This is a genomic window from Microvirga aerophila, from assembly GCF_003332305.1.
In the GTDB taxonomy this organism is placed as follows: Bacteria; Pseudomonadota; Alphaproteobacteria; order Rhizobiales; family Beijerinckiaceae; genus Microvirga; species Microvirga aerophila.
In genome coordinates this window covers 1-52,358 of sequence record NZ_QOIO01000041.1, presented here as the reverse complement: position 1 = coordinate 52,358, position 52,358 = coordinate 1, and the positions used below count along the sequence as shown (strand labels likewise).

Annotated in this window: 48 protein-coding genes; 16 read left to right on the top strand and 32 right to left on the bottom strand. The window is 61.6% G+C overall.

All coding sequences use genetic code 11. From position 1 onward, the window contains the following. Window positions 1-87: 87 nt before the first annotated feature. Window positions 88-522: a response regulator gene (locus DRB19_RS20170; RefSeq protein WP_420870166.1), complete on the bottom strand. Its 435-nt coding sequence runs from the start codon at window positions 520-522 to the stop codon at window positions 88-90. 88 nt (window positions 523-610) lie between these two features. Between DRB19_RS20170 and solA the strand changes: the two genes are divergently transcribed. After that, a complete protein-coding gene (gene solA / locus DRB19_RS20165; RefSeq protein ID WP_245439691.1) occupies window positions 611-1,759 on the top strand; it encodes an N-methyl-L-tryptophan oxidase in 1,149 nt (382 codons plus the stop codon). Between the two features lie 24 nt (window positions 1,760-1,783). On the opposite strand, the gene DRB19_RS20160 is transcribed toward solA, so the two are convergent. The 7 genes from DRB19_RS20160 to DRB19_RS20130 form a co-directional block, all read right to left on the bottom strand. After that, on the bottom strand, window positions 1,784-2,701 hold the full coding sequence (locus DRB19_RS20160) for an amidoligase family protein (protein ID WP_114187820.1): 918 nt from the start codon (window positions 2,699-2,701) through the stop codon (window positions 1,784-1,786). Window positions 2,702-2,837: 136 nt separating this feature from the next. Next, window positions 2,838-3,788 (bottom strand): Rossmann-fold NAD(P)-binding domain-containing protein, encoded by a 951-nt coding sequence (locus DRB19_RS20155; protein WP_162815774.1) that lies wholly within the window; start codon window positions 3,786-3,788, stop codon window positions 2,838-2,840. A gap of 48 nt (window positions 3,789-3,836) precedes the next feature. Continuing rightward, entirely contained in the window at window positions 3,837-4,832 is a 996-nt protein-coding gene (locus tag DRB19_RS20150; protein WP_114187818.1) for a succinylglutamate desuccinylase/aspartoacylase family protein, read from the bottom strand. Window positions 4,833-4,867: 35 nt separating this feature from the next. Continuing rightward, window positions 4,868-5,830 (bottom strand): pyridoxal-phosphate dependent enzyme, encoded by a 963-nt coding sequence (locus DRB19_RS20145; protein ID WP_114187828.1) that lies wholly within the window; start codon window positions 5,828-5,830, stop codon window positions 4,868-4,870. Between the two features lie 68 nt (window positions 5,831-5,898). Beyond that, window positions 5,899-7,287, bottom strand: coding sequence for a M20/M25/M40 family metallo-hydrolase (locus tag DRB19_RS20140; RefSeq protein ID WP_114187817.1), 1,389 nt, complete (start codon window positions 7,285-7,287; stop codon window positions 5,899-5,901). 20 nt (window positions 7,288-7,307) lie between these two features. After that, the gene (locus DRB19_RS20135) at window positions 7,308-8,423 is read right to left on the bottom strand and encodes an aminotransferase class I/II-fold pyridoxal phosphate-dependent enzyme (RefSeq protein ID WP_114187816.1); all 1,116 of its coding nucleotides are present in this window, start codon (window positions 8,421-8,423) and stop codon (window positions 7,308-7,310) included. Window positions 8,424-8,517: 94 nt separating this feature from the next. After that, window positions 8,518-9,372 (bottom strand): lysine/arginine/ornithine ABC transporter substrate-binding protein, encoded by an 855-nt coding sequence (locus DRB19_RS20130; RefSeq protein WP_114187815.1) that lies wholly within the window; start codon window positions 9,370-9,372, stop codon window positions 8,518-8,520. A gap of 135 nt (window positions 9,373-9,507) precedes the next feature. Between DRB19_RS20130 and DRB19_RS20125 the strand changes: the two genes are divergently transcribed. The 7 genes from DRB19_RS20125 to maiA all read left to right on the top strand — a co-directional run bounded on the left by DRB19_RS20125 (window position 9,508) and on the right by maiA (window position 13,844). Next, entirely contained in the window at window positions 9,508-10,623 is a 1,116-nt protein-coding gene (locus DRB19_RS20125; protein WP_114187814.1) for an aminotransferase class I/II-fold pyridoxal phosphate-dependent enzyme, read from the top strand. Beyond that, a complete protein-coding gene (locus DRB19_RS20120) occupies window positions 10,620-11,264 on the top strand; it encodes a helix-turn-helix transcriptional regulator (protein WP_114187813.1) in 645 nt (214 codons plus the stop codon). The genes DRB19_RS20125 and DRB19_RS20120 overlap by 4 nt, the downstream gene beginning before the upstream one ends. 133 nt (window positions 11,265-11,397) lie before the next feature. Then, on the top strand, window positions 11,398-11,790 hold the full coding sequence (locus DRB19_RS20115) for a GFA family protein (protein WP_114187812.1): 393 nt from the start codon (window positions 11,398-11,400) through the stop codon (window positions 11,788-11,790). Between the two features lie 172 nt (window positions 11,791-11,962). Next, window positions 11,963-12,235, top strand: coding sequence for a DUF3072 domain-containing protein (locus DRB19_RS20110; RefSeq protein ID WP_170148932.1), 273 nt, complete (start codon window positions 11,963-11,965; stop codon window positions 12,233-12,235). Between the two features lie 227 nt (window positions 12,236-12,462). Then, the gene (locus tag DRB19_RS20105; RefSeq protein WP_114187811.1) at window positions 12,463-12,753 is read left to right on the top strand and encodes a hypothetical protein; all 291 of its coding nucleotides are present in this window, start codon (window positions 12,463-12,465) and stop codon (window positions 12,751-12,753) included. Between the two features lie 69 nt (window positions 12,754-12,822). Beyond that, window positions 12,823-13,113, top strand: coding sequence for a hypothetical protein (locus DRB19_RS20100; protein WP_114187810.1), 291 nt, complete (start codon window positions 12,823-12,825; stop codon window positions 13,111-13,113). Between the two features lie 80 nt (window positions 13,114-13,193). After that, window positions 13,194-13,844, top strand: coding sequence for a maleylacetoacetate isomerase (gene maiA, locus DRB19_RS20095; protein ID WP_114187809.1), 651 nt, complete (start codon window positions 13,194-13,196; stop codon window positions 13,842-13,844). A gap of 19 nt (window positions 13,845-13,863) precedes the next feature. On the opposite strand, the gene DRB19_RS20090 is transcribed toward maiA, so the two are convergent. From DRB19_RS20090 to coxB, 4 genes are read right to left on the bottom strand one after another with little or no spacing between them, the layout of a single operon-like run. Then, window positions 13,864-14,394, bottom strand: coding sequence for a DUF421 domain-containing protein (locus DRB19_RS20090; RefSeq protein WP_114187808.1), 531 nt, complete (start codon window positions 14,392-14,394; stop codon window positions 13,864-13,866). A 44-nt stretch (window positions 14,395-14,438) separates the two neighbouring features. Beyond that, window positions 14,439-14,798 carry a hypothetical protein gene (locus tag DRB19_RS20085; protein ID WP_114187807.1) on the bottom strand — a complete coding sequence of 120 codons (360 nt, stop codon included), beginning with the start codon at window positions 14,796-14,798 and terminating at the stop codon, window positions 14,439-14,441. Window positions 14,799-14,800: 2 nt separating this feature from the next. Continuing rightward, the gene (locus DRB19_RS20080) at window positions 14,801-17,368 is read right to left on the bottom strand and encodes a cbb3-type cytochrome c oxidase subunit I (RefSeq protein WP_114187806.1); all 2,568 of its coding nucleotides are present in this window, start codon (window positions 17,366-17,368) and stop codon (window positions 14,801-14,803) included. Further along, entirely contained in the window at window positions 17,365-18,405 is a 1,041-nt protein-coding gene (gene coxB / locus DRB19_RS20075) for a cytochrome c oxidase subunit II (RefSeq protein ID WP_114187805.1), read from the bottom strand. The genes DRB19_RS20080 and coxB overlap by 4 nt, the downstream gene beginning before the upstream one ends. Before the next feature lie 126 nt (window positions 18,406-18,531). Between coxB and DRB19_RS20070 the strand changes: the two genes are divergently transcribed. Together DRB19_RS20070 and DRB19_RS20065 are read left to right on the top strand one after the other, a co-directional pair. After that, window positions 18,532-19,431, top strand: a complete 900-nt coding sequence (locus tag DRB19_RS20070) for a cytochrome c oxidase assembly protein (protein ID WP_162815773.1) — start codon at window positions 18,532-18,534, stop codon at window positions 19,429-19,431. Then, window positions 19,431-19,973: a c-type cytochrome gene (locus DRB19_RS20065; RefSeq protein ID WP_210207502.1), complete on the top strand. Its 543-nt coding sequence runs from the start codon at window positions 19,431-19,433 to the stop codon at window positions 19,971-19,973. The genes DRB19_RS20070 and DRB19_RS20065 overlap by 1 nt, the downstream gene beginning before the upstream one ends. Here DRB19_RS20065 and DRB19_RS20060 read toward each other — a convergent pair. From DRB19_RS20060 to DRB19_RS19965, 20 genes are all read right to left on the bottom strand, one after another. Next, the gene (locus DRB19_RS20060; RefSeq protein WP_114187803.1) at window positions 19,970-20,920 is read right to left on the bottom strand and encodes a hypothetical protein; all 951 of its coding nucleotides are present in this window, start codon (window positions 20,918-20,920) and stop codon (window positions 19,970-19,972) included. The two genes, DRB19_RS20065 and DRB19_RS20060, sit on opposite strands and share 4 nt — an antisense overlap. Next, window positions 20,917-21,414, bottom strand: a complete 498-nt coding sequence (locus tag DRB19_RS20055) for a c-type cytochrome (RefSeq protein WP_114187802.1) — start codon at window positions 21,412-21,414, stop codon at window positions 20,917-20,919. Before DRB19_RS20055 ends, DRB19_RS20060 begins: the two co-directional genes overlap by 4 nt. Then, window positions 21,405-21,944: a DUF3341 domain-containing protein gene (locus DRB19_RS20050; RefSeq protein ID WP_114187801.1), complete on the bottom strand. Its 540-nt coding sequence runs from the start codon at window positions 21,942-21,944 to the stop codon at window positions 21,405-21,407. Before DRB19_RS20050 ends, DRB19_RS20055 begins: the two co-directional genes overlap by 10 nt. After that, window positions 21,941-23,254 (bottom strand): NrfD/PsrC family molybdoenzyme membrane anchor subunit, encoded by a 1,314-nt coding sequence (gene nrfD, locus DRB19_RS20045; RefSeq protein ID WP_114187800.1) that lies wholly within the window; start codon window positions 23,252-23,254, stop codon window positions 21,941-21,943. Before nrfD ends, DRB19_RS20050 begins: the two co-directional genes overlap by 4 nt. A 4-nt stretch (window positions 23,255-23,258) precedes the next feature. Continuing rightward, a complete protein-coding gene (locus tag DRB19_RS20040) occupies window positions 23,259-26,162 on the bottom strand; it encodes a TAT-variant-translocated molybdopterin oxidoreductase (RefSeq protein WP_114187799.1) in 2,904 nt (967 codons plus the stop codon). A 5-nt stretch (window positions 26,163-26,167) separates the two neighbouring features. After that, entirely contained in the window at window positions 26,168-26,818 is a 651-nt protein-coding gene (locus DRB19_RS20035; RefSeq protein ID WP_114187798.1) for a cytochrome c3 family protein, read from the bottom strand. Window positions 26,819-26,878: 60 nt separating this feature from the next. Next, complete coding sequence (gene fdhD, locus DRB19_RS20030; RefSeq protein WP_114187797.1) at window positions 26,879-27,715, bottom strand: formate dehydrogenase accessory sulfurtransferase FdhD; 837 nt, start codon at window positions 27,713-27,715, stop codon at window positions 26,879-26,881. Next, window positions 27,712-30,024, bottom strand: coding sequence for an FdhF/YdeP family oxidoreductase (locus DRB19_RS20025; RefSeq protein WP_114187796.1), 2,313 nt, complete (start codon window positions 30,022-30,024; stop codon window positions 27,712-27,714). Before DRB19_RS20025 ends, fdhD begins: the two co-directional genes overlap by 4 nt. 121 nt (window positions 30,025-30,145) lie before the next feature. After that, window positions 30,146-30,544 carry a response regulator gene (locus tag DRB19_RS20020; RefSeq protein WP_114187795.1) on the bottom strand — a complete coding sequence of 133 codons (399 nt, stop codon included), beginning with the start codon at window positions 30,542-30,544 and terminating at the stop codon, window positions 30,146-30,148. 305 nt (window positions 30,545-30,849) lie between these two features. Further along, a complete protein-coding gene (locus DRB19_RS20015; protein WP_114187794.1) occupies window positions 30,850-31,401 on the bottom strand; it encodes a BON domain-containing protein in 552 nt (183 codons plus the stop codon). Between the two features lie 97 nt (window positions 31,402-31,498). Next, complete coding sequence (locus tag DRB19_RS20010) at window positions 31,499-32,311, bottom strand: MBL fold metallo-hydrolase (RefSeq protein ID WP_114187793.1); 813 nt, start codon at window positions 32,309-32,311, stop codon at window positions 31,499-31,501. 225 nt (window positions 32,312-32,536) lie between these two features. After that, on the bottom strand, window positions 32,537-33,109 hold the full coding sequence (locus DRB19_RS20005) for a PRC-barrel domain-containing protein (RefSeq protein WP_114187792.1): 573 nt from the start codon (window positions 33,107-33,109) through the stop codon (window positions 32,537-32,539). A 95-nt stretch (window positions 33,110-33,204) separates the two neighbouring features. Then, window positions 33,205-34,566: a phospholipase effector Tle1 domain-containing protein gene (locus tag DRB19_RS20000; RefSeq protein ID WP_114187791.1), complete on the bottom strand. Its 1,362-nt coding sequence runs from the start codon at window positions 34,564-34,566 to the stop codon at window positions 33,205-33,207. Between the two features lie 60 nt (window positions 34,567-34,626). Further along, complete coding sequence (locus tag DRB19_RS19995; protein ID WP_114187790.1) at window positions 34,627-36,111, bottom strand: mannitol dehydrogenase family protein; 1,485 nt, start codon at window positions 36,109-36,111, stop codon at window positions 34,627-34,629. Window positions 36,112-36,272: 161 nt separating this feature from the next. Then, the gene (xylB, locus tag DRB19_RS19990; protein ID WP_114187789.1) at window positions 36,273-37,751 is read right to left on the bottom strand and encodes a xylulokinase; all 1,479 of its coding nucleotides are present in this window, start codon (window positions 37,749-37,751) and stop codon (window positions 36,273-36,275) included. Window positions 37,752-37,775: 24 nt separating this feature from the next. Beyond that, window positions 37,776-38,861, bottom strand: coding sequence for a carbohydrate kinase family protein (locus DRB19_RS19985; RefSeq protein WP_245439689.1), 1,086 nt, complete (start codon window positions 38,859-38,861; stop codon window positions 37,776-37,778). 148 nt (window positions 38,862-39,009) lie between these two features. Beyond that, on the bottom strand, window positions 39,010-40,206 hold the full coding sequence (gene mmsB / locus DRB19_RS19980) for a multiple monosaccharide ABC transporter permease (RefSeq protein WP_174799977.1): 1,197 nt from the start codon (window positions 40,204-40,206) through the stop codon (window positions 39,010-39,012). 1 nt (window position 40,207) lies between these two features. Then, on the bottom strand, window positions 40,208-41,737 hold the full coding sequence (gene mmsA / locus DRB19_RS19975; protein WP_114187788.1) for a multiple monosaccharide ABC transporter ATP-binding protein: 1,530 nt from the start codon (window positions 41,735-41,737) through the stop codon (window positions 40,208-40,210). Window positions 41,738-41,836: 99 nt separating this feature from the next. Further along, on the bottom strand, window positions 41,837-42,892 hold the full coding sequence (chvE, locus tag DRB19_RS19970) for a multiple monosaccharide ABC transporter substrate-binding protein (RefSeq protein WP_276330621.1): 1,056 nt from the start codon (window positions 42,890-42,892) through the stop codon (window positions 41,837-41,839). A 292-nt stretch (window positions 42,893-43,184) separates the two neighbouring features. Beyond that, a complete protein-coding gene (locus DRB19_RS19965; protein WP_114187823.1) occupies window positions 43,185-43,958 on the bottom strand; it encodes a FadR/GntR family transcriptional regulator in 774 nt (257 codons plus the stop codon). 257 nt (window positions 43,959-44,215) lie between these two features. Between DRB19_RS19965 and DRB19_RS19960 the strand changes: the two genes are divergently transcribed. The 6 genes from DRB19_RS19960 (at window position 44,216) to DRB19_RS19925 (ending at window position 51,890) form a co-directional block, all read left to right on the top strand. Further along, window positions 44,216-45,949 carry an IlvD/Edd family dehydratase gene (locus tag DRB19_RS19960; RefSeq protein ID WP_114187786.1) on the top strand — a complete coding sequence of 578 codons (1,734 nt, stop codon included), beginning with the start codon at window positions 44,216-44,218 and terminating at the stop codon, window positions 45,947-45,949. A gap of 41 nt (window positions 45,950-45,990) precedes the next feature. After that, window positions 45,991-46,923, top strand: coding sequence for a dihydrodipicolinate synthase family protein (locus tag DRB19_RS19955; RefSeq protein ID WP_114187822.1), 933 nt, complete (start codon window positions 45,991-45,993; stop codon window positions 46,921-46,923). Window positions 46,924-47,027: 104 nt separating this feature from the next. Continuing rightward, window positions 47,028-47,594 (top strand): hypothetical protein, encoded by a 567-nt coding sequence (locus DRB19_RS30800; protein ID WP_174799978.1) that lies wholly within the window; start codon window positions 47,028-47,030, stop codon window positions 47,592-47,594. Window positions 47,595-48,249: 655 nt separating this feature from the next. Continuing rightward, a complete protein-coding gene (locus tag DRB19_RS19940) occupies window positions 48,250-49,104 on the top strand; it encodes an urea carboxylase-associated family protein (RefSeq protein WP_114187784.1) in 855 nt (284 codons plus the stop codon). A gap of 80 nt (window positions 49,105-49,184) precedes the next feature. Then, a complete protein-coding gene (gene mgrA, locus DRB19_RS19935) occupies window positions 49,185-50,228 on the top strand; it encodes an L-glyceraldehyde 3-phosphate reductase (RefSeq protein WP_114187783.1) in 1,044 nt (347 codons plus the stop codon). Between the two features lie 438 nt (window positions 50,229-50,666). Further along, window positions 50,667-51,890, top strand: coding sequence for a hypothetical protein (locus tag DRB19_RS19925; RefSeq protein WP_114187781.1), 1,224 nt, complete (start codon window positions 50,667-50,669; stop codon window positions 51,888-51,890). Window positions 51,891-52,358 lie beyond the last annotated feature (468 nt).

Here is a 52,358-nt window from a genome sequence, read left to right as displayed (position 1 = left end):
TGAAAACCCCTGTGCGCCAATAGCGTCAGGGGTTTTTTGCTGTTCAGAATACAGAGCAAGGATGCGAGCAGGCCGACAGGCGCACGCCTAAGCTGGAGACGCTTTCGTCGGGATGATCTGTTGAAGGACCTCGGTCAGGGTCGCGGACCGCACGGGTTTGTGCAGGAAATGCGCGCCTTGCGGTAGATCGCCAGGACCGGGTGACGTTTTCCCTGAGATGACAAGGACGGCGACTTCCGGCCAGCCCTGCCGGACGAGGCGGGCGAATTCGAAACCGTCTATGGAGCCCGGCATGTCGACGTCCGTGAGGACGACATTGATCTCGGGTCTTGCCTTCAAGATGTCGAATGCTTCATCGGCGTCCTGGGCCTCGAGAACCCAGAATTCCGCCTCTCGCAGGATGTCGACTTGGGTGAGACGCACGAGCGGCTCGTCCTCGACTAGGAGGACGACAGGACGGTTCAATATCTCGCCGCGTGGTTTCATCCAGCGGAAAACGAGCGGAGCCTTTGCTGGTTCCATTGAGCGCAGCCATCCTCACAAACCGGTGAAGAGTGCACCGATTGCGGCCACTCGGTAAACGGATAAGCTTGCCCGAGCAGCGAACACCATGAGGGCGTCCCCAATGAAGAGCTTCGACACCATCGTCATCGGCGTAGGCGGCATGGGCTCGGCGACGCTGTGGCACCTGGCGCGGCAAGGCCAAAAGGTTTTGGGGATCGAACGGTTCGATCTCGGGCACGGCATGGGCTCGTCCCATGGAGTCAACAGGATCATCCGCCTCGCCTACTTCGAGCATCCGAACTACGTCCCGCTCCTCCGCCGCGCTTATGAACTTTGGCGGGAAACCGAGCGGCTTTGGGGGGAGCAACTTCTTTTCGTCACGGGTGGGATCGATGCGAGCCTCGAGGGCAGCAGGATCGTCCAGGGCGCTTTGGCTGCGTGCAGAGAGCACGATCTGCCGCACGAAGTGCTCACAGCGCGCGAAACGAACCGGCGTTTTCCAGGCTACCAATTAGCGGATGACTACGCGGTCGTTTACCAGCCGGATGCCGGCTTCGTGGCGTCGGAGCGGGCGATCCTGGCGCACACGTCATTGGCCATAGGAGCCGGCGCGCAAGTTCACGCAAGAGAACAAGTGATTGCCATAGAGCCTGCCAACGGGCGCGTCGTGGTGGTGACGGACAGGGATCGCTACGAAGCCGGAAGAGTCGTGGTCTCTGCGGGGTCGTGGATCTCCGATCTGGTTCCCGCTCTCAAGACCAAGGCTGTACCGGAGCGCCAGGTGCTCGGTTGGTTCTTGCCCCAGAAGCCGGAGCACTTTCGGCCGGATGTCTTTCCCGTCTCCAACATCGAAAGCACTGTGGGACACTTCTACCAGTTTCCGACCTGGGGCATCCCAGGATTCAAGATCGGGCTCTATCATCATCTCCATGAAACAGGGCATGCGGACACCCTGTCCCGTGAGCCGACGGAGGCTGACGAGGAAGTGTTGCGCAGGGGCATCCGACACATGTTCCCAGATGCGGACGGCCCGACATTGCGGCTTGCGGCCTGCCTCTTCACCAATACGCCGGACGAGCATTTCGTCATAGACACCCTGCCGGGTGTGCCGGAGGTCATTGTTGCATCACCCTGCTCGGGACATGGCTTCAAATTCGCCAGCGTGATTGGCGAGGTCCTGGCCGACCTTGCCATAAAAGGGAGTAGCCGGCTGGACCTGTCGTTGTTTGGAATCGAACGGTTTGAAGGGGCTTAGGCTTAGCGGAATCCGGCCCTCAAATCAGCTTAATGCTGCTCTTCCCATGGCACTGAGCCGATCAGGGTCCGATGCAAGACGCTCCACAGTGAGCCAGCGCGCCCAGTCGGGCATGATGCTCCAGTTGGGATCACTCAGGTGAGCCTGCGGGAGCCGGTAGTGAAACACAGGCCGTGGGCCGATCTTCTCGCGAGGGAGCACCGAGCGTACGCGTTCTTCGTCGAGATGCGCGAGGAGCGGCAAGAGATCGAGGGCCCGCTTTCGGGTGGGATTGGCCGCAAGGTAGTCATCCGACAGGGTCGCCAAGTCAGGCCAGTAATCCGGCGCCAGCACGTGCCGGATATAGGTCCTTGGATAGTCGGGTGGAAGGACCAACGCCAAGCGGGAGTCCCCGCGCGCGATATCACGACGGAAACCTTCGCCCAGGAGGAGGAATGCCTTCAGGTAGGCTGTAATCGTCTCAGCATCGAGACGTGGTGGGTCGATGTTAAAATGCAGGCCGAGCGAGTCCAGGAGCACCGCCCCACATCCCCGTGCCCCCGCCGCCCTCAGGATTGCAACGATCTCGTCCACCTCAGGAAGGCGCGCGATCGAGATCGGATCCGTGATGAGTTCTCTTGGTACGAACGAGGAGACCATTGCGCCCAGCCAGTCAGCCGCTCGGTCGCCCAATCTCAGGCCGAGGCTGGGGTATCGCCTGGGATGGACATAACGCAGATCCGTTTCGATCGACATGCTCCCAAGTCGGGTGCTGCGGATCCTAAACGCATGCGGATCTTCCGCCTCGAGATCACCCCCGAGGTGACGAACGACGGCTTCGGCGGCAATGCGAGCGCTTAGACCCAGAAATTCGATCTCGACCCCCACTCGCCGCAATGCGCCATTTGCTGCAACCAGGACAGGAGGGCCAAGCGCCTCGCAAGGGACGGGAATATCATGCATCGCCCTTGAGATAGGAACGAGCGGGGCCAATAACAATGAAGACGGTATCCCCTCCCCGGCAGGTTCTGCCCAGGGTGACAGATCATTTGACCTTCGATCGCAGCGCTGATCCGGCAGGGGGCGCTGGTTCTCCGGTCTAACCTCTTTGCCCCAAAACCGCCGAGGCGATTGCTATGTCCTGGACGGCAAGGCCCGAGAATGTTGCCACGGTCACCTCATGTGCTGCAGATCGGGCTCTTGCAGCGCCAGACACGATTTCACCAATCTCGGCCACTTGATCGATGGCGGACGCGTCGTTTGCGAAAGCATGTCCGAGTTCCCCCCGGGACGCGGCTTGGCTCCGGCTGTCCGTCACCACCAGATCCGCGTTGTGAATGATCTCCTCATGCAGCTCCTGCTTGTCGGCGCTGTCGGCGCCGATGGCCGTGATGTGAGTGCCCGGCCGGATATCCGCCCATTGAAGAAGCGGGGTCGAGCTCGCGGTTGCGGTGATGATCAGCCGGCTACGTTCGGCAACTTCGGAAGGCGACTGCGCGACTTGGACCCTGAAGCCCTTTCCTTCCATGCGGCGCGCATAGGCCGCCACATGATCCTCATTGCGGCCCCAAACGACAATGTTGCGGCACGGGCGGACATCTTGCAGCAATTGAACCTGAAGGTCCGCCTGTATGCCCGTTCCGATCACTCCAATTGTGTCCACATCCGCAGGGGCGAGGTGCTTGGCCGCGACAGCTCCCGCAGCAGCGGTTCTAAGGTCGGTCAGGCGCCCCCGGTCGTTGAGCACGGCCGCAAGTTCCCCGGTGTCCTTTTTGAACACGAGCAGGAGCCCGTCGCTGCTGCTGAGGCCTTTAGCTGGGTTGTTCCAGAACCCGGATGCGATCTTGATGACGTATGTGTCGCCCCTGGTGAAGTAGCCAGACTTGATATGGACCTCGCCAGGAGGATCCTGAAAAAGCAGTTCCCCGGGAACCGGCACAACCGCCTCGCGCCGGGAAAAGGCCGCGAACGCGTCCTCCATCAACCTGACCAGATCAAGCCCTTGAAGGCGCTGCTCGATTTGTTGAATGTCTAGGATCGTCGTGGTCACAATCTTATTCCGATCTGGACTTGGTGGAGGTTGGAAACGGCGATGCCGTCACGGGATGTAATCCGTCGCGATAACAACCAGTGTGTCGTTGCGATGGACAAGTCCCTGGCCATGCAAACAGAGCAGCAGCCCTGATTGAGGGGACGGGACGGGTATAGGCGCTCTCTCGACCCGGTCGATCGCGTGCATGTATCCGATCACGGTTCCCCGCTCGACCGAAGATCCAAGTTCCACAATCGGCTCGAACAGGGCGGTGTCGTCCGCGTGGACATAGTAATCGGGCCCCGGCACCGAGACGATGCGCGAGGGACGATCCCGGCCAGCAACCGTATCGGGAGCCGTGAGATTGCCCAGATGGCGCAGAACGCGCAGCAAGCCATCATAGCTGACGCGGACGGATTCAGGCGTGACGATGCCGCTTCCGCCGAGTTCGCTGGAGAGCATCAGCTTTCCCGATTTCTCCACGACGTCGTCGAGCATGACGTCCGCATGCGGCTCGCGAATCACCACCGTCAGCGGCGCGGCGAATGCCTCCGCGGCCGCAAGGAAGCTCAAGGTGCGTTCGCGCTCCGGCTGTTCATGAAGGAAAGTGCAGAGCTGAAACCGGAGGGACCGCCCGCCAGAGTGAAGATCGATCACGTTGTCGGCTCGTGGCACGAGTTCCGTGGTGATGAAATGCGCGATCCGCTGGGTCACGGATCCGTGCTGCGCGCCCGGAAATTCCCGATTGAGATTGCGTCCATCGAGCGGGGATAAGCGTGTCCCGGCCAGCACGGCCGGCAGATTGATGGCCGGGATGACGATCAACGTTCCCTTGACTTCGCCCAAATCGACCGAATGAACGAATTTCGAGAGAGCAATCGGCCCCTCGTACTCGTCCCCATGGCTCCCTCCGAGAAGCAGCGTCGTCGGGCCGACGCCGTTCTTCAAGACGAAGACTGAGACGCGCAGGTTCTGCCAGGCGCTTATATTGGTGGAACTCGGAACTTGGATGTAGGAGGCCTGTCGGCCTTTCAAGTTCCAATCGATGTTTAGGGTTGCCATAATCGTCAGCGCCTTGGTCAGAAGATGGACAGGGCTTAGCCGTTCACAACCGCCATGATCTTGGTGTGATCGAAATTAGCGCCGCAGAGCACGACCATGTTGTTCTGGCCGCGGCAGCGATCCGCGACCTTGTAGAAGCCGGCAAGCGCAAGGGCCGCCGCACCCTCGACCAGCTGGTTCTCCTTGAACGCGAGATCCTTCAGCGCGCCGGCGATTTCCAGTTCCGTACAGGTGACGACCTCGTCGATGACCGAAAGCGCGAGGGGTAGGGTCATGCTGTCTTCGTCCACGCCCCCGGCTACCCCATCGGCAAGCGTGTCGAGGTGCTCGGTTTCGACGATGCGGCCCGCTACCATGGATGCCGCGAGAGCTGCCGAATTCTGTGCCGATACGCCGAATACCCGCGTGTTGGGGCTGAAGCATTTGAGCACGGAGCCGATTCCGCTGATCAGACCGCCGCCGCCCATGGAGATGAACACGTTGTCGATCTTGTCCGCCTGTTCGAGCATCTCGAGCCCGATGGTGCCCTGCCCTGCCACGATTTCGGGATCGTTGTAGGGAGAGACATAAACCAGGCCACGGGCGGCTGCTTCCTTCTGGGCATGTAGTTCCGCGAGCCCGCTCTCGGCCCCGTGGAGGATCACGTCCACGTTGAAGGAGCGGATCCTTTGCAGCTTCGCCTGCGAGACGGATTCCGGCAGCACGACGGTCAATTTCTGGCCGATCAATGCCGCGGCCTGCGCGGAGCCGATGCCGTGATTTCCCGACGACGCAGTGATGACGCCCCGGTCAATGCCGAGCGAGGTCATCTTGCTGGCTGCGCCACGGATCTTGAACGAACCGGTGAGCTGAAAGTTTTCAGCCTTGAAGAACACCGACGACCCATGATCGCCGCCGGTCTGGCGGGAAGGCAGCAGCGGCGTCTGATAGATATAGTCACGAATGCGCCGGCGGGCCTGAACGGAACGGGCGGCGGATTCAAGAACGCTGTTGTTCATAGTGACGAGTCCGTCTTCAGGAATCGAGAAATATTGGAACGTGGTAGAACAGGAAATCTTCACGACCGTCATGCGCCTGATGATCGTTCGAATTTGGAATGTCGCCTCCCGGACCCCGTCTCGGCGATCTGCATCAGCCTTTCGAATATGGACGCAGAGCACTCGATCATCATCTCGAATTGTTCGGGAATGATGTTTTCATTTGGAGAGTGGAGCATGGCACCATGGTGGGTGAGACCGACCCCGATGATTTCCGCGCCAAGCTGCTCGACGAACGGATGCGCCGTGCCGGATGCGGGAGAGCTCGGCTGAACGATCGCCTGCTGCCCGAAATGGGCCTGCAACAGCTCTCTGGCGGATTGCACGAACCAGTGTTCGGCCGATGATCTGACAGGCTTGACGTTCGCGTCGTGGACGATGATTTCGATGTCTTCGAAGCCTTGCCGGTCCAGGTGAGCGCGAAGGAAACCGACAACCTGCTGAGGATCCTGATCGGGAACGAGCCGGAAATCGATCTTCACGAAGCCTTCGGCTGGCAGCACCGTCTTCACCCCCTCGCCCGCATAGCCGCCGGAAAAGCCGTTGACGTTCATGCAGGGCTCGAAATTCATCGCGTGATAGAAATTTTTCTCGTGGACGCCCGTCAGCGGGCGCTGCGCGCCAGTCGCTTGCATCAGGCTCTCGAACGAGAATGGTGGCTCCTTCACGAGGTCGTTTTCCTCGTCCGTCGACACTCGGACTGAATCGTAAAAGCCCTCGATTGCTACCCGACCCGAGCGATCACGGAGGGACGCCGTGGCCGCGGCGAGGCGCCAGAGCGCATTGTCGAAAACAGCGCCCAAACTTGAATGAAGATCGGCTTTCGCGGCCTTGCAGCGAAGCTCGATCCCCAAAACGCCCTTGAAGCCGCACAAGATGATCGGCCGCCCGTTGGAGTCGATCTCGCCGTATTCCCACCAGCAGACCTCGACGTTTTCGCCGTCAAAGCGCTTCTTCAGGAAGCCTTCCAGGGACGGACTTCCGATCTCTTCCTCGCCATCGACCAGCCAAATGAGCCTGAACGGCAGAGGCCCCGGATGACGCTGGCGGAACATGCGCCAACCGGCCAGCCTGCTGACGAACTCTCCCTTGTCGTCCGCAACCCCGCGCCCATACCAACGACCGTCGCGCTCCGACAGCTCGAAGGGAGGACTGCGCCACAAGGATACAGGATCCTCGGGCTGCACATCGTAATGGTTGTAGATCATGATCGTCAGCGAACCGCTGCCGCATTCCCCGACCACAAAGGGCCCCACCTCACCCGGATGAAGCTCGGTCCGAAATCCGGCCTCGGCCAGCAATTCGCGAGCCGCATCCGCGCATTCCGACAGCTTCTCGCCTCTGGCGCTCACCGATGGAATGGCGAGGAGCCGCCGAAGGTCTTCCTTTGCGCGCAGGAAATGATCTCGGGACGTCATGGTTCTTCCGGAAAGACCGATCAAGCCAGCCCGTGACGGGACAGGAATCGATCGAGCCGCGCTAAGCCCTCAACAAGCTGCTCCGTCTTCACGCCGATCCCGACACGAATGTGGTTCTCGATGCCGAACCAGCTTCCGGCGACAACGAAGACGCTTTCCTCTTCCCTCAGAACCTCCGAGAGCTTTTCCGACGGCATGTCGAAATCATAGCGCAGGAAAGCCATGCCGCCCGCCGCCGGACGCTCCCAAGACCAGCGGTTCCGCTTCTCGACCCAGCGCCCGACAATGTCCGCGTTCTCGCGCAGCAATGTCCTCCCCCTTGCCAGGATACGCTCGCGGTTCCTCTCCTCCATGACGGAAGCGCCAAGAACCTGGCTCAGGATGCCGCTGCCGATCGTCGTGTAATCCTGCCGCTCGGCGGCCTTTTCGACAACCTCCTCCGGCGCGACGATCCATCCGAGACGAAGGCCCGGGCAGGCGAAGGATTTGGACAGGCTGCTCGTGATGATGACCCGAGGATACTCCCCGTAGAACGTTTCCGTCTCGGCCCCGTCGATCTCGCCGCCGCGATAGATCTCGTCCACCAACAGCCAAGCGCCGACTTCCTGCGCGGCGGCTATGAGCGCCTCGCGGCTCTTGCGCGACAGGACCGCTCCCGTCGGGTTACCGGGATTGGTCACCGAGATGAGCTTCACGCCGCCGGATACGGCATTTCGAAGCGCGTCCGGATCGACCTGCCATCCGTGATCCTCCATTAAGGAAAGCCGACGGACATCCATTCCCAGCGCCCGTCCGAGACCATCCACCTGCATGAAGTTTGGGACCGCGAACACGACCTTGTCGCCAGGGTCGGCGAGCGCCATGAGGGTGATCATCGTCGCCTCGGACGAGCCGTTGGTCACCAGCACGTTGGCGGGCGACGCCCCCGGATACCAACTCGCGATGGCTGATCTGAGATTGGGTCTCCCATCCGTCCAGCCGTAGCCGAGCGGAAGGCTCAGCAAGGCGTGGGCGTCGTCCGGCGGCAGGATTTCCTCGATGGTGCAGGGATGGACACCGCTTTCCGTGAGATTGATCTCAACGCCGTTTTCGAACAGCGTCTGGTTCCGCTCCATGAGGAATGTGTCGAACTGCACCCGATCGCTCCGATTCACAAAATAAAAACCGCGATGGGCCGCTCAAGGCAGCCCATCGCTTGATCAGTTCGCCTCCTTGGATGGAGGCGCAGCATCAGCCTTGCGGGGTCACGTCGAGCTTGAACCATTTCTCGGACAGGCGCTTCACAGTGCCGTCGGAAATCGCAGCGCTGATTGCCGTATCGAACATACCCTTGAGATCCTGGGCGTCCTTGCGGATGCCGACACCGACTCCCCTGCCGAGAACGCCGCCCGAGAAGCTCGGACCCGCGATGGCGTAGTCCTTGAACTCCGGCTTGCTCAGGGTGCCCTGCAGCGCCGTGGCATCGCCGAGGACCGCATCCACCCGGCCAGCCACGAGATCGAGATCATATTGCTCGGTGGTCTTATACTCGCGGATATCCACCGCACCCTTCAGGTACTGGTCGGCGAAGTTCCCGTGCGTTGACGAGACCTGCACGCCGATGGTCTTGCCCTTCAGCGCCGTCCGGACCTTTTCGAGAGCCTTCTGGGCTTCGGCAGCCTGGGTGGTGAGATTGACGCGCACGACCGGCCCCAGGGCCTTTTCGGCGTCGGAATTCTTCTCGACCACCACCCCGTTTCCGGCATCCGCATAGGCGCGGGAGAAGTCGATGACCTCGAGGCGCTTGTCGGTGATGCTCATGCCGGCCATGATGGCGTCGTACTTCTTGGCCTGCAGGGCCGGGATGATGCCGTCCCAATCCTGAGCCACGATCTCGCACTTCACCTTCATGCGGCCGCACAGGTCGTTGGCCAAATCGATCTCGAACCCTTCGAGCTTGCCGCCCGCGCCGGTGAAGTTCCAAGGAACGTAAGCGCCCTCGGTGGCAATTCGAACCGTGCTCCACTTGCCCTCCTGGGCATGGACCAGAGCGGGTGCCAGCGCAATGCCGATTGCCGCGAATGCAAGATGGCCGAACCTTTTCATCTGCTGAGCTTCCCTTTGGGTATCCATGAATGCAAACCATGACAGGAGACAATTTGCACCGTCAAGTCCAATTTGGACTTTTTCGTCTAGTTTCCTGATGGTACAAGATCTGGCCTTTTGCCAGTCGGGGTTTCCATGAAAATCGAAGAATTCACCCTTGAGCGGATTCAATCGCTGTATGAGAACACCGTCGAGTACAATCTCTCCGACAGCGGCGTGCATCCCTACTCCCTCAGGGAGCTTCTGACCCCGGAGCAGCAGAATGCCGTGCTCGATGTGGAGCTCGGCTATGGCTGGACGAACGGCCGCGTGGAACTGCGGCAGGCAATCGCCAATCTTCACCCGGGCCGCACCGCCAATCATGTGATGGTGACGAACGGATCGGCCGAAGCGAATTTCCTTCTTGTCATGTCGTTGTTGGAGCCGGGCGACGAACTCGTGGTGTTTGTCCCCAATTATCTCCAGATCTGGGGTTGGGCGCGCGCCATCGGAGTTGAGGTTAAAGAGGTTCTTCTACGCGAGGAACTGGGCTGGACGCCGGATCTCGACGACGTGCGGAAGGCCGTTTCCAGCCGCACGAAGATGATGACCATCTGCCATCCCAACAACCCGACCGGCAGCATTCTGTCACGGGACATCATGGACGGCCTTGTGGAGATCGCTCGCCAGTATGGGATCTACCTCCACGCCGACGAGGTTTACAAGGGAGCGGAGCTGGACGCGGACGAACCTCCGAGTTTCGCGGACCTGTACGAGAAGGCCATCATCACGAACGGCTTGTCGAAGGCCATGGCTCTTCCTGGCCTGCGCATCGGCTGGCTGGTCGGGCCTGTGCAGGAAATCTATACGTCCTGGCAGCGCAAGGATTACACGTCGATCACGACAGGCGCTGTGAGCGAGTTCGTTGCGGAGATCGCCATTCAGCCGGCGAAACGGCGGGAAATCCTCTCTCGCAGCAAGCAGATCCTTCGTGGGAACCTGGCGCTCCTCCAGCGGTGGGTCGATCAAAACATCGACCTGTTCTCGTTCGTGCCGCCCAAGGCCGGCGGCATGGCGTTCCTGCGCTACGCGATGCCGATCAATTCGACGAAGCTGGTTCATCGCCTGCGCGAGGAACGCGGCATCATGCTGCTTCCTGGCGATGTCTATGGGCTCGACCAACATATCAGGATCGGCATCGGAGCGCCGGCCGAGCACCTTGAGGTCGGACTGCAGCGGTTGTCCGATTTCATCCGCACAGAGCTGTCATGAGCAAGAGACGCGGGCCCTCCCTCAAGACCGCGACGGCGCCTGAGCTGGGTGCCTATACCCACATCTGTGATGCAATCGCGCTGCTCTTCCGGCCCTATGCGGAAGTGGTCCTGCACGACCTCACGACGGAGACGGTGGTCTACCTCGCCAACCCCTTTTCCAAGCGGGAGCTTGGCGAGCCGTCGCTCCTGCACGAAATCGATTTCAAGCCGTCCGATATTATCATCGGCCCGTACGAAAAAGTGAACTGGGATGGCCGCCGCATCAAATCGGTCAGCGCGGTGCTCCGCTCCGACGATAAGGCCATCGGCATTCTTTGCATCAATGTGGACGTCTCGCACTTCCACGCGGTGATGCAGACGCTGAACGCCCTCGTGTCCGTCCCTCAGATCGCCGAAAAGCCCGTGTCCCTTTTCAAGGAAGACTGGCATGAGCGTATCAACGAGTACATCCAGTCCTGGACCCGCGAGCGCGGCCTCTCCATCTCGGAGATGAACCGTGTCCAGAAGCAGCAGCTCGTCACGGACCTCGCAGGCGACGGCGCGTTCGGCGGGCGCAATGCCGCAGCCTACATCTCACGCGTATTGGGATTGGGCCGCGCGACCGTCTACAACTACCTCAAGCGAAAGGACCCTGTCTGACCGAGCCTCGCCTGGAAGCGATAGCCGCTATCGCCCTCCATGGAAGAACGGCGAGTCCCGCCCGCAGCGGTTAATGACAATGGTGCTGATCGTTGTAAACATTCCGCGCACCTGATTTGAGAGGAGGCGCAGCATGGACCGATTCACCGGCGGTTGCCTGTGCGGCAACGTCCGAATTGTGGCGTCGGGGCGTCCATACCGGGTCGGCCTTTGTCACTGTCTCGACTGCCGCAAGCATCATGGGACCCTCTTTCACGCTTCCGCAGTCTTCCCTCAGGACGCGGTGATGATCGATGGCGAAACGCGCGACTACGCCGGGCGGTTTTTCTGTCCCGGCTGCGGCTCGTCCATTTTCTCACGCAGCGCAGACGAGATCGAAGTGAACCTAGGATCTCTGGATTCCCCTGACCAACTGATGCCAACCTACGAACTATGGACTGTCCGTCGCGAGTCCTGGTTGCCGCCGTTTCCGCTCAAGAGGCGATACGAGGGAGACCGGGACCCTTCGAGCCGCTTCGAGGAGTAGGTCGCACTTACAGCGGGCTTCATCTTGGCCAAACCCGTCACACCGCCTAGGTCCCTTTGCCGCCTGCTTTGATTAGCGTCGGTCCAGCCCACAACTCCTTACGAAACCCGGGAACCCCAGCAAACGGACATGCGTTAATAAGAACAAATCATGAACAATCAGGAGATTCGCCATGAAATCGAGCCACGGTCAGCAGGCCCAGGGAAGAAACGGGAATATGGCCCGCAATGAGAACCCTAAGGCTAACCCGGATGGGAACTCAAACCAGATCAAGAATCCGGAAGACTGGGTCACCGGAGACGAGCCGATGACGGGGGCTCAAGCTTCGTACTTGAAGACCCTATCCGAGCAGGCTGACAACCCGGACGCTTTCGACCCGGAGCTCGACAAGGCCGAGGCATCTAAGCGTATCGATCAGCTCAAGCATGAACGGGACGACGGCTAAGCCTCTTCAGTGAAGAACCCATCGGCGCAACCGAAAGCCGGGTGCACCGCCTCAGCCACTCCTCTGAAATCGAGCGCGGGCAGGAAAACATCCCCGCCCGTTCTCTCCTCACATCTCGAACGATCCGCCTGCTAGCAGCGGAAAGTTACAGGCGCCTGGGCAACCCCGTCGGAACAGGTCGAAGGTGATATCGTTGGATGGTATCGCTCCTGAACGGGACCCCCGTTATGAAAGCAGTCATTTTGGCCCTCTTCGTCCACGGCGCTGGATCGGCGGCGCTGGCGCAATCGGCTGGCTCGACCCGAGGACTGACCTGCGGCCAAGCTGCCGGAACCGTAAGGGCCAGAGGGGCTGTCGTGCTTCATACGGGCCCAACGACCTATAACCGGTTTGTCAGCGGTCCAGGCTACTGCACCCATGAAGAGACCACGGAGCCTGCCTGGGTCCAGACGGCTGACAGCGCCCAATGCTTCATCGGATATCGCTGCCGGCAGTCCGATCTCGATAATGGTCGCTAATCCAGGCGGATCATATGCTGATCGCCGTGTCAGCTCGAAGCGTCGGCAGTTTGATGAATGGAGGGATTGATGGCGGTATTCAGGAGGGAGTTGGCCTTTGCGCCTCGTGGGTCAGGGGTAAACACGGGCGACTGGTGGCACCTCATACTGGATCCTGATGCGCCTGGGCTATACGTCGAGCATACCTGGAAGCACATGAGCAGCGTCGTCGACGAGCAGACAGCAAGCGGGTCCGAGCGGTATGGAATCAACGACTTCCTGACGCTGGCCTCTAATCAGCCGGCGCGCTCGGCCCTTTTGGTGGCCCTGAACGACATGTTTAGCGATGCCGGATCAACCGGGCAAGAAGCAGACCTCTAGGAGCGCCGGCTCGACGTGAGAGGGTGCTAAAGCCGTTTCATCAGCCTATACTGAGCCGGCGGGGGCGACTGGAGGGCGTGATGCAGCTTTACGGCTTTTGGCGTTCACTCGCGACGCTCAGGGTCAGGATCGCTCTGAACCTGAAACGGATCGACCGCAAGGAGGTCATGATCGACCTCGTCTCGGGCGCCCAGCATGCCACGGATTTCCGCGACATCAATCCGCAAGGCGTCGTGCCGGTGCTGATCGATGGCGATGGCCCGGCCCTTTTTCAGTCCCTCGCCATTCTCGAGTATCTGGAAGAACTCTTTCCTCAGGTTCCGCTTTTGCCAACAGACCCACGCGGGCGCGCCAGAGTGCGTGGACTCGCCCAGATCGTTGCCTGCGACTCGCACCCTCTCATCGTGCCGCGGGTGCGCGAGTTCCTGGAGCGCGAATTTCATTTGAGCGAGGCCCAGCGCCTCACGTGGATTCGCCACTGGATGAGAGAAGGATTGCGCGCCGTCGAGGCGCATCTGGCGCACGATTCCGACAGCGGTGACTACTGCCATGGCGACACCGTCTCGATGGCAGATATCTGCCTGGTCAGTCTCGCAGTCGGGTACAAGCTCTTTGACGGCCGCGTCGAGGATTTTCCAAGAGTTGCGAAAGTTGTGGAGCGTTGCATGGCGCAGGAGGCTTTTGCGAAAGCGCACCCGTTGCGCCAGCCGGGCGCACCTCAGGCGGCCTAGGCCTTGGCGCTCCAAGGCGTCAGGCGATGCCTTTCATTTTTTGATCGGGGCTCTGATTGGTCTCGCCATTGTCACGCCGAATGATGCTGATGGACCCGTCGCCCTCGATATAGGCTGTCTTGACCTCCGAGCAGTTCTCGACCCCCTGTTGGCGAAGCTGACTGTTCAGTTCCTCGGCGGTGATCATTTCCCGGCGCATGTTCTGGGGAAGCATCTTGCCATCTTTGATCAGCAACAGCGGCGGCGGCCTGGTCAGGCGCTGAAGGGCAGGAAAACGAAATCCCAGCCAATCGATCGCGTAGTTCCAGAACACGATGGTGAGCACCAGGATCGCGCCTTCTGTAATGGATTTGTACTCATGGGCCATCGCATTCTGGGCCGCGTCCGCGATGAGCACGATGACGAGAAGATCAGCGATCCCGATGACCCCCGACTGACGCTTGAGCAGAAACCTCAAGATCAAGAACAGCATGATATAAGTGAGCGTCCCGCGAAGGATGACGGCAGGGATCGGATTTGTCGGGACGAACAACTCGTGCCAATCGATCATCGTGGGTGCTGCCTTCTCGTCTGTGTCATGTGAGGATGTCGCGTTCAGGCGCAGGCCGGGAGGATCAGAGCCGGCACGCCGTGCCAGATAATGACAACCAAGGACAGGCCACTGATCAGAATTGCGGCCTGGTTCATGAAAGTATCGACGGCGGATGCTGTTCCATGTTGCAGGCTTCTGTATTCTTTGAGGGACAGGAGAAGCATGGCGGCCCCGATGGCAAGTGCCGCAAGGGTCGACAGCAGGATCGTCACTGGGACGACCCCTCCTCCAAACAAGGTTTTATCCGCCCAGCCTCGCCCGCAGAGCGTTGAGGTGACGCCATAAATCAAGGTGAACTGCAGCGCCCATGCGATGAGTCCCCCGAGCATCACGAGAACCTGAAGCGTCCTTCGGCCGGCCATGGCTAGACGCCTCCCCCAAGCCGAGGAAAGCCGTACACGACCAGGAGACCCACGAGGCCCTGCCCTGTGGTGTAGATCCAAAACAGCATGGTGTTGTCGAAGGTCGTCCGGCGCACGCTGTCGAGTCGGCCCGCAACCCACCGGGCTATAGTGTAAAGGCCCATCACAAGGGTTGTGAGCACGAAGAAGATCTGCAGGGACAGGATCGCATAAACCGCCGCCCCATAGGCATGAGCCGAGGGACTTAAACCACTCCGCCACTGCGCCCAAAGGTCCACCGCCGACGCCCCCGAGACAAGAACGAGTGCGACGCCGATCAAGATTGGCACGGAGCGGGGAGCCCGGCGGTCATCGCCCTTCAGCACGCGGCTTGCCCAGAGGATCAGCGCAGCGCTGACCACATAGAGGAAGGCTGCAGCCAACGGCCATGCGACCGAAGGCAGAACAGTCTCCTGCGGCGGCCAAGCCATAGGATTGACCAGCCACAGGAAAAGATACGAAAAGATGAGGCAGGTGAACACCATCCCGCTCACGATCATGAGGACGATCATGGCCCACCAGGAATGGTTCATCGGCCCGGTGACATAGACCGGCACCACCACGCCTCCGCCGATATCGGCCGGCGGGCGAACCGGTCCGGGATCCGTTTCCCACAACCACCAGATCACGCATCCGACCGCCAGAACTCCGCAGATGACCGACAGGAAGATCAGCTTCACGGTCAAAAGAAGGAAGAACGCGGCCGTGAACACAGCCGACAGAACCGGCTGCCATCCCGGTCCGGGTATCTGCAGAATGTATTGCGGACGCGCATCGAACGGGCTTGTCACCAATGCCTCGCGGCCCCCTGTGGCTGTTCCGGGGAGATAGTACCGCCCATCTTCGACATTCTTGGCCAGGTCCGGTTGGTCCCATAGCGGTTCACGGCTATTCACGGACGGGATGCTGCGCGTCGCGTAGTTGCCGTTGGGAAGCCATTCGAGGGTGCCGGCGTTCCAGACGTTGCCCGCGTTGTCCTCGCCGGCGAAACGGAAATTGCGCGCCATGTCCACGAGAAAGATCGCGACCCCGATGGCGATCATGAACGCGCCGACCGTGGAAACAAGGTTCAGGGCGTCCCATCCCATTCCGACCGGATAAGTATAGACCCGCCGGGGCATGCCGATGAGCCCGGTGATGTGCATCGGCAGAAAGGTCACGTTGACCCCCAGGAACATGAGCCCGAACACCCAGCGCCCGAGGCGCTCCGACAGCGCGCGCTTACTGGCGACCGGCACCCAGTAGTAGAAGGCCGCAAAAAGCGGAAAAACCATTCCGCCAATGAGCACGTAATGAAGGTGCGCCACCACAAAGTAACTGTCGTGGGCCTGCCAGTCGAAAGGCGCCATGGCGACCATCACGCCGGTGAGGCCACCGAGGGTGAAGATGAACAGGAATCCGATGACGAAGAGCGAAGGCGTCGTGAGCTTCATGCGCCCCGACGCAATGGTGGCGATCCAGGCAAAGACCTGAATCCCGCTCGGCACCGCCACCGCGGTGCTGGCGGCCGAGAAGAAGCTCAGGGACATCTTCGGCAGGCCTGTGGCGAACATGTGGTGCACCCAGAGCCCGAAGGACAGGAACCCGGTGGCGATGAGGGCGAGCACAACGAGCCGATACCCGACGAGGGGCGTCTGCGCCATCGCGGGCACGATCATGGACACCATGCCGGTGGCCGGCAGGAAGATGATGTAGACTTCCGGGTGGCCGAAAAACCAGAACAGGTGCTGCCACAGGAGCGGGTCTCCGCCCCTCTCGGCGATGAAGAACGGCCAGTCGAATGCCCGCTCCAGCTCGAGCAAGAGCGTACCCAGGATGATCGCCGGAAAGCCGATGACGATCATCGCAGCGAAGACCAGCATGGCCCAGGAATAGACCGGGAGTTTGTCCAGGCTCATTCCCACGGCGCGGGTCTTCATGACCCCGACGATGATTTCGATCGCGCCGGCGATGGCCGAAATCTCGATGAACCCAATCCCGAGAAGCCACCAATCCGCATTGTCGGCAGGTGAATATTTGGTGCTGGTGAGGGGCGGATACATGAACCAGCCGCCATTGGGTGCGAGACCAAAGAAGATGGTGCAGAAGAACACCAACCCGCCGACGAAATAAGCCCAGAAGGCATAGGCCGAGAGGCGCGGGAACGGCAGGTCCCTGGCGGCCTGCATGTTCGGCAGAAGATATACGCTCGCAGCCTCCACGGCCGGAACCGCGAAGAGGAACATCATCACCGTGCCGTGCATGGTAAAGAGTTGGTTGTAGAGGTCATGCCCCACAAGATCGCTCTCAGGCGACGCCAGCTGGGCGCGCATGATGAGCGCCAGGATTCCTGCCAGGATGAAGAACAGGAAAGCCGTTCCCACGTACCAGAGGCCCACATAGGTATTGTTGACGGCCGTGATGAAGCTGATGCCCTTCGGCGGCTCCCATGCCTTTTTGAGCCCTTCGAACTCCCCCTCGGGACGGGGGAGCGGATTCGGGAGCTCGGACCTGTCGCGCTCGAACGATTTCGGGAGCCCGGGCGCGTTCATCTCAAGCTCTCCAGATAGCCCGCGAGGGCACGAAGATCCTCGCCCGAAAGCGTGCCGTAGGAGGGCATCCGCGCTCCTGGCTTGATGTGCTGCGTGTTGGCGATCCAGCCCGCGAGGGTGCCGACATTGTTCGGGAACTGTCCAGCCCCGATGGTGCGACGGCTTCCCACATGGGACAAATCAGGGCCGAACTGTCCATTGGCGTCCGTTCCCCGCACCGCGTGGCACGACCCGCAGCCGCCTGTGCGAAAGAGGTCCCGGCCACGCTCCAGAAACGGTGTCGGGGGAGCCGGAGCGGGCTGCGACTGACCTGTGCGCCAAACGGCGAAAGCATCGGGTTCCAATGCCACGACGTCGAACGCCATGCGGGCATGCTGGTCGCCGCAGAACTCCGCGCAGACCCCGCGATAGATGCCTGGACGCTCCGCCGTGAAATTGAGACGGTTGATGCGTCCTGGGATCATATCGATCTTCCCGCCGAAATTCGGGATCCAGAAACTGTGAATGACGTCGGCCGAGGTCACGGATATGGAAATCGGCCGTCCGACCGGAATCACGACCTCGTTGGCCGTCGAGAATTCGTTCTGTGCCTCAGCGGCGGGATAGCGCACGCGCCACCAATACTGCTCGCCGATCACCTCGATCGGCAGCGCGCCCGGCGCCGGAGCATCCGTGTCCCGCATGACGATCAGGCCGTAGGGCAGAAGCGCGGACAGGACCACGACCGGAAACGCCAAGCCGCCATATAGAACCGTGCGACGGCTGCCCAGCCAGGCCCGACGGGAAGGCTCCGCGTAGATGGCGTAGAGCAGCAGCGCCGTGACGCCGAGAAAGATGAGAGCGCCGCCGGCGGTCATAACAAGGGTCAGCACATAAATGCGCTGTGCATCGAACCCTGCCGGATCAAGAGCCGACTGGATGCCGCTGCAGCCTGCGGCGGCAGCCAGAGGACCGGATATAAGCAGCAGCCGTCCCGCACGCCTCACGCAGGCCCGGACCTCCCCGAGGAGGCGATGCCGAGTCGTTTCCAGGTTCATCCGCCCTACATCAGTCCTGCATGCGTTGAAAAGACAAGCTTGGCCGTGAGAGTTGGTTCCGTCAAAAGCCTCCCGAACAGTCGGAAGGATTCATGGCTGAAGATGGTCGCGGGACTACCCGCGCTCATGGCCAGCCACCCCGCCCGGGCTCACGGGAGCATCCCACACGATTTAGGCGGCCTCTGGAGCGCGTGGTCGGCCGACCCCTTGGTGACGGTCCCTTTGAGCCTGTCCGGCATCCTTTTCGGGCGCGGCGTCTGGCGCCTGCGGCAAAGACTGGGCCGTTTTCCGCCCGGATTTGGTCCGAGACAGATCCTCTGCTTCGGCGCCGGAATGCTCCTCCTCATCGTGGCACTTCTGTCTCCCCTGGAAGGGCTCGCCAAGCCCCTGCTGTCGGCTCATATGGTGCAGCACATTCTGTTAATTACGGTTGCTCCGCCACTTCTCGTTCTCGGCAAGCCGGAGGTCGCATGGCTTTGGGGGCTTCCCGAGGGCTGGCGACGCAGTCTTCCGCGCCAGCGAAGGATGAGGCGGGGGTTTGCCTTCCTGTCTCCATTGGCAAAACCCATTCCCGCTGCCGTCATTCACATGGCGGCGCTTTGGATCTGGCATAACCCGGCGCTCTTCGATGCGGCTGTCGCGGCAGATTGGCTGCATTGGCTCGAGCACATGCTGTTCTTCGGCACTGCCCTCCTTTTCTGGCGCGCGGTCATCAAGGCGGTCTCGGGCCGTGAAGCCGCAGCGGCGGCGCTTATCGCGTGCTTCATGACGCTGCTGCAGAGCGGCCTGCTGAGCGCTCTCCTCAGCTTCGCCCGTCAGGCGCTGTATCGCTCGCCGGAGCCTCTCTCCTGGGGAATGAGCCCGTTGGAGGATCAGCAGCTCGCCGGGGCGATCATGTCCCTTCCCATGTGCGCCATCTACCTCCTGGCAGGCCTCGCCATGGCCTTTCGGCTGCTTACGCCGCCCCGATCGGAACGGGTCCCGCGGCCGAAGGTTGGCGCTTCGGAGGCACTGGATACGAATTGATGAGCGTGCGGCCCTTGATTCTGATCATGACGATCGTCGGCCTCAACGGCATGGCGGCGTGTAGCGACGCGCCGGATGACCGGGTTTCTCCTCTCAGGATCGCGGATAGCGACCCTGAACAGGGACGCGGCCTCATCCAGGCTTTCGGTTGCGGCGCCTGTCATACGATTGACGGAGTTCGGGGAGCGCGAGGCAAAGTCGGACCTGAGCTGCGCAACTATGCCCAGCAGCACCTCCTCGCGGGCTTTCTGCCCAACACCCCACAGCATCTGGTTGCATGGCTCTTGGACCCGGTGGCGCTCAAACTCGGCACCGGGATGCCGGCCCAAGGCCTCACAGAGGCCGAGGCTCGCCATGTCGCCGCTTATCTTTACACCCTCGGCCGCGAGGACTTGCGGGTCTACCCGCCGGATCCGCCGCTTCCCTTGCGGGAACCGGACAAGGCAATGACCGATCTGGATGCCCCAGCCACCGACGCATCGGAGACGACGCCTCGTACGCGCCGGATCGCCCCCGACCTGTCCAAGGAGCCGAAAAGCTAAGGCGCTTCGGCCGCCTCTTCCGCATAGGTGGGCCGAGATCGCATGACGGCCGAGAAGACCGCGATCCAGATGCCTGCTGCTCCAAAGGCCAGTCCGAGACCGGGCCAAGAGGTTCCACCCTCCGGACGAAGGATCCAGATCATATGAGCCCCGTGATGCAGGAGGACGAGCGCGCTGCCCAGGATCATTCCGATGCGGCTGACACCTGATGGCACCAGCACGACGATCGCCGTAAACATCGTGATGACCGCGAAGCCCAAGACTCCGAGGCTCCACTGGTCCGCGCGCCGCACATACCATGCGGCCTCGTGCGGCAGGTTTGTGAGCCACACGATGAGGAACTGGCTGAACCATGTCCAGACCGTCAGCAGAGCCAAGGTCAGCAACGCCCTCTCCAGACTCACCATTCGCTTCGGGGAGGCGGGTTCGGTTTTCAGCAGGGTGATCAGGATTGCACCTGCGAGTGCCGCGAGAAGCTGGCTGGTCGCGAAGGCGAAGCCGAACAGGCTGGACCACCATTGAGGCTCCCGGGACAGAACCCAGTCATAAGCCGCGAACGTCATGACGGGCGCCAGCAGTGCCAAGCCGATTGCGCTTGTCCGGCGCACGCTTCGGGTGTGGATCAACCAAAGGGCAATTCCGGTTGAGACAGCGAGATAGAAGGCGCTTCTGAGAATGAAGAAGCCCGGGCTGAGAAAGGTCGCGCGCGCCGCTGGCAAATCGAGATCCTGCCCTGCCCACGGAAAAAGCTGCTCCAAGCTAAAAGCAAGGGGGATTCCGACGAGCAGCAGGACAGGCATCGTGAGCGCGGCGGCTTCCGCTTCAGCGCGCACAGGGGCAAGCCAGTGCTTGCTCATTAGGTGCCCGAGCATCAGCAGGCCCAGGCTGCCCATCGCCACACCCGCCAGACCCACGAAGGCGACGTAAAGGGCCTGCACCGTGCTCATGGAGTTGGGGCCTCTTGGCTGGATGCTGGGTCCACCTCGCGCGCCTGAAGCGTTTTCACGTAATGCGCGATGGCCCAGCGGTCCTCGGGCAGAACGCGATCCGCATAGGGGAACATCCTGCCTTTGCCATGGGTGATCACCGACACGATGTGTTCCGGCGAGAGTTCACGGATGCGTTCCTCGTGATAGGACGGCGGCGGTGGAAAACCGCGGGACACGACCGTGCCGTCGCCGCGTCCGCTCATGCCGTGGCATGGCGAACAGAACGCCCGAAAGCGCTTCTCGCCCCTGGCCACAAAGGCTGGCGTGACCTCCGGCCCAGGCGGCGCGAGGGCGGCCGCCTGTGCGGCAGAACCCCTGGGGACCGTGCCCGGAGGAGCAGGCAGATAGGCGCGCTGCACGGCGCGCGTCGAGGCAATGGACGCCCTTTCCTCGGTGCCGGAATCACACCCTGCCAGGAGAGCCGCACCGACGGCGACGACAGCTATCCGCATGCCGGAACCTCTCGAACTCTCTGGGGCGAAAGGGTTTGTAGAAAATCCCAGGCAGCGCCAGGTTCAAAAAGCGGATCATCGCTCGAGATGCAAAGGAAGAACCGATCCCCCGAGGCGCGCTCGAAACCCGGCACCGCGAAGACCGGATGATGCAGCCGGGGCAACCGCAGAATGAGAAGGAGGCCGAGGAGCGTCGCAAGACCGGCCCATAGAATAGCGACGATCAGCGTCGACGGAATGAAGGCGGGCCAGCTGTCGAGGGGCCGGCCGCCGACATTGATCGGGTAGTCAACGGCGTTCATCCAATACTGCGAGCCATACTGAATGGCGGCCCCGACGAGCCCCGCCACGAAAGCGATCCACGGGATCGCCCTCGTGCGAACGTCGAGTACCTTGGCTACGTCCGAAAGCGGGAAGGGACTGAACGCGTCCAGCTTCGTGTAGCCGGCGAGCTTCGATGCCTTGACGGCATTCTCCAGGGCCTTGGGCGTCCCGAATTCCGCCATGATGCCGTAGAGCGGTTCCGTCATGAGGACTTCTCCTCATGTTCGTCGTGCCGCGACTCGAACATGGAGACCACAGGCAGGAAGCGCACGAAGAGCAGCAAAAGGGCCGCAAAAAGCCCAATGGTGCCCAGGAAAAGTCCGGTCTCGGAAAGGGTCGGGCTGTAGGTGCGCCACACAGACGGGAGGTAGTCCGTCTGAAGTCCGCCGATGATGATCGAGAAGCGATCAAACCAGACGCCGACGCCGATTGAGATACCGACGAACACTCCCGCAATGACGCTTTGCCGGGCGAGCTTCAACCAGAACAGCTGCGGGATCAGAACGCTGTAGACGATCGCGGTCCAATAAAGACCAGAATAGTCGCCGGTCATCCGGTGATAGATGGCCTCCCAGGCCTTTCCGCCTGTCAGGAGAGCCGCGGCAATCTCATCCAGGTAGAGGTAGCCCGACACGAGCGCGGTTGCGAGGACGAGCTTGCCCAGCAGATCGATGTCCTCGTCGTCGATGTAGCGTTCGAGACGCAGGCTCCACCGCAGCAGGACAGCCACGAGAAGCACGATGGACAATCCCTGCGCCAGACCCGTCGCCACGAAATGAAGCGGCTGGCGCGTCTCGTGCCAGTCGGGAACAAGTGTCACGGCAAACTCGAACGCGACGGTGCTCTGCATGATCAGGATCAAAGGCAAGACCAGGATGGCGACGAGGCGATAGGCACGCTGGTGATAAGCCCAATGCCATACGGAGCCGCGCCAGCCGAGGGCGAATACCCCATAAATTCGCTGCGCCAACTTTGTCCTGGCGCGGTCGCGCAAGGTCGCGAGATCCGGGATCAGACCCACATACCAGAGAAGACTGGTGACGATGGCGTGGGTGCTGATCGCCCAGAAATCCCAGGTCAGAGTGCTGCGGAACTGCGGCCAGACCTCGAAGGTCGCCGGGTAAGGGAATACCCAGTAAAACAGCCAGGGGCGACCCAGATGGAAGATCGGGAAGATCCCCGCGCAGATGACGGCAAAGAACGCGACGCCTTCGGCAAAGCGGTTGACTGCTGTTCGCAAATCGTGGCGGCGCAGAACGAGAGTGGCTGCAAAGAGGCTCGCGCCATTGGCGATGCCGATCCACCAGGCATAGTTGATCAGATCGAAGCCCCAGACGAACGGGATGTTGACGCCCCAGACGCCGACCCCGATGAACGTGACAGCCGCCAGGGTATAGCCGAGCAGCAGCACGAGACCGGTTGATATCAGGAGCGCGATCCACCATTTCCATCCGAAATGACCGGAGAGAGGAATCTCCGCAATCCGCCGCGTGACCGCGTGTGTTGGGGCTTCCATCCGGTCACCCCTCATCAGCCGGGTTTTCCACCCGGGCCAGGTATGTGGTTCGGGGCTGAGTGTTCAGCGCTCCGAGCAGGGCGTAGTTGCGGGGGCTGCGCTTGAGACGGCTGACGGAACTCTCGGGGTCGTTGATGTCCCCGAACACGATGGCTTGAGTTGGGCAAGCCTGCTGGCAGGCAGTTGCGACCTCGCCGTCGCGCAGACGCCGCTCGTCGATGCGGGCATCGGCGCGGGCGGCGCCTATCCGCTGGACGCAGTAGGTGCACTTTTCCATGACGCCGCGGTCCCGGACCGTCACATGAGGGTTGGCGGCCTCCGGAGAGGTGGCGTACTCGGCGCCCTGATAGTCGACGAAGTTGAAACGGCGAACCTTGTACGGACAGTTGTTCGAGCAGGTTCGCGTTCCGATGCAGCGGTTATAGACCATGTCATTGAGGCCTTCGGACGAGTGCACCGTCGCGTTGACGGGACAAACCACCTCGCAAGGAGCCTTCTCGCAGTGCATACAGGGGACGGGTTGGAAATAGGTGCTCGGATCAGCCGGGTCTCCAGCATAGTAGCGGTCCACGCGCAGCCAGTGCATCTCCCTGCCCTTCGCCACCTCCTCCGGGCCGACGACCGCGATGTTGTTCTCCGCCTGACAGGCGATCACGCAGGCATTGCAGCCGATGCACGCATCGAGGTCGATGGCCATGCCCCAGGCATGATCGGGATAGGACCATTCCGGATAAAGGGATGGCTGCGCCACATCGGCCGGCTCGAGCGCCCGACCCGGCGCGACGATGCGGACGATATCCTGTGTCTGAAGCGCATGGTGGTGCTGCGTCGTCACCAACCCGATATGCTCACCCACCACCTTTATCTCGCCCGTGGCAGCCCACGGTCGATCAGAGGTGCGCAGCGCATAAGCGTCGAATCCGACCTCATTGCCGATGCGTCCGGCCCGCAAACGGCCGTAGCCCAGGGGAAGCGTCACGGAGCCGGGCGCGTGGCCGGGCTGCACCCACACGGGGGCCCGCATCACACGGCCATTAACGGAAAGATCGATTGCATCGCCCGATGAGAGTCCGAACAGCTCCGCGGTGTCAGGCGCCATCAACGCCGCATTGCCCCAAACCTGCTTCGTCAGAGGTTTTGGAAGTTCCTGCAGCCAACCGTTATTGGCATAGCGTCCATCCCAGACCGATGGGTCGGGTGCGAAGACCACGTCGATGCCGGCTGATGCAATGGGTTCTTTGGATCCCGCATCCCAATCGGTGCGAGCGGATATCTCGACCGGCGGCAGTGCGGAATTCTCCACGACGCCGTCCTCTAACACCCGGTTCCAACGCTCCTCGAAAGCGCCGCCCCAAGCCTCGCGCCATGTGGCTTGAACGAGAGCGCGCCCGTCGGCCACCTGCCCGGCCATAAGTCCGAGGAATTCCTCCGCGCTGAGGCCCGGCTTCAACGGCTGAGCGGCCGGCTGGCGCAGTCCGATCGTGCCGTAGAACGCTCGCAGATCACCCCAGCTTTCGAGAGCATGGGTCTCTGGGATGTGCCATTGGCAGGCTGCGGCCGTCTCGTCGTGATGCTGGCCGAGATGCAGGGACAGCGGCACGCGCCGTATCAGATCAGCAATCTGGAGATCGGCGGGAGCGCTATAAGCAGGATTGCCTCCCAGAATGATCAACCGGGAGACGCGACCCGCCGCGATTGCACCTGCGAGTTCGGCGATCGGCTGCCCGAATGTTGGCCGCACGGGATCTATGGCCATGATCGTCGTCCCGAAGGCCCCGAGCCGTGCGTTGATTTCAAAGGCGAGCGCGTGAACGCGGGGCGGCTGCTCGCGGCCCGCGGCAACGAGCCCGCGCGGGCCGGTCTTGCGCAACTCCCTCGCCACCCGGGCTACGCCCGGATGAACGTCCGATGGCGAGGGGGCATCCGTAGCGAGCGCCGCCGCAAGCGCTTGCACGAAAGCCGCGATATCCCTGGGCCGAAGTGCGAAGCGCTCGTCGGCCCGGGCTCCAACGAGGCTTGGGCGGGTCTCAATGGCGAAGAGGCGTGGAAGCGAGCGGTCCTGCGCCCTGCGGCGCTGCTGATAATCGGCTGCGTAACGAATATGCCCGGGCTCCTCGGCAAAGAGGTCGCCGCCGAAGGTTACGACCACATCAGCCTGCGTCAGGTCGTAGACCGGCTCGATCTCGCGCCCGAACACCGCCATTGCGCCGGCGCGGCGGTTGTCGTCGTCGATCGGCAGGTAGGAATACCACTGGGCGTGGGGAAAGAGCTGCTGCGCCTGACTGACCAGCCGGCGCAGGGTCGGCGACGAAGTCGGCGGCATCAGGACGTGCAGTCCCCGTCCCTCCTCGACCACGAGCTCGTTGCGAACCGGACGGATGAACTGCGTGACCTCCTCCCAGCCTCGGGAAACGCCGTTCTGGAGCGGGGTTCCGGACCGGTCAGGATCGTAGAGCGACAGGATCTCGGCTTGGGCGAATACGTCCGTTGCGCCAAGGCTTGCGGGATGGAGGGGATTGCCCTCGATCTTGATCGGACGCCCTTCCTGCACCTTGACGAGGACGCCGCGGCCATAGCCGTTCAATTCTACAGAGGTCGCGATAGTGAGTGGGACGCCTGGCGTATAGCCCGGCATGTTGCGGCTCTGGGAGAAAAGCGGCGCGGCTGCGTTCTGAACATCGGAGCAAGCAGCTAGTCCTCCAAGGGCCAGGGAAGCCCCCATCAGGCGCAGCAGGGTGCGTCGATCGACAGACGAGACCTGCATGATGTCCGGGAACTCCGCCTCCAGGTATCGCTGAATCTCGGGCCGATCCGCCAGCTCCTCCAGGCTGCGCCAGAGGCGCGGACCCTGTTCCGCAGAGAGGCGGTTTTTCAAGGCTTCGAGATCAGGGAGGGGATGTTGGCTCATCACTTCTACCGATGACAGGTGCTGCAGCTGGTGAGACGCCGGGACGCCTCGCGGTAGAAGACCCGCACATCCTCCGGCAGATCATTGCCGTGAGGTTCGTAGCCCATGGAGAAGACCGCCTGCCGCGGCCGCAAATGAGCGGCTGGATCTCGGTGACAGTCCAGGCACCAGCCCATCGACAGGGTCTGGGTCTTGACCGTCTTCGGCATCTGATCGACGCGCCCATGGCAGGTTTCGCAGGCCACGCCCTTGGTCACATGAGCCGCATGGTTGAAGTAGACATAGTCCGGCAGGCGATGGACGGAGGTCCATTCGATAGGCTGGCCAAGGGCGAAGCTGGAGCGGACCGGCTCGAGAACGCTCGCTCCCGTCCAGACCTGGGAATGGCACGACATGCACGTCTGGGCGGACGGCATGCCCGCATCCGCCGCTCTTTCCACAGTCGAATGGCAATAGCGGCAGTCGATTCCAAGCGCGCCGTTGTGAAGATCATGCCGGAAGGGAACAGGCTGCTCTGCTGGTTTCCCGATATTCCATGTGCTGTCGGCGCGTGCCCAGAAATAGGCCATCACTCCCGTCGCCACCGCCCCCAGGAGAGCGAGAACGATAAGCACTCGAAAAGCCGTGCTGGCCGCGGGTGTGAAGAGCTGCGCCATCGACCGTGCCGCGCATCCCTCTCTAGGCCGGATTTTGGGTCCGGCGTGAAGCTTCGCTGTTTACACAATCAGCTCGGCGCAGCTTCGTTCCCTGGTCGTGATGCGCCCAGGATGGGTGAACACTTCGAACGCATCCTCGCGCGCAACCGCCGCGAGTGTAATCCCGCAACGTTCCGCAACCCGCACAGCCAGGGCGGTCGGCGCGGAAACCGCCACGAGGATCGGCGCGCCCATCCGGGAGGTTTTCTGCACCATCTCCACGGAGACCCGGCTCGTGAGCAGTACGGCTCCGTCAGTGCCTGGCTCCCCTGCCCTGGCAAGGGCTCCGGCCAGCTTGTCGAGGGCATTGTGACGGCCCACATCCTCGCGCAGCGCGACGAGCCCCCGGTTGGGATGCCAGAAGGCCGCGGCATGGATGGCCCTCACCTCCCGATTCAGACGCTGAGCTCCGGACAAGTCCGCCATGGCGGATATGATCATGTCCGGCTGCAGCTGCAGGCTGCCGGTCACCACTTGTGCAGGTCGTGCCGCTTCGGCAAGGGACTCGATCCCGCAGAGACCGCAACCGACAGGGCCCGCAAGCGCCCGCCGCCGCGACCGGTAGGATCCTCCGCGCGCTTCCGACAGCCACATCCTGACTTCGCACCCGAGTTCATGCTCAATGATCTCGGTTGAAACGAGGTCCGCAGAGGATGCGATGATCCCCTCGGACAGGCTGAAACCAACTGCAAAATCCTCGAGATCCGCAGGTGTCGCCATCATGACCGCATGAGTGGATCCGTTATAGGTCAAGGCGATAGGTGTTTCCTCCGGCACCACCCGCTCTCCGGCGGAAGATGCGTCTTTCGTGACGCTCATCCGCGGAAGGCTGATGACCGGGGACGAATGGATCGTCATTCCGCAGCCTCAGGCTGTCTGGCCGCCATCCGGGCGATGCGGACCGGGATCGACTTGGCGGCTGGGACCTTGCTGCGGTCCGCATGATGCCAGACCGGGAGCAGGGGGTTGCATTCGGGATAGTAGGAGGCGCAGCAGCCGTCGGGAATGTCGTAGGGCGTCACGCGCAGACCAGCCACCTGACGAACGATCCCGTCATCGACGGCCGTCGTGAGAACGACCATGCCGCCCTCCTCCAGGTTCAGGCGAACGATGTCGTTGCGGTTCATGAACAGGATCATTCGGGTGCCCTTCACACCCCTGAACCGGTCGTGGAAGCCATAGACCGTGGTGTTGAACTGATCGTTGGAGCGCACCGTCATCAGTTTGAGAACGTCGCGGTCGTTCTCAATATCGGGCAGGTTCTCCTCGATGCTGCGGGGAACGATGAAATTGGCTTTTTCGGTCTTCGTCTTCCATTGGCGGTGGCGTGCCGCGTTGGGGCGATGGAATCCGCCCGGCTGCCACATGCGCTCGTTGAAGCCGCGGAAGTCCTGCGGATAGGTCTCCTCGATCGCGTCACGAACGAGGACATAGTCGGAAACCCATTCGTCCCATGGGATTTTAGGATTCGCCGGCAGCGTCGCCTTCGCAAGTTCGGCAACGATCCGGGGCTCCGAGAGCAGATCGGGACTGGCGGGCTTTGCAATCCCCTTCGAGCCGTGGATGCAGGCGGTGGAATCCTCCACGGCGACGGCCTGCGGGCCTGTCGCCTGCTCGTCGATCTCGATTCGTCCAAGGCAGGGAAGGATGTAGGAGATCTCGCCGTGGACGAGATGGTTCCGGTTGAGCTTGGTGGATATCTGCACCGTCAGGCGAAGATGTTTCCAGGCCTCCTCGAGCGCCTCCGTTTCCGGAGCCGCGCGCACGAAGTTCCCGCCAAGCGCCACGAAGGCCTTGACCTCGCGTTTCAGAATGGCTTCGCATGCCTCGACCGTGTTCATCCCGGTCCAGCGCGGCGGCTCGAAACCGTACTGCTCCTTCAGCTTGTCGAGGGGAACCAGTTCGGGTTTTTCCGAAATGCCGACAGTCCGCTGCCCCTGGACGTTGGAATGGCCCCGCACGGGACAGATGCCGGCGCCGGGCTTGCCGATGTTGCCGCGCAGGAGAAGCAGATTGGCGACCATCTGCACGTTCTCGACGCCCGTTTTGTGCTGGGTCAACCCCATGCCGTAAATCCCGATCACGGCTTTCGCGCGGGCGTAGGTTGCAGCAACGGCCTCAAGGGCGGCCTGCGGCAGTCCCGAGCGATGTTCCAGTTCAGACCATGTGAGCCGCCGGGCCGCTGCGGCAAACTCTTCGAAGCCGTGGGTATGCTCGGCGATGAAGGCGTGATCGAGAACGGGCTCCCGTCCTTCCGCGCGCGCCCGGTCGTCGGTCTCGATCAGGATTTTGGCGATTCCCATGATCGCCGCAATGTCTCCGCCGGTCTTGAGCTGATGGTACTGGGACGAGATGCGGGTCTCAGACCCGGTCAGCATTTCGGTCGGCGCCTGTGGATTGGTGAACCGCTCGAGCCCTCTTTCGCGCAAAGGATTGAAGGTGATGATCGGCACGCCGCGCTTCGACGCTTCCTGGAGGGGATGAAGCATGCGCGGGCTGTTGGTGCCGACATTCTGGCCGAAGAACAGAATGCAGTCGGTCTTCTCGAAATCATCGAGGACGACAGTTCCCACGGAGACGCCGATGCTGTCGGGCAAGGCCACGGACGTACTCTCGTGACACATGTTCGACGAGTCCGGCAGGTTGTTCGTGCCGTAGAGCCGGGCAAAGAGTGCCCACATGTAAGATGTTTCAAGGGATGCCCTGCCGGAGCAGTAGAGCACCACCTCACGAGGATCGAATCCCTGTAGTTCCCGCCCGATCTCCCTGAACGCCTCCTCCCAGCTCACTGGCAGGTATCGGTCCGAGGCCTTGTCCCACCGCATGGGATGGGTCAGGCGTCCTGCCTCCTCAAGCTCGTAGTCGGACCATGTTCTCAGCTCGGCTACTCTGTGCTGGGCAAAGAACTCGGGCGTCACCCGTTTGGTGGTCAGCTCCCAGGCCGTAGCCTTTGCGCCGTTCTCGCAATACTCGAAGGGATGCGGCTCTGCGGGCTTGGCCCAAGCGCAGCTCACGCAGGCATAGCCATCCGGCTTGTTCTGTTTGAGAAGCACGGCGTTGCCGCTGATGAGCCGCCCTTCGCGCGTCAGAATGCTCTCGACGGATTTGACGGAACCCCAACCGCCCGCAGGCCCTTTATAAGGTTTGATTTCGGGCTCATCGCTCATGCGCCGCCGCTCCAGCTGGCCGCCTTGGCGGCGGCGTGATTCCCCAACCTATGTTAATGATCGGCAACCCTGACCGTTCCAGCAGGCTGCGCCATCTGATGGAGAAGAGGGCTTCCGGATATCAGCCGAGCAGACGAGAGACCTCCGGCGAACAAGTCGCCTCCTCCAGGGCGCTGCGCAAGGTTGTCTCCAGGTTATTGTAGGAAAAGGGCTTCGATAGGGTCAGGCTGCTCCGGAAGCGCTCGGGCAGCGAGCGGGCGTCATAGCCGGTGGAGAAAACGAAGGGGATACCGCGGAAGCGCAGCACGTCCGCGACGGGAAAAACCACGGACCCGTCTACGTTGATGTCAAGCATCCCGATATCGATTTCGGCTTGCAGGGCCAGGGTGAGTGCGTGGTCCAGCCTCGCTGCGGGGCCGACGACTTCGTAGCCGAGATCGACAACCATGTCCTCGATCAGCATGGAGATCATCGCCTCGTCCTCGACGATCAGGACACGGCACTTGCCACCCTTACCCATCTCATCCCCCGCCAGGCGCGTTCAATAGCCGTTTCCACGGGCTTCAGTGTCGCCGTAAAGACTTATGGCAATCGTGGCTGTTCAAACGGGAGGTTGCAAGTAAAAAAGCTCGGAAAACCAGGCGCCTTCGGCGTCTCTCAGCCCGGGTTGAGGAGCGGGGCCGTCAGATTTCCGAAATCGATGCCCGTAAGGCCAGGTCTGGCCGCCAAGCGCAGCACGAATCATCAAAAGGCTTTGACGCCTATGGCTGGCGTGACCGCATGATCCCGATCGGAAGCCCCCAGGATCAGGCGGCCCTGCGCCTATCAGGGTCCTGTGTGAACCCGGATGTTGTTTTGCACATGCGCGATGCCGGAGGCCATCTCGGCAAGGTCCTCGGCCCGACGGCGAAGGCCTCGCGAGGCGACGGTGCCCGACAGGATGACTTCACGCTCCCGCACCTCAACCTCGATATTTGACGCATCGATGAACGGATCGTCGGTAAGGCGCTCGCAGACGTCCTCACGGATCCGCTCGTCAGACCGCTGGTACCCCTTTGGGCCTCGGCCCCGATGCGGGCCCGCATTGTAACGCCGGTCCTCGTCCTGCTCGGGTCCACGCCGGTCGTCCCTGTCGGTGGATCCGAAGGCTCCATAGCCGGAACTGCGACCGCGAGGGGGCGCATAGCCTGCATCGTCCCGCGGGCCGCCACGTCCATCGTCGACGAATCCCCCACTGAACTCGTTCGTGTCCTTACCGTAGCCGCCCGTATATTCGCGGCCACGCAGCCCCCTCGAACCGACAGCGCCGGAGGGGACGTCACCGTAACCGTTATCGTCGTCGAATGGATCTCTCGATCTTTGGCGATTGTCCACCATGGTTGTTCTCCTGTCGCTGACAGTAACAACCCCATATCGGCGTGGTTCCACTCCGCTTCGGTCAGAGCTCCGGGCCGAATGCCAATGCGATTGCGCCTCAGTCTTCGCTCAACAGTTCGACGTATCGGGCCACTGAATCCCGGATGACATTCTTCGCATTTCGAGGGACGTCCTTGCCATGGAATGCGCCATAGATGCGCTCGAACCTCCATAGATCGAGCAAGTCCCGTATTCGCAGAACTTCCTTCGCCGACAGGGGCATCATGTTGGGATAGCTCCAAAGGAACGAGACCCGGCGAACATCGCTTGCAACCTGCACGATATCCCCGGACAGGAGCACCCCTGCTCCATCCTCCGGATGGGCCCAGTGCAGAACCGTGCCCCCGGCAAAGTGACCGCCTGCCCGGATGAGTGTAGCGCCGGGGGCGATTTCCAGCGTCTCGCCATCCCACAGCTCGATACAGGGATCGGGCCTCATGATCCATTGCCGGTCCGCGGCGTGGAGGTAGACCGGGATGTTGCCGAAGGCGCGGCTCCAGTCCTGCACTCTGGTGTAGTAGTGGGGGTGAGATATCGCGATGGCGCTCAGGCCGCCCAACCCCTGCACCAGCTCCCTCGTGGCATCGTCGATCAAGGCAACGCAATCCCAGAGGATGTTGCCGCTTCCGGTTTGGAGCAGGAAGGCCCGCTGGCCGATGGCGAAGGCTGGCTGCGTGTAGAGGCTGAAAAGCCCTTTCTCATGCATGCGCCAAGCATTTGCGTGCTGCGCCGCGAGCCGGTCCGGCGTGGTCCATTCCTGACCGGATGTCGGAACGTATTGGCGCTCGTCTTCGCAGATCGGGCAGTGGGCCGGAGGTGTGTCGGCAGATGGGTACGAGGTGCCGCAAGCCGTACAAATGAAGGTCGTCACGTCGGAAATACCTCGGCGATGTCGAGATCAGCTCGCGACCTTTGCAAAGCGGAGGAGCCGACCGATGCGATTTCATCGCATATGGCCGTGCTGCTGTCATGCCTGGCGGCATAGGGCGCCTGCGCGAGCCGCTGTGATAGTGTGGCTCAGCGCATCTTGCGGTTCTATAATCCCAACCAGTCGGGCTCTAGGACGTCAGACCGAGCGCATAGGCTCGCGGAAAGGTCAGATCGGCCCTCGCGGGAGATCCTGCCAATAGTTCCTCATATCCCGCTCGCGGCTGCGATCCGGCCAGACCTGATCGTCGCCGTAAAAAGCAGGCGCGCCCTGGACCTGGGATTCCGTGATGTCGGTGCGATAGCCCTCCAGTTCCGTATCGTAGGCGAGCTTTTCCCACGGGATCGTGTGGTGATGGACGCCGATTCCCAGGAAGCCTCCGAACGTGACATCCACATAGAGCACGCGGCCGCTCACCTTCTCGATCAGCAGCCGCCTGATCGTACCGATCTGTACGCCGTTTCCGTCGAACACGGCTGTTCCCTCAACGCGGTCGCTCTCGATGACGGGCTTCGACGAAGTTCGATGTTGAACAGGCCCCCAGAGAAAAAAGCCGTTCTCCAAGATACCAGCCGCGACGACAGCTCGGCTTACGTCGAGGTTCCATTCCTCCTCCGGGCCAACTTCCCTCACAAGGGTCCAGGGCCCATCGTCCGCAGGCAACGCAGCGCCCGTGGGATCATCCGTAAAGCCGCGCAGTTCGGGAGAGTTCGTGGCTTGGAACACGTAATACGTTCTCATGACGGCCTCCGTCCGGAGTAGGTTCACCTATCGGTCGGGTTGCGATCACCCTGGCAGTGCCATCAGAGATTATCGGGCGATCGACCTCTGCCAGGTTACAGATAGCAATGCTTCACGTCGGGATGATGGCGCAGGTTCGCGGGCCGGTACGGGCGCATCACGTCGTAGTGGAGCACTTTAGGGTACGTGAAACGTTCGTGGACGGACGGATGAAGAACCGCGGTTTCAGGCACATTCCTGGGGGCCTTCTTCCAGAAACGCCCGAACCGGCCGGATTTGCATTCGTCGTGCTGCGGCCCGGCAGAGGCTGGGTAGAGGTGGAGAACGTCCCGGTCGATCTTGATCCCATGAGGAACGGCGGTGGCCTCGTCCACCATCCATTGGAACGCGATGTCGGATAACCTCGCGTCGTTCTCTGGGTAGCCGCCGCCGACATCCCCGTGGTTCCCGGCGAACCAGATCTGCTCGAAACGCCTGCCCTGGCTGTTCATTTCCTCGTTGGTCCACGGCTCCTGCTTGAAATCGGCCCTGTTCTCGTCGATGGACAGGGCGTGCTTTGCATATGGCACCGCCGGATTGAGCTCGTTATCGTAGAATTTCATCCTGAGATGGGTGAAATGCAAAGTTTCGAGAAAGGAATAGCCTTCGAGGTCCGTGGCGAATTTCAGGTAAGTTCGCAGAAACCCGATCACGCCCGCCCCTATTGCGGCGACCCCGAGGATTGCGAACCATCTCACGAACGACAGGCCAAGGAGCGAGAGCAGCCAGCTCGCCAGCGCCGCGAAACCTAACGCCAGGATGCCCAGCACCATGAGCAGGCCAAGGCTCCCCAGTGCGGCGACGGTGTCGAATACCCCGATGAAGTAAGGCACTTCGTTGGCGGCTCCGTCGACGTTCGAGTGGTGCCGGGCGCGAAAGCGCGCCGCGAGCGCCCTCCTCTGCCCCAGATACTTCGTATCCTTCGGGGAGCTCACATGTTGATAGACCTTCTTCACAGCCTCTGACGCGATGGCTCTGGTCGTTTTCGGGTCCCGTCGCAACGGGGTGCCGTCCTTCATCGTCGTGGGGATTCCGCACAAGGCCATGACGCCTGCAACGCAGCGGACCGTGTAGGCGCCGCGACTGAAGCCGAACAGGAAGATCCGGTCGCCCGGCTCCCACATCGACAGGATCGCCGCATAACAATCGATGATATTGGCCGTGATCCCGAGCCCCAGCGCCTGGCTGGCCTTGTTGTAGGTCCATCTCCAGATCCAGTTGAGCAATCCGATCCCACGCAGTTGCGTGCCGAGGCCAGGGTCGTAGAAGGTCAGCTGCTCGGAAGGATCGACCGAGGAATCGGGGCCGCAGCGGGTGGCGCGAAAAAGCTTGTAGATGTTGCTGCGGCGCTCGTCCGGAAGCAGGCCGCCGGCCTGCCCCGTACCGTCGGAGAAGATGAGGATGTTCCTGCCGCCCATATCCAACCCTCGCCGATGGCCAAGGGTCTATCGTAACATCCTTCGACGAAAGCAGAAGCGTTACGCCAGGCCCCCATCCAGGTACCGCTGCAGGGTGGCGCGGACACCGTCCCGCCACAACGCCCTGAGGGCAGTGTCGAACGCAGCCCGGAAGGCTGGGGCATCGGCCACGTCGCCGAAAATATCCCGAAGGCCTAGGAACGCCCCGGGATCGTCCTTTGCCGCCCGGGCGGCGGCCATCAGGCGGCTGGCATTGGGATCATCCACGGGGATCGGCTCGCCTGCGTCGGTGCTCCCTGCGCAGTAACGGCACCATAAGGCGGATTCGAGCGCCAAACCGGTTATGTCGCCTCCTGCCTTGAGGCGGTCGCGGGTCGAGGGGAGAATGAACTTCGGCTGCCGGTTCGAGCCATCCTGAGCCAGGCGCGGAATCGTATCGCCGATATCGGGATTGGCGAACCGGTTCGCGATCAGTTCGTAATACACGTGCAGGTCAACGCCTGGCACCCGGGGCACACACGGGATGATCTCACTGGTTTCGAGCTTGTCGAGGAAGCCGCGCACCAAGGGATCGGCCATGCCGTCGTGCACGAAGTGAATACCCAGCAGCGCCGCCGGATAGGCGATGGCCGCGTGTCCGCCATTCAGGATACGAAGCTTCATCAACTCGAAGGCCGCTACATGGGGCGTGAAGGTCACCCCCACCTCCTCCAGAGCCGGACGACCGGCCAGGAAGTTGTCCTCCAGCACCCATTGCCGGAACGGCTCGCAGAAGACCGGCCAGTTGTCCTTAATGCCGAAGCGCTCAGCCAGGATGGCGCGCTCCCGGTCCGTGGTCGCAGGCGTGATGCGGTCGACCATGCTGTTGGGGAAGGCCACCTGTTCGCGCACGTAGGCAGCGAGCCCTGGATCGATGAGTTCCGCCGTGCCCGCCACGGCGTCCCTGGTGACCTGTCCATTATGAGGGATGTTGTCGCAGGACATGACCGTGAACGGCGTGATCCCCCGCTCGCGGCGGCGTTTCAGGGCAGCCACCAGCACGCCAAACACGCCTCTCGGCGCATCCAAATGAGCGGCGTCATATTGGATCTCTGGATGTTCGGGATTAAAGGCTCCCGTCGCCGGATCGATGCAGTAGCCGCCCTCGGTGACGGTCAAAGACACGACCCTGATGGCAGGGTCGTCCAGCGCCTCGACAATAGCTCGTGCGTCGTCTCCCACCGGCACGAACCCGACCATGGAAGCGCACACCCTAGCTGAATTCGCGCCAGGCTCCAGTTCAACCACCGTGGTGAGCCAGTCCTGACGTTCCAGTGCCGCCCGCATGGCTTTGTCGCCCGGCCTCACCCCTGCGCCGAGCAGCGCCCAGTCCAAATCCTTGCCGGCGTTGAAAAGGTCGTCCAGGTAGACGGCTTGATGGGCGCGGTGGAAGTTTCCGACCCCAACATGCAGGATGCCAGCACGAAGTTGCTCGCGGGCGTATGTCGGCCGGGATACCGAAGGCGCAAGGGATGAGAGGGTTTCAAGGTTCAGGGACTGGGCCATGGAGCGGGTGATCTCGAACGAAGCGCGGTTGAGGGTGCTTATAAGCCCTTTGGCAGGAATGCGAACTCAGTTCATCCGGTTGCCCACCGGCGTTAGCGGTCAGGCCGGGACAGCTTCCAGCTCGGCGGGCGGTTGCGAAGCTTTGCGCCCTCTCAAGGCTTTCAGGCGCCAGACCCGAGCTCGAACTCGGGCTTCAGAGCCTGATAGAGGCGACGGAAAGCTTTGATGCGTGGTCCATAGGCCTCGACGAGACGCGGGTCGGGCGCGACCACGTCCTGAACGGGCGGCGCCGTACAGACGGCCTCCACCGCCTCTCCGGTCACGGCTAAGCGGGCAAGCCGCGCCGCCCCGAAAGCCGGTCCTTTGTCGCTCCCGGCATAGCGGGTCAGCGGAATGTTCAGGGCGCTCGCAAGGATCCTGGTCCAAAGCCCGCTGCGCGACCCGCCGCCGATGACGCTCGCCTGGCTGACGGATGTACCGGCCATCTCCAGGGATTCCTTTGCGTCCGCGAAGCTGAAGGCCACGCCTTCCAGAACGGACTGCACCAGCTCCGCCCGCCCGACCCTAGGAGTCATGCCGAAGAACACGCCCCTTGCATGGGGATCGTTATGGGGCGTGCGCTCTCCCATGAGATAAGGCAGGAACAGGCACGAGGCCGGCTGGTCGAACCGGTTCTCGGCCTCCTGGAGGAGGCTTGCGATATCGCCCCCGAGGAGTTCGGCCGCCCAGGCGAGGCAGCTCGCCGCATTGAGCATCGCGGCCATCTGAAACCACCGGCCGGGCACCGCATGGCTGAAGGCATGGATCAACGTTTCGGGAGCGGCGCGAAACTGGCTGGTCGTGACGAAAAGCTGGCCTGACGTCCCCAATGACAGAAAAGCCGCCCCATGATCCACGGCCCCCAACCCGACGGCACCCGCCGCCGCATCGCCTGCGCCGCCGGCAACGACGACGCGGCCGGAAAGACCCCATGCCTGGGCGATCTCCGGCCTCAACGTACCCGATGGATCCGACCCTTCGCACAGGCGCGGCATGCGGCTGCGATCGAGCCCAGTCGCCGCAAGGGCATCGTCCGACCAGTCTCGGCGCGCCTCGTCGAGCCACCAGGTTCCGGCAGCGTCGGACATCTCAGTGACTTTCTCGCCTGTTAGCTTCAGCCGGACATAGTCCTTGGGAAGCATGATCGTTCGCACCGCCTCGACAATCTCGGGCCGATGTCGCGCCAGCCAGAGCAGCTTCGGAGCCGTGAAGCCCGGCATCGGCAGCACGCCTGTCACATGTGAAAGCTGCGGATGAGTTTCGTTCAATTCCGCCGCTTCCCGAAATGAGCGTCCATCGTTCCAGAGGATTGCCGGGCACAGGGGCTGATCCCGGTCCCCCAGAACCACCGCGCCATGCATCTGGCCGGAGAGGCCAATTCCGAGAACGGCGGCGAAAGGTGCGGGTGCTCGCTTCCTGAGGGCAGTGACCGCTCCCTCAACGGCAGCCCACCAGGCCTCCGGCTCCTGTTCCGACCAAAGAGGTTGCGGGCGCGAGACGCTCAGGGCAACGCTGCTCTCCGCGAGCACAGCCTGCCTTTCATCCACCAGCACGGCCTTGATGGCGGATGTGCCCACATCGATGCCCAAATAGGTCGTCACGCCTGCATCTCCCGCCGCATGTTGCTACGCAGGACGCAATGAAGCCACGCCCGGGCGCTGGTCTGTGAATGCGCTCTGGACTTCGTCGGCTGTAGGCACATCCGCGCCCTGGCGGGTGCAGGTGATGGAGGATGCCGTCACGGCGTATTCGAGCGCCTGCTGCAATTCGGGCTGGATGAGGTTCGAGAGAGCGGAACGCTCCAGCCGCCCGATCTTCGACAGATAAGCCAGCACGGCGGCATGAAACGTGTCGCCCGCCCCCACCGTATCGATGACGTTCACGGAACGCCCCGGCACAGAGACGGGCGGTTGCCCGCGCAGATACCCGGTGCTCCCTTTAGGCCCCTGGGTGAGTAGGATCAGCGACGGGCCGGCCGCATGCCAGTGTTCGACGATCTGAGAGATATCGGCGTCCGGTCCGTACCCGAGGGCCAGATCCTCGTCGCTCGCCTTGACGATGTCCGCATAGGGCAGGAAGGCTTCGAAGCGGCGACGCCACTCGTTCATGTCAGGCGTCACGGTTGGACGCACGTTCGGGTCGATCGAGATCGCGCGCCTCCCCGCCTCCCTCTTGGCTAACGCCAGATAGGTCTCGGCCACGGGAGAGACGGCGATCGTGTAGGAGCCGAAGGTGATCGCCTCGATGTCATCGGAGAGAGCAGGCAGGAGGTCGTAGGTCTCGACGTGCCGGTCCGCCTTGCCTTCGCCATGGAACGAGTAGCTGGGATGTCCGGCCGAATCTGTCGCCACGACGCTGATGGTGGTCAAACGCTCCGAGCGGACCACATAGGCGAGATCGACGCCCTCCGCCGCGAGCTTATCCGCAAGGCGGCGTCCGAAATGATCGGTCGAGACGCCCCCGTAGAAGGCCGAGGCAAGTCCAAGACGCGAGAGAGCTATCGCGACGTTGAACGGGGAGCCTCCAAGCGCCGCCTCGGTCCTGAGGGCGCCGGAGGAGGGATCCTCTGAGACGAAAAGGTCGATGAGAGCTTCACCACAGACAAGGATCATGCCCGGGTTCCAGCCATATGGATGGCGGCACGCCATAAGGGTGAAATCCAAGTGAAGTCCCAGGGCATCGGCGTCTTCCTCAACGGCCTTGTATTGCATCGATCGGACAGCCTGTCCAAGCGCCTGCCCGCAAGTCAAGCCCGATGATGGATGTGCGTTTCCCCAATCACAGCTGTGAAATTTCGTAGTCTATCCGGCGCATCAGGACGCGGGCGGCGTGTTTCCCACCCCGCCTTCAAATCATGCGTCATTTCTTCTTGTAATAGACGTCCAGGAACACGGCGATCAGGAGCACGAGGCCCTTGATGACCTGTTGATAGTCGATCCCGATGCCGAGGATCGACATGCCGTTATTCATGACGCCCATGACGAAAGCGCCGATGACTGCGCCGGTCACCTTGCCGACGCCGCCCGTGGCGGAAGCGCCGCCGATGAACACGGCCGCGATGACGTCGAGCTCGAACCCAAGGCCTGCCTTCGGCGTCGCCGTATTCAGGCGGGCCGCAAAAATAAGGCCGGCCAGTCCTGCCAGAACTCCCATATTGACGAAGGTCAGGAAGGTGAGCCTCTCGGTCTTGATGCCGGAGAGCCTCGCTGCCTTCTCATTGCCGCCCAATGCATAGATCCGGCGGCCGATCGTGGTCCGGTTGGTCACGAACGCATAGAGGGCGATCAGGACCGCCATGATGATGAGGACGTTCGGCAATCCGCGATAGGTCGCCATGAGGTAGCAGAACGAGATGATGAGAACGGCCAGGAGCGCGTTCTTGAAGACGAACAATCCGAAGGGCGCTGTCTCGACGTCGTGCTTGAGCTGGTTGGCTCGGCTGCGGAAGCTGAAATAGACCAGGGCAAGGACGCTGGCGACGCCGAGAAAGAGCGACGTGTAGTTGAACCCCTCACCTCCGAACACGTCCGGGATGAAGCCGGAGCTGAGCCGCTGGAACACGGTCGGGAAAGGTCCCACCGACATGCCGCCGAGAAGAGCAAGCGTCAGGCCCTTGAAGACGAGCATGCCCGCGAGCGTCACGATGAAGGACGGCACCTTGAAGAAGGCGACCCAATAGCCCTGCGCGGCCCCGATCAACCCGCCCACAATCAGACAGGCGATGGTGGTCGTCACGGGATCGATGCCGTAGCGCACCATCATCACGGCCGCCAAGCCGCCGACGAAGCCCACGATGGAGCCCACTGAGAGGTCGATGTGCCCGGCGACGATGACGAGCAGCATCCCCAGAGCCATGATGACGATGTAGCTGTTCTGGAGAACTAGATTGGTCAGGTTCAAGGGCCTCAGGAGGGTGCCGTTGGTCACCACCTGGAAAAAAAGCATGATCGCCAGGAGCGACAGCAGCATTCCGTAGTCGCGGAAATGGGTCTTTGCAAAGTCCAGCCACGATGTTTGCCGGGGAGCATGAATGTCGTCGGCTACTCTGGTGTCCATGTTAACGTCTCCCGCCCTTGACGATGGCGTGCATGATCTTTTCCTGGGACGCCTCTCCGGCGTCGAGTTCAGCAATGAGAGCGCCCTCGTTCATCACGTAGATGCGGTCGCACATGCCGAGCAGCTCCGGCATTTCCGACGAGATGACGAGAACGCCCTTACCGGCGTCGGCCAGCTGGTTGATGATCGTGTAGATTTCGTACTTCGCGCCGACATCGATGCCGCGGGTCGGCTCGTCCAGGATCAGGATCTCGGGATCGGCGAAGAGCCACTTGCTCAGGACGACCTTCTGTTGGTTCCCGCCGGACAGGTTCACCGTCTGCTGGAAGACGTTCGAGCTTCTGATGTTGAGCCGGCGGCGGTAATCGTTGGCCACCTTCATCTCACGAATGTCGTCGATGACCAGCCGTTCCGAGACCCCGTTGAGGTGAGCCAGGGTCACGTTCTTGCGGATGTCCTCGTCCAGGATCAGGCCGTAGGTTTTTCGGTCCTCGGTCACGTAGGCGATCCCGTTGGACACGGCCTTTCCCACCGTGCTGACGTCGATCTCCTTGCCGTGCAGGAGAACCCGGCCGGATATGTTCTGACCGTAGGATCGGCCGAAGAGGCTCATGGCGAACTCGGTGCGCCCTGCCCCCATCAGCCCGGCGATGCCCACGATCTCGCCGCGCCTGATGTGGAGATTGATGCCTTTGACAACCTGCACATTCGTGTGGATGGGGTGGTAGGCGGACCAGTTCTCGACCTGGAAGATGGTTTCGCCGATCTTGGGCTCGTGCTTCGGATACCTGTCGGCCATCGTGCGGCCGACCATGCCGCGGATGATGCGGTCCTCGCTGATGGCTTCCAGCCGGCAATCTAGGGTTTCGACCGTACTCCCGTCCCTGAGGACGGTGATGGAATCCGCCACCTTCGAGATCTCGTTGAGTTTATGGGAGATCAGGATCGACGAGATGCCCTGCGCCTTGAAACGCAGGAGCAGAGCCAAGAGCGCGTCGCTGTCTTTCTCGTTGAGGCTCGCCGTGGGCTCGTCGAGAATGAGAAGCTTGACCTTTTTCGAAAGAGCCTTGGCAATCTCGACGAGTTGCTGCTTTCCAACCCCGAGGTTGGTCACAAGGGTATCGGGCGACTCGTTGAGTCCGACGGTCTTCAACAGCTCCTTCGTGCGAGCGAAAGCCGCCGACCAGTCGATGATGCCGTATTCGGCCTGTTCATTTCCCAGAAAAATGTTCTCGGCAATAGAGAGGAGCGGCACCAGGGCCAGCTCCTGGTGGATGATGATGATGCCGAGTTCTTCGCTGTCTGCGATGCCTTTGAAGCGGCGCTCCTGTCCGTCGTAATAGATGTCGCCGGAATAGGAGCCGTGCGGGTAGACACCGCTCAGCACCTTCATCAGCGTAGACTTGCCGGCGCCGTTTTCCCCGACCAGCGCGTGAATTTCACCGGCTTTGACGGTGATGTTGACGTTGTCCAGCGCCTTGACGCCCGGAAACGTCTTGGTGATCCCCTGCATTTCAAGGATCGCGTTCATTCGAAAACCTCAGATCAACGCAGGAAACGAGCCGGCAAGGCTGCAAATGCAAGCAAGAAACCCTGCGCGCATGCGCAGGGTTTGTCATTGTTTGAAGGCTTACTTGATCTGGTCTTCCTTGTAGTAGCCGCTGGTGACCAGCGCGTCCTTCCAGTTGGACGCATCGACGTTGACCGGCTTGAGAAGGTAGGACGGAACCGTCTTGACGCCGTTCTCATAGGTCTTGGTGTCGTTGACCTCGACGGTCTTGCCCGTGAGCAGCGCATCGACCATGTTGGCCGTGACCTTGGCAAGTTCGCGGGTGTCCTTGAACACCGTCTGGGTCTGCTCCTTGGCCAGGATCGACTTGACCGACGGCACCTCCGCATCCTGTCCGGTGATCACGGGCATCGGCTGCTTCGGCGTTCCGTATCCCACGCCCTTGAGGGACGAGATGATGCCGATGCTCAGGCCATCATAGGGCGACAGAACGGCATCGACCCGCTTGTCGGTGTAGAAGGCGCTCAGCAGGTTATCCATGCGGGATTGGGCCACCGCACCGTCCCAGCGCAGGGTCGAGACCTTTTCCATGCCAGTCTGGCCGCTCGCTACCTTGAGCTTGCCGCTCTTGATGTAAGGCTCAAGGACCGACATGGCGCCGTTGTAGAAGAAGTAGGCGTTGTTGTCGTCCGGCGACCCGCCGAAAAGCTCGATATTGAAGGGGCCCTTGCCCTCCTTCAGGCCAAGCGCCTTCTCGATGTAACCGCCCTGGAGCACACCGACCTGGAAGTTGTCGAAGGTGGCGTAGTAGTCGACATTTTTCGAATTGCGGATCAGACGGTCATAGGCGATGACTTTGATGCCTTTGTCGGCGGCCTGCTGGAGCGCATCGGACAGGGTCGTGCCGTCGATCGCGGCGATCACCAGGACCTTGGAGCCCTTCGTGATCATGTTCTCGATCTGGGCGAGCTGGTTGGGGATGTCGTCGTCCGCATATTGCAGGTCGACCGTATAGCCCTTCTCCTTCAAGGCTTTGACCATGTTGTTGCCATCGTCGATCCAACGGGCGGACGACTTCGTCGGCATGGACACGGCGACAAGGCCTTTATCCTGAGCCTGGGCGGATTGCAGCAACGCGAAGGCTCCAAGGGCCAGTGCCGCAAAAGCTGTGCTGATCTTCCTCAAGGTATTTCTCCCTACGATTATGCTGTTATGACCCGGACCTTTGTGCGCCCGGTGTGCTATGGCGATTTTGCTCGATACCCCTCGCTGGGCTGCACTCCGAAAGCCAACCATCCAGACGCCGCATCTCAAGCTCAGGATGCGAACCACCACTCGGTGGTTGTGACACGCTATTTCAGGCGATTTTAGAGAGAATGTCACGCCCGCTTTCATTAAATAATACTATAATACTATTGGGCCCGTACCTGTACATAAAGGCGGCCCCATCCCAAAGGCTAGCTAGCGTTCAGGTCTCCGAGAACTCGTGGACATGGATCATCGCGATGGAGCTGCCCGCATGCTTGATCTTCACCCGCTCCGCAGCACGCAGGATCAGCGCCGACATGGCATCGCTCGCTGCGGGCGAATTTCGCTGCTCGATGGCGTCGAAGACGGCCTGATGCTGTTCCATGACTCGCTTGAACTGGTCGTCGCTCGAAACAGGGGAGCTGATCGTGAAGGAAGTTCCGAGCGCAGCGCCGATGACCGAGCCGATGGACTGCAAAAAGGGATTTCCCGAAGCTTCGAGGATCGCTTGGTGGAAAGCCAGATCGGCTTTGGTGAAGCCTTGCCGGCTTTTCTCGCAACGATACATGGCCAGCAGAGCCTCGTGCATGTTCCGCAGTTGCTCGGGCGTTCGCCTTATAGCGGCTGTCGCGCAGGCCAGCGGCTCGAGCGATTGCCGGATCTCAAACAGCCAGCCCAGGAACTGGGCATCGACGCCGAGCTGAAGGTGCCACTCGAGAATGTCGGCATCGAACATGTTCCAGCTCTCGCGGCCGAGAACCCTGGTGCCGACTTTTGTCTTCGATTCGATCAATCCCTTGGCGGCCAGCGTTTTCAAAGCCTCGCGCAGAGCCGTGCGCGATACGCCGAAAAATTCCATCAGTTCTGCGTCGCCCGGGAGCGTGCTGCCGATGGGAAACTGGCCCTGCATGATGCTTTGCCCGATTCCTGTCGCAACCAGATCGTGAGCCGAACGCGCTTTCGGGGGCATTTTGAAGTCGCGTCCTAAAGCCATGCTGCTCTCGTTCATTGTTCGGCAACCCGGTTGATATCAGCGACCACCGGATAAGTGAAACACGGTTCGCCCGGCAGGTGGATCGGCAGCACGCAAGGATACCTTTTCCGGTTCATCATTCAGCTTTTTTGCCTACTCAATCTTAACAGGGACCAATTAATCATATTATATGCACAAACAAACGCATCCATCAAACGATAGACTCAGGCCCGCCAGCTCCATAGGCGGAGTCTCCAGAACACGGATCAAGAAGCACCATGAACGACGAGAAGAAACGAGAGCTCCGGAGCCAGGCCTGGTTCGGCCGTCAGGACAAGATGGGGTTCTATTATCGCTCGTTTCTTAAGAACAGCGGCTTTCCTCAGGACCAGTTCGAGGGACGCCCCGTCATCGGCATTTGCAACACTTGGTCCGAGCTCAATCCCTGCAATTCGCATTTCCGCACCATCGCGGAGCATGTGCGCTACGGGGTATTGGACGCGGGCGGCTTCCCGCTTGAATTCCCGGTATCCTCGCTTGGCGAGGTCACGATGCGTCCGACCGCCATGCTCTTCCGCAACCTTGCGGCCATGGACGTCGAGGAAGCGATCCGGGCCCATCCTCTCGACGGTGTCGTGCTTCTCATGGGCTGCGACAAGACAACCCCTGCCCTGCTCATGGGAGCGGCGTCGGCGGACCTCCCTACGATCGGAGTGTCGGGTGGCCCCCAGCTCCGGGGCGTGTATCGCGGCCAGATGATCGGATCGGGCACGAACATCATTTCCATGAGCGAGCAGCTGCGGGCTGGTGAAGTAACATTGCAGGAGTTCCACGAGGCCGAAGGCGCGATGAATCGGTCGCACGGTCACTGCATGACCATGGGCACCGCCTCCACCATGGCGTCGCTCGTCGAGGCTCTAGGCGTAGGCCTACCCGAGAACGCCGCGATTCCGGCGGCGGATGCTCGGCGCAATCATCTCGCCCGCATGGCAGGGCGTCGCATCGTCGAGGTGGTGAACGAGGACCTCGTCCTGTCCAAGATCCTGACCCGTCAGGCCTTTGAGAACGCTATTCGCACCCTCGCGGCCATCGGAGGATCGACGAATGCAGTCGTGCACCTTCTTGCCATCGCGGGCCGTGTCGGAATCGAGCTCACTCTCGACGATTTCGACCGTCTGGGCCGGGACGTGCACTGCCTGGTGGACCTCATGCCGTCCGGCCGTTTCCTCATGGAAGATTTCTATTATGCAGGCGGCCTTCCGGTCGTTCTACGGACGCTCGGCGAGCGTGGGCTCCTGAACAAGGACGCTCTGACGGTGAACGGCCGTCCCCTTTGGGAGAACGTGAAGGATGCGCCGTGCTGGAACCGGGACGTCATCACCAGCTTCGAAGAACCGTTCAAGCCCGAAGCCGGCATCGCGATTCTGCGTGGAAACCTGGCTCCGGACGGGGCTGTCATCAAGCCCTCGGCGGCCTCCCCAGAACTCATGCGGCACACTGGCCGGGCCGTCGTCTTCGAATCCATCGAGGACCTCCATCACCGCATCGACGATGAAGACCTCGACATCGACGAAACCTGCATCATGGTGCTGAAGCATTGCGGACCCAAGGGGTATCCGGGAATGGCGGAGGTCGGGAACATGCCCCTTCCCCAGAAGGTGCTCAAGAAGGGGGTCCGCGACATGGTCCGCATTTCGGATGCGCGTATGTCGGGAACGGCCTATGGCACCGTGGTTCTGCACGTCGCCCCCGAAGCGACCGCCGGCGGCCCGCTGGCCCTGGTGCAGAACGGCGACCTGATCACCCTCGATGTCCAGGCCCGAAGCCTGCATCTTCATGTGGACGACGTGGCGTTGGCCGAAAGGCGCGCCGCGTGGCAACCGCCCACGCCTCACGCAACGCGCGGCTACGCGAAACTTTATGTCGATCACGTTCTGCAAGCCGATAAGGGCGCGGATCTGGATTTTCTCGTCGGACGCACCGGCTCGCCGGTCCCCCGCGACAACCACTGACATTACACAGAACCAACATTTGAAAGGGAGAGAAAATGGCTATGTCTGGAACAGCCTCGGCACGCCGCTACCAGGGCGTTTTTCCTGTCGCCCCAACTGTATTCGACGAGAACGGACAGCTCGACCTAGAAGGGCAGAAGCGGGCCGTGGACTTCATGATCGATGCGGGCTCCGACGGCATCTGCATCCTGGCCAACTTCTCGGAGCAGTTCGTCCTGAGCGACGATGAGCGCGAGACCGTCATGAAAGCGGTGCTCGAGCACGTGGCAGGCCGTATTCCGGTCATCGTCACGACCACGCATTTCTCATCGGATATCTGCGCCGCGCGCAGCCGTTGTGCGCAAGACCTCGGCGCCGCCATGGTGATGGTCATGCCGCCCTATCATGGCGCGACGATCCGGGTTCCAGAGATTGGCATCTATGATTTCTTCCGGAGAGTTTCGGACGCCATCGACATCCCGATCATGATTCAGGACGCCCCGGTCGCCGGGACCCCCTTGTCCGCGCCCTTCTTGGCCCGGATGGCGCGGGAAATCCCGAACGTTGCCTATTTCAAGATCGAAGTGGCAAACGCCGCGGCGAAGCTAAGAGATCTGCTCGCCCTCGGCGGAGACGCGATCGAGGGACCGTGGGACGGCGAGGAGGCGATCACCCTCATGGCGGATCTGGACGCCGGCGCGACGGGCGCAATGACCGGTGGAGGCTACCCGGATGGGATCCGTCAGATCATCGATCCCTACAATGCAGGCCAACGCGAAGACGCGGCCGCCGCATACGAACGATGGCTTCCCCTCATCAATTACGAGAACCGGCAATGCGGCCTCATCGCATGCAAGGTCCTGATGAAGGAGGGTGGCGTCATCGCGTCCGAAGCGGTCCGCCACCCGATTCAGCCCCTGCATCCCGAAACGCGAAAAGGCCTGATCGAGATCGCGCGGCGCCTTGACCCCGTCGTGCTGCGCTGGGGTCGATAACCTGTGGGCCGGCATCCATTGGCAACTCCAAAGAGGAGCGGTGCTCCTCTTTGGGAACAAACCGGTCGGGACGTTATTGCCTAGGTAAACCCCAGGAGGTTCTCATGCCCGACGAGAAAATCGACCAAAAGCGCCCGGTTCAAGCCGAAAGCGAATTGAAGAAGATGCAGCAGCGGCTCATCGACGACACCGTCGACGACAGCTTCCCGGCCAGCGACCCACCCGCATGGACGACAACGGGAAGCAAGAGTGTTGCGGCCAAATCTGAGACCGATGACGAGACGCAAACCTCGAACGAAGGCGCAAGCCGCATTCTTGGCCAAGCGGAGGACATGGTGCGGCACGTAGCGGACCAAGCCTCGTCGTTTGCACGTGACACCTACCGGCGGGGCGAGCAGTACATCCAAGAAGGCAGCCGTCGTTTTCCTGAAACGGAGCGCTACTATCGGGATGCGCGCAACACCATTGCGCAGCCTGTCGAGACCCACCCGATTTCTGCTCTAATCATTGCGGGAGCAATTGGCTACGGCTTGGCCTGGTTCATCCATGGGCGCATGGGATCGAGCAGATCAAACCATGGGATGCATCGCTCGCATCGGGGCCGCCGCGTCACGGAGGCAGAGCGGCGTTCTATGGCCCGCAGAGAGCAGGCCGCCAGGTCGGTTGGCTGAAGGGCTCTGCCTGAAGTTTTCATCTGTCTCGAGAGAGGCCCGTCTCATGGGCCTCTCATAATGGCGCCGTTGTTTAGGAGACGGGCGCTCCTTTGGCTGCCTGCCGGTTCAGGCCTGCGCTCCGGCCTCAACGATTCCATTGCTTCTCTGCTCGACAGCATGATCGGCAGACAAGCGACCCGAGCGCTTTCTCGCTCGTCTGAGGCGCTTCATCATCGCGATGGAAGCCAACATGGTTCGCTCGAGTTGATCGAGGACTGCGTCCGTTTCTACTGCCGACACGAAATTCTTCCTCTCCAACTTCATCAAATGTACGCCTCCGCGTTCTCATTCACTTTGAGATATTGATTAGTGGTTAAGAGTTAAGCGATGCAGTAAGGCCGCGTTGTGGCACAGCCGACGGGCCTTACCACAGGCACTTGCCAACATAGTTTATAATATCGGCGGACAAGAACTTCAGCCATGTCTATATATCATTACCACCTTTGATCCGGGCATACTGCAATCACCCTGAAAGCAAGAGCCCACCAATCTTGAATTCAACATTGTTGCTGGCAGGCCAGCGGTGTGATGCTTGGGGTGCGTTCGTGTTTGGCGTCTCTTGCTAACAGGGTCGTTCCTTTGCAGGTTAAACCAACTGATTCAGGAGCGCCCAATGCTGGATTTTCCCGCCGCCTATCAGGCCACCGAAGGCTCTGCGCTCGACGTGGATAAAGCGTTCTACAAGAGGGTCATCGAGAAACCGGAAACGCGCACCCTCGTCGAGTCGCTTGTGGTCCCGATCCGCTCCGGCAGATCCTGGACCGTACCCGCAGGACACGTTTTTCGCATCGTCACGATGGAAGGTCCGCAGGTTGGCGACCTGAACATCTGGAACCTTCATAACCCTCGCGAGAGGCTGTGGGCTTCGCGGACGCGTCAATTGCAGGCGGCTCATGTGACCACATTTGACCGGCTGTGGTCGAACCTCCCCTACCTTCGACCTCTTGTGACCATCACGGACGACAGCCTCGCCAACTATGGGGTCGATGAATATGGCGGGCGAGTGCATGATCTGCTCGGCACCCGATGCGACCCTTATGTGAACAAGATGCTGACAGGCGAGGATTTCGATTTCTGCTGCCACTCGAATTTAACACGCGCCATTGCGCCGCGCGGTCTGACCGAGGCCGATGTCCATGACGTGCTCAATGTCTTCCAGTGCACGGGCCTGAATCAGCAGGATCAGTACTTCATGCGCGACTGCCCGGCAAAGCCGGGCGATTACATCGAGTTCTTCGCCGAGATCGATCTGCTTTGCGCCCTTTCCACCTGTCCTGGCGGGGATCTCTCCGTCCCGCTCTGGGGGCCTGATGCACGCGACCCCCTCGACGTCTGCCGTCCGTTGCGAGTGGAGATCTACAAGCTCGAGGAAAGCCGCCTGGAAGGGTGGCATCAGCCGGAGGTGGCTTACGCCAAGTATAAGGGCGCGCACGGCATGCGGCTCGAGAAGCCTGATTGGGAAAAATAGATCTGAAGATACGAAAGGCTCCCGTTCGACATGGGCGCGGAACTGTGCAACGAAAACTCAAACCAAGCCCGGGAGAGAGCATGACCTACCAACCTGCTGAAAACCGCTATGATAGGATGATCTACAATCGGTGCGGCCGGAGCGGGCTCTTGCTTCCGGCGATCTCTCTCGGCCTCTGGCACAATTTCGGCGAGGACAAGCCTTCTTCCATGGCGCGGGAGATTTGCAGGACGGCTTTCGATCTCGGCATCACCCACTTCGACTTGGCCAATAATTACGGTCCCCCTCCCGGGTCGGCCGAGACGCTTTTCGGCGAGATCCTGCGGACGGATTTCCGTGGATTGCGGGACGAGTTGGTGATCTCCACCAAAGCCGGATACCGCATGTGGCCTGGACCTTATGGCGAGTGGGGCAGCCGGAAGTATCTCCTCTCCAGCCTTGACCAGAGTCTGCGCCGGATGGGTCTCGACTATGTCGATATCTTCTATTCCCACCGTTTCGATCCGGAAACGCCGCTTGAGGAAACTATGCTGGCCCTGGACTCGGCTGTGCGGCAGGGCAAGGCGCTGTATGCGGGTCTCTCCTCCTACAACACGCGGCGCACTCAAGAAGCCGTGGCGATCCTGCGCGATCTGGGCACGCCGTGCATCATCCACCAGCCAAGCTATTCCATGATCAACCGCTGGGTCGAGGAGGACGGCCTTCTCGACACGCTGGAGGATCAGGGGCTTGGCTCGATCGTGTTCTCGCCCCTCGCCCAGGGCATGTTGACCACCAAGTATCTTGCAGGGGTGCCCGACGAGAGCCGGGCCGCCGCAGGCAAGTCCCTGCGCCCCGCATTCCTGAGCGAAGAGAACCTGTCTCGGATCCGCAGTCTCAACAGCATCGCCGAGCGCCGTGGCCAGACGCTGGCTCAGATGGCGCTTGCATGGGTTCTGCGCGGCGGAAGGGTTACCTCTGCCCTTATCGGCGCCAGCCGCCCGGAGCAGGTGATCGATTGCGTGGCGGCGCTCCAAAACCTGACATTCACATCCGACGAGCTCGCCGAGATTGACCGCTTTGCGATTGATGCCGGAGTGAATCTATGGGCCGCGTCGGCGGAGCGGACGGGGCCATCCCGCTAGAACGTAATGTCGTTCCGAAATGCGGCCTGGCGTCGTCTCTCCCGTGTGAGACGACGCAATGGGCGGGGCGGTATCGTGCGCCCGAAAAGATGTTGATTGCGCGCCCGGTGTTTCCTAAATAGCAGGCTTGATTCCGTACCGCCTTGTCTGCGATGGACCATTCCCTCGACACCATGAAGCCGCAACTGACCAACGATGTCCTCGTGAGCAGCGCCCTTGGCCGCGGCTGCGTATTGGTTGGGCAGGTTTCGTGGAGCGACGGTTACATGGCTGCGTGGACGAGGTCTCTGAGACCAGACGCCCTTAGCGCTTCCCATCAAGTGCTCCTCCACTGACCGGCGGCCTGCCGGCGATCCCGGCGACCTAATCTCACGTCCGTTCCAGACCGTGATGCAGGCTCACCGGGGCTTACCCGTTGAGAAGAAGGAATACCCTGCAATGAACAGGGAATGGACCGAAGAAGAACTCGAAATCCTGCGACGCGACCGCGAAGCGAAGGTTCCAGTTCCGATAACGGCCGCGAAGCTGAACAGGCCTGTTCCTGCAACGTATCTGCGCGCCCGCATGATCGGCACTCAGGTGCAGACGCATCAGGCCTGGGAGGAAGCGACTGTCGCGAGGCTACGTGAGCTCGTGAGGGCCGATCCGCCCATGACGGATAAACAGATTGCTGCTGAACTCTGCCGAACCATCACGCAGGTCCGTTGGAAGCTGAAGGATCTGAACCTGATCGGCGTCAGAGATCTTTCGAAGCTCGCGAAGGCCACGGCGTCGAGCACGGTTCGCCCAGCGGTGGCCAAGCCCGCCGTGGTCCTTAAGCAAGCATCGGCCCATCCGCCGCAGCCCTCCCGTATTCCCTCCCCGCGCCAGCCCGAGAAGCCGATGGTGAAGGCACCGGTGATCGACGCGCGCACGCTTCTGAATGTGGCGCTGCGCCGGCTGGAGCGGGACCTCGAGACCCGCCTGAAGACCGTTGTGGCCGAAACTGAAGCCGGGATGATGCAGGCCGCGGTAGCAGCGATCGCGGCAAAGCGCGCGATCGACAACCGCTTGGCCGAGCTTCGGGCGCGCCCGATCGAAGAAGCCAAACCGGAGCCATCTCGACCGTCCAAGTCAACAGCCGAAACAGCCCAAGCAGAATCCAGTCCGCAGAAAAGACGTCCGCCGTCGTCCAAGCCCGCACCCAAGCCGGCAGTCAGAACCATGGTGCCCGCCGCGCCGCGCGGCCCAGTTGCACGCGAGGTCCAGGCTCCGCCTGAACCCACGAAGATCATCGTCCTCGATGTTCCCGCCCCATCCCGCGCAGCCCCACAGGACGCTGGCCCAGCACAGACATCAGGCCGGGGCGGTTGGAAATCGGTGCGACGAGATCCAGCGCGTGTTGCCGCCCAGGCTCGTGGCAAAGCCACCAGCCGCGCGGACGCAGTGGATCTTGCGCAAGCCGCGCAAGTGGCGATCGAGCAGTTCATCTCGCAGCGTGGAGTCACCAAGGCGGAAGCCGCTGCCTCGCAGTCCCTGGTTACACGCCTTCAGGCTCGTGGTTACATCGTCGTGCGCGAAGGCGACGGCTGGGTCATCGACCAGCGACATCAGATTGCCAATGAAGCCGAACTGACTGCCTTCGCGGAAGCCCGAGGCATCAGCCTCGGCATGGCGGCATAAGGCTAAAATCCCCAAGGATTACTATCCTTCAATCCTTGTGAATTCGCCTATAAGCCACCATATCCAGTTGACCGGCGCGGGCACCCAAGGCACCCACGCCGTACAGAGATCATGCGCCACCTTCGGCGGTTCGCGGGCTCTCTTCGAAGCTTCATTTTTTGCAACAACATTCCTGTTGCAATGTGTGTGGGAACGCTTATGTGTCCCCTCCCCGGCGCTGCTGCGCAAGCTAGCAAGCGCCGATTTCCAGACACCGCGATCATTGGCACCCGGGCGCGAGCCAGGGGCTGGCGTTTGCGTCTTCCAAGGCCCGTTTGTCGAACCATAGCGGTTCGAAGGCGTGTCCAACGTGGCGTGTCTGCGATAGTCACGAGCTGTTGTTCCTGTAGTGTTACGGGTTTTACGAGCTCCTCTGGCGAGATTTCGGCAGGATGGCTGAAGGGTTTGGTCCCTTTGGCGCGGTGGGCG

Coding starts and splice junctions, on each gene's coding strand:
- DRB19_RS20035 (WP_114187798.1), bottom strand. CDS start 26,818: ATGGCGCAGCTCTTCACACCCGCGGCCAGCACGGCTTTTCGAGTGCTT.
- DRB19_RS20055 (WP_114187802.1), bottom strand. CDS start 21,414: ATGCGGATAGCTGTCGTCGCCGTCGGTGCGGCTCTCCTGGCAGGGTGT.
- DRB19_RS30800 (WP_174799978.1), top strand. CDS start 47,028: ATGCCCGACGAGAAAATCGACCAAAAGCGCCCGGTTCAAGCCGAAAGC.
- DRB19_RS20115 (WP_114187812.1), top strand. CDS start 11,398: ATGGACCGATTCACCGGCGGTTGCCTGTGCGGCAACGTCCGAATTGTG.
- nrfD (WP_114187800.1), bottom strand. CDS start 23,254: ATGGAAGCCCCAACACACGCGGTCACGCGGCGGATTGCGGAGATTCCT.
- DRB19_RS20090 (WP_114187808.1), bottom strand. CDS start 14,394: ATGATCGATTGGCACGAGTTGTTCGTCCCGACAAATCCGATCCCTGCC.
- DRB19_RS20015 (WP_114187794.1), bottom strand. CDS start 31,401: ATGGTGGACAATCGCCAAAGATCGAGAGATCCATTCGACGACGATAAC.
- DRB19_RS20145 (WP_114187828.1), bottom strand. CDS start 5,830: ATGAACAACAGCGTTCTTGAATCCGCCGCCCGTTCCGTTCAGGCCCGC.
- DRB19_RS20050 (WP_114187801.1), bottom strand. CDS start 21,944: ATGACGGAACCGCTCTACGGCATCATGGCGGAATTCGGGACGCCCAAG.
- fdhD (WP_114187797.1), bottom strand. CDS start 27,715: ATGACGATCCATTCGTCCCCGGTCATCAGCCTTCCGCGGATGAGCGTC.
- mmsB (WP_174799977.1), bottom strand. CDS start 40,206: ATGGACACCAGAGTAGCCGACGACATTCATGCTCCCCGGCAAACATCG.
- DRB19_RS19955 (WP_114187822.1), top strand. CDS start 45,991: ATGTCTGGAACAGCCTCGGCACGCCGCTACCAGGGCGTTTTTCCTGTC.
- DRB19_RS19995 (WP_114187790.1), bottom strand. CDS start 36,111: ATGGCCCAGTCCCTGAACCTTGAAACCCTCTCATCCCTTGCGCCTTCG.
- DRB19_RS20105 (WP_114187811.1), top strand. CDS start 12,463: ATGAAAGCAGTCATTTTGGCCCTCTTCGTCCACGGCGCTGGATCGGCG.
- DRB19_RS19985 (WP_245439689.1), bottom strand. CDS start 38,861: ATGCAATACAAGGCCGTTGAGGAAGACGCCGATGCCCTGGGACTTCAC.
- DRB19_RS20025 (WP_114187796.1), bottom strand. CDS start 30,024: ATGAGCGATGAGCCCGAAATCAAACCTTATAAAGGGCCTGCGGGCGGT.
- DRB19_RS20125 (WP_114187814.1), top strand. CDS start 9,508: ATGAAAATCGAAGAATTCACCCTTGAGCGGATTCAATCGCTGTATGAG.
- DRB19_RS20140 (WP_114187817.1), bottom strand. CDS start 7,287: ATGACGTCCCGAGATCATTTCCTGCGCGCAAAGGAAGACCTTCGGCGG.
- maiA (WP_114187809.1), top strand. CDS start 13,194: ATGCAGCTTTACGGCTTTTGGCGTTCACTCGCGACGCTCAGGGTCAGG.
- DRB19_RS20160 (WP_114187820.1), bottom strand. CDS start 2,701: ATGCATGATATTCCCGTCCCTTGCGAGGCGCTTGGCCCTCCTGTCCTG.
- DRB19_RS20070 (WP_162815773.1), top strand. CDS start 18,532: ATGGCCAGCCACCCCGCCCGGGCTCACGGGAGCATCCCACACGATTTA.
- DRB19_RS19965 (WP_114187823.1), bottom strand. CDS start 43,958: ATGGCTTTAGGACGCGACTTCAAAATGCCCCCGAAAGCGCGTTCGGCT.
- DRB19_RS20020 (WP_114187795.1), bottom strand. CDS start 30,544: ATGGGTAAGGGTGGCAAGTGCCGTGTCCTGATCGTCGAGGACGAGGCG.
- DRB19_RS20110 (WP_170148932.1), top strand. CDS start 11,963: ATGAAATCGAGCCACGGTCAGCAGGCCCAGGGAAGAAACGGGAATATG.
- DRB19_RS20150 (WP_114187818.1), bottom strand. CDS start 4,832: ATGGCAACCCTAAACATCGATTGGAACTTGAAAGGCCGACAGGCCTCC.
- DRB19_RS20060 (WP_114187803.1), bottom strand. CDS start 20,920: ATGAGCACGGTGCAGGCCCTTTACGTCGCCTTCGTGGGTCTGGCGGGT.
- DRB19_RS20000 (WP_114187791.1), bottom strand. CDS start 34,566: ATGGGCGGCAGGAACATCCTCATCTTCTCCGACGGTACGGGGCAGGCC.
- solA (WP_245439691.1), top strand. CDS start 611: ATGAGGGCGTCCCCAATGAAGAGCTTCGACACCATCGTCATCGGCGTA.
- DRB19_RS20065 (WP_210207502.1), top strand. CDS start 19,431: ATGAGCGTGCGGCCCTTGATTCTGATCATGACGATCGTCGGCCTCAAC.
- DRB19_RS19960 (WP_114187786.1), top strand. CDS start 44,216: ATGAACGACGAGAAGAAACGAGAGCTCCGGAGCCAGGCCTGGTTCGGC.
- DRB19_RS20130 (WP_114187815.1), bottom strand. CDS start 9,372: ATGAAAAGGTTCGGCCATCTTGCATTCGCGGCAATCGGCATTGCGCTG.
- DRB19_RS20170 (WP_420870166.1), bottom strand. CDS start 522: ATGGAACCAGCAAAGGCTCCGCTCGTTTTCCGCTGGATGAAACCACGC.
- DRB19_RS20085 (WP_114187807.1), bottom strand. CDS start 14,798: ATGGCCGGCCGAAGGACGCTTCAGGTTCTCGTGATGCTCGGGGGACTC.
- DRB19_RS20040 (WP_114187799.1), bottom strand. CDS start 26,162: ATGAGCCAACATCCCCTCCCTGATCTCGAAGCCTTGAAAAACCGCCTC.
- mgrA (WP_114187783.1), top strand. CDS start 49,185: ATGACCTACCAACCTGCTGAAAACCGCTATGATAGGATGATCTACAAT.
- coxB (WP_114187805.1), bottom strand. CDS start 18,405: ATGAACCTGGAAACGACTCGGCATCGCCTCCTCGGGGAGGTCCGGGCC.
- DRB19_RS20120 (WP_114187813.1), top strand. CDS start 10,620: ATGAGCAAGAGACGCGGGCCCTCCCTCAAGACCGCGACGGCGCCTGAG.
- mmsA (WP_114187788.1), bottom strand. CDS start 41,737: ATGAACGCGATCCTTGAAATGCAGGGGATCACCAAGACGTTTCCGGGC.
- DRB19_RS20080 (WP_114187806.1), bottom strand. CDS start 17,368: ATGAACGCGCCCGGGCTCCCGAAATCGTTCGAGCGCGACAGGTCCGAG.
- DRB19_RS19925 (WP_114187781.1), top strand. CDS start 50,667: ATGAACAGGGAATGGACCGAAGAAGAACTCGAAATCCTGCGACGCGAC.
- DRB19_RS20100 (WP_114187810.1), top strand. CDS start 12,823: ATGGCGGTATTCAGGAGGGAGTTGGCCTTTGCGCCTCGTGGGTCAGGG.
- DRB19_RS19940 (WP_114187784.1), top strand. CDS start 48,250: ATGCTGGATTTTCCCGCCGCCTATCAGGCCACCGAAGGCTCTGCGCTC.
- DRB19_RS20005 (WP_114187792.1), bottom strand. CDS start 33,109: ATGAGAACGTATTACGTGTTCCAAGCCACGAACTCTCCCGAACTGCGC.